Annotated in this window: 57 protein-coding genes and 2 tRNA genes (1 of these 59 only partly in view); 25 read left to right on the forward strand and 34 right to left on the reverse strand. The window is 65.6% G+C overall.

The features are described from left to right. Positions 1–285: 285 nt before the first annotated feature. From J2751_RS06390 to fer, 6 genes are all read left to right on the forward strand, one after another. Entirely contained in the window at positions 286–681 is a 396-nt protein-coding gene (locus J2751_RS06390; protein ID WP_245202653.1) for an acyl-CoA thioesterase, read from the forward strand. A 91-nt stretch (positions 682–772) separates the two neighbouring features. After that, on the forward strand, positions 773–1,012 hold the full coding sequence (locus tag J2751_RS06395) for a glutaredoxin family protein (RefSeq protein ID WP_209484297.1): 240 nt from the start codon (positions 773–775) through the stop codon (positions 1,010–1,012). Further along, the gene (locus tag J2751_RS06400; protein WP_209484299.1) at positions 1,009–1,542 is read left to right on the forward strand and encodes a cob(I)yrinic acid a,c-diamide adenosyltransferase; all 534 of its coding nucleotides are present in this window, start codon (positions 1,009–1,011) and stop codon (positions 1,540–1,542) included. The genes J2751_RS06395 and J2751_RS06400 overlap by 4 nt, the downstream gene beginning before the upstream one ends. 85 nt (positions 1,543–1,627) lie before the next feature. Next, a complete protein-coding gene (locus J2751_RS06405; RefSeq protein WP_209484301.1) occupies positions 1,628–1,909 on the forward strand; it encodes a DUF7553 family protein in 282 nt (93 codons plus the stop codon). A 166-nt stretch (positions 1,910–2,075) separates the two neighbouring features. Then, a tRNA-Val gene (locus J2751_RS06410) sits at positions 2,076–2,150 on the forward strand. Positions 2,151–2,414: 264 nt separating this feature from the next. Beyond that, complete coding sequence (gene fer, locus J2751_RS06415; protein ID WP_209484303.1) at positions 2,415–2,804, forward strand: ferredoxin Fer; 390 nt, start codon at positions 2,415–2,417, stop codon at positions 2,802–2,804. 193 nt (positions 2,805–2,997) lie between these two features. Here the strand turns inward: fer and J2751_RS06420 are convergent, their stop codons facing one another. Further along, the gene (locus tag J2751_RS06420) at positions 2,998–3,648 is read right to left on the reverse strand and encodes an HVO_0476 family zinc finger protein (protein ID WP_209484305.1); all 651 of its coding nucleotides are present in this window, start codon (positions 3,646–3,648) and stop codon (positions 2,998–3,000) included. Positions 3,649–3,853: 205 nt separating this feature from the next. On the opposite strand from J2751_RS06420, the gene prs reads away from it, so the two are divergent. Together prs and J2751_RS06430 are read left to right on the forward strand one after the other, a co-directional pair. Beyond that, a complete protein-coding gene (gene prs / locus J2751_RS06425) occupies positions 3,854–4,729 on the forward strand; it encodes a ribose-phosphate diphosphokinase (RefSeq protein WP_209484307.1) in 876 nt (291 codons plus the stop codon). 115 nt (positions 4,730–4,844) lie between these two features. Then, a complete protein-coding gene (locus tag J2751_RS06430) occupies positions 4,845–6,383 on the forward strand; it encodes a replication factor C large subunit (RefSeq protein ID WP_209484309.1) in 1,539 nt (512 codons plus the stop codon). Positions 6,384–6,413: 30 nt separating this feature from the next. On the opposite strand, the gene J2751_RS06435 is transcribed toward J2751_RS06430, so the two are convergent. Then, positions 6,414–7,538 (reverse strand): sensor histidine kinase, encoded by a 1,125-nt coding sequence (locus tag J2751_RS06435; RefSeq protein ID WP_209484311.1) that lies wholly within the window; start codon positions 7,536–7,538, stop codon positions 6,414–6,416. A gap of 237 nt (positions 7,539–7,775) precedes the next feature. Here J2751_RS06435 and J2751_RS06440 point away from each other — a divergent pair, with 237 nt between their 5' ends. Beyond that, on the forward strand, positions 7,776–8,345 hold the full coding sequence (locus J2751_RS06440) for a hypothetical protein (RefSeq protein WP_209484313.1): 570 nt from the start codon (positions 7,776–7,778) through the stop codon (positions 8,343–8,345). 76 nt (positions 8,346–8,421) lie between these two features. Here the strand turns inward: J2751_RS06440 and J2751_RS06445 are convergent, their stop codons facing one another. The 7 genes from J2751_RS06445 to J2751_RS06475 form a co-directional block, all read right to left on the reverse strand. After that, positions 8,422–8,958, reverse strand: a complete 537-nt coding sequence (locus tag J2751_RS06445) for a hypothetical protein (protein ID WP_209484315.1) — start codon at positions 8,956–8,958, stop codon at positions 8,422–8,424. Positions 8,959–9,026: 68 nt separating this feature from the next. Continuing rightward, positions 9,027–10,403, reverse strand: a complete 1,377-nt coding sequence (locus J2751_RS06450; protein ID WP_209484317.1) for an ABC transporter ATP-binding protein — start codon at positions 10,401–10,403, stop codon at positions 9,027–9,029. Further along, positions 10,400–11,458 carry an ABC transporter ATP-binding protein gene (locus J2751_RS06455; RefSeq protein WP_209484319.1) on the reverse strand — a complete coding sequence of 353 codons (1,059 nt, stop codon included), beginning with the start codon at positions 11,456–11,458 and terminating at the stop codon, positions 10,400–10,402. Before J2751_RS06455 ends, J2751_RS06450 begins: the two co-directional genes overlap by 4 nt. Then, positions 11,458–12,489, reverse strand: a complete 1,032-nt coding sequence (locus J2751_RS06460) for an ABC transporter permease (RefSeq protein ID WP_209484321.1) — start codon at positions 12,487–12,489, stop codon at positions 11,458–11,460. Before J2751_RS06460 ends, J2751_RS06455 begins: the two co-directional genes overlap by 1 nt. A 21-nt stretch (positions 12,490–12,510) precedes the next feature. Next, positions 12,511–13,467 (reverse strand): ABC transporter permease, encoded by a 957-nt coding sequence (locus J2751_RS06465; RefSeq protein ID WP_245202654.1) that lies wholly within the window; start codon positions 13,465–13,467, stop codon positions 12,511–12,513. A 69-nt stretch (positions 13,468–13,536) separates the two neighbouring features. Further along, entirely contained in the window at positions 13,537–15,549 is a 2,013-nt protein-coding gene (locus tag J2751_RS06470; RefSeq protein ID WP_209484322.1) for an ABC transporter substrate-binding protein, read from the reverse strand. 251 nt (positions 15,550–15,800) lie between these two features. Further along, positions 15,801–16,640 carry a COX15/CtaA family protein gene (locus J2751_RS06475; protein ID WP_209484531.1) on the reverse strand — a complete coding sequence of 280 codons (840 nt, stop codon included), beginning with the start codon at positions 16,638–16,640 and terminating at the stop codon, positions 15,801–15,803. Positions 16,641–17,655: 1,015 nt separating this feature from the next. On the opposite strand from J2751_RS06475, the gene J2751_RS06480 reads away from it, so the two are divergent. Beyond that, entirely contained in the window at positions 17,656–18,258 is a 603-nt protein-coding gene (locus J2751_RS06480; protein ID WP_245202659.1) for an L-threonylcarbamoyladenylate synthase, read from the forward strand. A gap of 33 nt (positions 18,259–18,291) precedes the next feature. On the opposite strand, the gene J2751_RS06485 is transcribed toward J2751_RS06480, so the two are convergent. From J2751_RS06485 to J2751_RS06500, 4 genes are all read right to left on the reverse strand, one after another. Continuing rightward, on the reverse strand, positions 18,292–18,558 hold the full coding sequence (locus tag J2751_RS06485) for an HAH_0734 family protein (protein ID WP_209484326.1): 267 nt from the start codon (positions 18,556–18,558) through the stop codon (positions 18,292–18,294). Between the two features lie 83 nt (positions 18,559–18,641). Next, a complete protein-coding gene (locus J2751_RS06490) occupies positions 18,642–19,385 on the reverse strand; it encodes a creatininase family protein (RefSeq protein ID WP_209484328.1) in 744 nt (247 codons plus the stop codon). 99 nt (positions 19,386–19,484) lie between these two features. Continuing rightward, positions 19,485–21,305, reverse strand: a complete 1,821-nt coding sequence (locus tag J2751_RS06495; protein ID WP_209484330.1) for a ribosome biogenesis/translation initiation ATPase RLI — start codon at positions 21,303–21,305, stop codon at positions 19,485–19,487. 1 nt (position 21,306) lies between these two features. Beyond that, the gene (locus J2751_RS06500) at positions 21,307–21,609 is read right to left on the reverse strand and encodes an EMC6-like membrane protein (RefSeq protein ID WP_209484332.1); all 303 of its coding nucleotides are present in this window, start codon (positions 21,607–21,609) and stop codon (positions 21,307–21,309) included. Between the two features lie 401 nt (positions 21,610–22,010). Between J2751_RS06500 and J2751_RS06505 the strand changes: the two genes are divergently transcribed. Further along, a complete protein-coding gene (locus tag J2751_RS06505) occupies positions 22,011–22,292 on the forward strand; it encodes a MarR family transcriptional regulator (RefSeq protein ID WP_209484334.1) in 282 nt (93 codons plus the stop codon). On the opposite strand, the gene J2751_RS06510 is transcribed toward J2751_RS06505, so the two are convergent. Further along, a complete protein-coding gene (locus J2751_RS06510) occupies positions 22,289–22,630 on the reverse strand; it encodes a DUF7536 family protein (protein ID WP_449405237.1) in 342 nt (113 codons plus the stop codon). The two genes, J2751_RS06505 and J2751_RS06510, sit on opposite strands and share 4 nt — an antisense overlap. 140 nt (positions 22,631–22,770) lie before the next feature. Here J2751_RS06510 and J2751_RS06515 point away from each other — a divergent pair, with 140 nt between their 5' ends. Then, positions 22,771–23,751: a C-terminal binding protein gene (locus tag J2751_RS06515; protein ID WP_209484535.1), complete on the forward strand. Its 981-nt coding sequence runs from the start codon at positions 22,771–22,773 to the stop codon at positions 23,749–23,751. 79 nt (positions 23,752–23,830) lie between these two features. Then, positions 23,831–24,631 carry an SAM-dependent methyltransferase gene (locus J2751_RS06520; RefSeq protein WP_209484336.1) on the forward strand — a complete coding sequence of 267 codons (801 nt, stop codon included), beginning with the start codon at positions 23,831–23,833 and terminating at the stop codon, positions 24,629–24,631. A gap of 112 nt (positions 24,632–24,743) precedes the next feature. Here J2751_RS06520 and phoU read toward each other — a convergent pair whose 3' ends face one another. Then, complete coding sequence (gene phoU / locus J2751_RS06525) at positions 24,744–25,418, reverse strand: phosphate signaling complex protein PhoU (RefSeq protein WP_209484338.1); 675 nt, start codon at positions 25,416–25,418, stop codon at positions 24,744–24,746. A 147-nt stretch (positions 25,419–25,565) separates the two neighbouring features. Next, positions 25,566–25,640, reverse strand: a tRNA-Val gene (locus tag J2751_RS06530). Between the two features lie 160 nt (positions 25,641–25,800). Here J2751_RS06530 and J2751_RS06535 point away from each other — a divergent pair. Next, positions 25,801–26,922 (forward strand): M24 family metallopeptidase, encoded by a 1,122-nt coding sequence (locus tag J2751_RS06535; RefSeq protein ID WP_209484340.1) that lies wholly within the window; start codon positions 25,801–25,803, stop codon positions 26,920–26,922. Positions 26,923–26,975: 53 nt separating this feature from the next. On the opposite strand, the gene J2751_RS06540 is transcribed toward J2751_RS06535, so the two are convergent. Further along, positions 26,976–28,364, reverse strand: coding sequence for an NAD(P)/FAD-dependent oxidoreductase (locus tag J2751_RS06540; RefSeq protein WP_209484342.1), 1,389 nt, complete (start codon positions 28,362–28,364; stop codon positions 26,976–26,978). Positions 28,365–28,522: 158 nt separating this feature from the next. Between J2751_RS06540 and J2751_RS06545 the strand changes: the two genes are divergently transcribed. Next, a complete protein-coding gene (locus J2751_RS06545; protein ID WP_209484344.1) occupies positions 28,523–29,218 on the forward strand; it encodes a phosphoribosyltransferase in 696 nt (231 codons plus the stop codon). Positions 29,219–29,333: 115 nt separating this feature from the next. Here the strand turns inward: J2751_RS06545 and J2751_RS06550 are convergent, their stop codons facing one another. After that, a complete protein-coding gene (locus J2751_RS06550; RefSeq protein ID WP_209484346.1) occupies positions 29,334–30,743 on the reverse strand; it encodes an HD domain-containing protein in 1,410 nt (469 codons plus the stop codon). Positions 30,744–30,871: 128 nt separating this feature from the next. Here J2751_RS06550 and J2751_RS06555 point away from each other — a divergent pair, with 128 nt between their 5' ends. The 3 genes from J2751_RS06555 to mtnP all read left to right on the forward strand — a co-directional run bounded on the left by J2751_RS06555 (position 30,872) and on the right by mtnP (position 33,021). After that, on the forward strand, positions 30,872–31,066 hold the full coding sequence (locus J2751_RS06555; RefSeq protein WP_209484348.1) for a hypothetical protein: 195 nt from the start codon (positions 30,872–30,874) through the stop codon (positions 31,064–31,066). Then, positions 31,063–32,058: a YeiH family protein gene (locus J2751_RS06560; RefSeq protein ID WP_209484350.1), complete on the forward strand. Its 996-nt coding sequence runs from the start codon at positions 31,063–31,065 to the stop codon at positions 32,056–32,058. Before J2751_RS06555 ends, J2751_RS06560 begins: the two co-directional genes overlap by 4 nt. Before the next feature lie 96 nt (positions 32,059–32,154). Beyond that, entirely contained in the window at positions 32,155–33,021 is an 867-nt protein-coding gene (gene mtnP, locus J2751_RS06565) for an S-methyl-5'-thioadenosine phosphorylase (protein WP_209484353.1), read from the forward strand. Positions 33,022–33,076: 55 nt separating this feature from the next. On the opposite strand, the gene J2751_RS06570 is transcribed toward mtnP, so the two are convergent. The 4 genes from J2751_RS06570 to J2751_RS06585 are packed head-to-tail and all read right to left on the reverse strand — an operon-like array spanning position 33,077 to position 39,421. Further along, positions 33,077–34,321: a glycosyltransferase family 2 protein gene (locus J2751_RS06570; RefSeq protein ID WP_209484355.1), complete on the reverse strand. Its 1,245-nt coding sequence runs from the start codon at positions 34,319–34,321 to the stop codon at positions 33,077–33,079. Between the two features lie 56 nt (positions 34,322–34,377). Beyond that, complete coding sequence (locus J2751_RS06575) at positions 34,378–35,379, reverse strand: segregation and condensation protein A (protein ID WP_209484357.1); 1,002 nt, start codon at positions 35,377–35,379, stop codon at positions 34,378–34,380. Then, positions 35,372–38,941, reverse strand: coding sequence for a chromosome segregation protein SMC (gene smc / locus J2751_RS06580; protein ID WP_209484359.1), 3,570 nt, complete (start codon positions 38,939–38,941; stop codon positions 35,372–35,374). The genes J2751_RS06575 and smc overlap by 8 nt, the downstream gene beginning before the upstream one ends. A gap of 18 nt (positions 38,942–38,959) precedes the next feature. Beyond that, positions 38,960–39,421 (reverse strand): DUF7518 family protein, encoded by a 462-nt coding sequence (locus J2751_RS06585; protein ID WP_209484361.1) that lies wholly within the window; start codon positions 39,419–39,421, stop codon positions 38,960–38,962. Between the two features lie 146 nt (positions 39,422–39,567). Here J2751_RS06585 and J2751_RS06590 point away from each other — a divergent pair, with 146 nt between their 5' ends. The 5 genes from J2751_RS06590 (at position 39,568) to J2751_RS06610 (ending at position 43,521) form a co-directional block, all read left to right on the forward strand. Then, entirely contained in the window at positions 39,568–40,158 is a 591-nt protein-coding gene (locus tag J2751_RS06590) for a double zinc ribbon domain-containing protein (protein WP_209484363.1), read from the forward strand. A 217-nt stretch (positions 40,159–40,375) separates the two neighbouring features. Continuing rightward, the gene (locus tag J2751_RS06595) at positions 40,376–40,555 is read left to right on the forward strand and encodes a ribbon-helix-helix domain-containing protein (RefSeq protein ID WP_209484365.1); all 180 of its coding nucleotides are present in this window, start codon (positions 40,376–40,378) and stop codon (positions 40,553–40,555) included. 4 nt (positions 40,556–40,559) lie between these two features. Next, entirely contained in the window at positions 40,560–41,768 is a 1,209-nt protein-coding gene (gene ftsZ, locus J2751_RS06600; RefSeq protein WP_209484367.1) for a cell division protein FtsZ, read from the forward strand. A 185-nt stretch (positions 41,769–41,953) separates the two neighbouring features. Next, positions 41,954–42,943: a zinc-dependent alcohol dehydrogenase gene (locus J2751_RS06605; RefSeq protein ID WP_209484369.1), complete on the forward strand. Its 990-nt coding sequence runs from the start codon at positions 41,954–41,956 to the stop codon at positions 42,941–42,943. Next, positions 42,943–43,521, forward strand: a complete 579-nt coding sequence (locus J2751_RS06610; RefSeq protein WP_209484371.1) for a hypothetical protein — start codon at positions 42,943–42,945, stop codon at positions 43,519–43,521. Before J2751_RS06605 ends, J2751_RS06610 begins: the two co-directional genes overlap by 1 nt. Positions 43,522–43,621: 100 nt before the next feature. Here the strand turns inward: J2751_RS06610 and J2751_RS06615 are convergent, their stop codons facing one another. The 8 genes from J2751_RS06615 to ncsA form a co-directional block, all read right to left on the reverse strand. After that, a complete protein-coding gene (locus J2751_RS06615) occupies positions 43,622–44,524 on the reverse strand; it encodes a class I SAM-dependent methyltransferase (protein WP_209484373.1) in 903 nt (300 codons plus the stop codon). Further along, on the reverse strand, positions 44,521–45,723 hold the full coding sequence (locus J2751_RS06620) for a glycosyltransferase family 4 protein (protein WP_209484375.1): 1,203 nt from the start codon (positions 45,721–45,723) through the stop codon (positions 44,521–44,523). The genes J2751_RS06615 and J2751_RS06620 overlap by 4 nt, the downstream gene beginning before the upstream one ends. A 176-nt stretch (positions 45,724–45,899) precedes the next feature. Beyond that, positions 45,900–46,277, reverse strand: coding sequence for a 6-pyruvoyl trahydropterin synthase family protein (locus J2751_RS06625; protein ID WP_209484377.1), 378 nt, complete (start codon positions 46,275–46,277; stop codon positions 45,900–45,902). 52 nt (positions 46,278–46,329) lie between these two features. Next, positions 46,330–47,106 (reverse strand): hypothetical protein, encoded by a 777-nt coding sequence (locus J2751_RS06630; RefSeq protein ID WP_209484379.1) that lies wholly within the window; start codon positions 47,104–47,106, stop codon positions 46,330–46,332. Between the two features lie 113 nt (positions 47,107–47,219). Continuing rightward, entirely contained in the window at positions 47,220–47,981 is a 762-nt protein-coding gene (locus tag J2751_RS06635; RefSeq protein WP_209484381.1) for a CDP-alcohol phosphatidyltransferase family protein, read from the reverse strand. Positions 47,982–48,018: 37 nt separating this feature from the next. Continuing rightward, positions 48,019–48,651, reverse strand: a complete 633-nt coding sequence (locus tag J2751_RS06640) for a hypothetical protein (RefSeq protein ID WP_209484383.1) — start codon at positions 48,649–48,651, stop codon at positions 48,019–48,021. A gap of 188 nt (positions 48,652–48,839) precedes the next feature. After that, on the reverse strand, positions 48,840–49,205 hold the full coding sequence (locus tag J2751_RS06645) for a DUF7475 family protein (RefSeq protein ID WP_209484385.1): 366 nt from the start codon (positions 49,203–49,205) through the stop codon (positions 48,840–48,842). 92 nt (positions 49,206–49,297) lie between these two features. Then, complete coding sequence (gene ncsA, locus J2751_RS06650) at positions 49,298–50,317, reverse strand: tRNA 2-thiolation protein NcsA (protein WP_209484387.1); 1,020 nt, start codon at positions 50,315–50,317, stop codon at positions 49,298–49,300. Positions 50,318–50,446: 129 nt separating this feature from the next. Here ncsA and J2751_RS06655 point away from each other — a divergent pair, with 129 nt between their 5' ends. After that, entirely contained in the window at positions 50,447–50,965 is a 519-nt protein-coding gene (locus tag J2751_RS06655) for a DUF4442 domain-containing protein (protein ID WP_209484389.1), read from the forward strand. Positions 50,966–50,975: 10 nt separating this feature from the next. Here J2751_RS06655 and J2751_RS06660 read toward each other — a convergent pair whose 3' ends face one another. The 4 genes from J2751_RS06660 to J2751_RS06675 all read right to left on the reverse strand — a co-directional run bounded on the left by J2751_RS06660 (position 50,976) and on the right by J2751_RS06675 (position 54,442). After that, positions 50,976–51,908 carry an alpha/beta fold hydrolase gene (locus tag J2751_RS06660; protein WP_209484391.1) on the reverse strand — a complete coding sequence of 311 codons (933 nt, stop codon included), beginning with the start codon at positions 51,906–51,908 and terminating at the stop codon, positions 50,976–50,978. 51 nt (positions 51,909–51,959) lie between these two features. Beyond that, positions 51,960–53,144 carry a methylmalonyl Co-A mutase-associated GTPase MeaB gene (gene meaB, locus J2751_RS06665; RefSeq protein ID WP_209484393.1) on the reverse strand — a complete coding sequence of 395 codons (1,185 nt, stop codon included), beginning with the start codon at positions 53,142–53,144 and terminating at the stop codon, positions 51,960–51,962. Then, complete coding sequence (locus tag J2751_RS06670; RefSeq protein ID WP_209484395.1) at positions 53,145–53,564, reverse strand: cobalamin B12-binding domain-containing protein; 420 nt, start codon at positions 53,562–53,564, stop codon at positions 53,145–53,147. It lies immediately after the preceding gene. Positions 53,565–53,626: 62 nt separating this feature from the next. Continuing rightward, positions 53,627–54,442 (reverse strand): DUF6663 family protein, encoded by an 816-nt coding sequence (locus J2751_RS06675; protein WP_209484397.1) that lies wholly within the window; start codon positions 54,440–54,442, stop codon positions 53,627–53,629. 100 nt (positions 54,443–54,542) lie between these two features. Between J2751_RS06675 and J2751_RS06680 the strand changes: the two genes are divergently transcribed. Continuing rightward, a protein-coding gene (locus tag J2751_RS06680; protein ID WP_209484399.1) for a methyltransferase domain-containing protein crosses the window boundary here: on the forward strand, positions 54,543–54,732 show its start. It continues 434 nt past the right edge of the window; 190 of the gene's 624 nt are visible here — the first part of the coding sequence; the start codon lies at positions 54,543–54,545; the stop codon falls past the right edge of the window.

Here is a 54,732-nt window from a genome sequence, read left to right on the forward strand (position 1 = left end):
CGGAGCAGGCTGGGGCTTTGGAAGTGTTCACCGACGATCCGTACTCAACCACTTATAAATGAACAGTTAGAGATGTGGAACTGTTCACCACAGCATCATCTACTTATAAACAGCCGCCAGCAACATCACTAACCCACTTATAAACGCTCACTCCAACGTATTGCGAGACCCACTCCCGATATCACTCAAAAGGCAGTCGCTACCGGCTCGTTGTTTCACCGGATCCGGGCGGTCCGTTCCGACGAAAGCCGACGCGTACATACGACTTCGGGACGAGGCCCCCGTATGAGCACGTACGTCACCGAGATTCCCGTTCGGTTCCGCGATATCGACGCGATGGGCCACGTGAACAACGCCGTCTACGCGACCTATCTCGAGCAGGCTCGTACGGCGTACGTCCGGGACGTGCTCGGGGCGGACCTCTCGTCGATCCCGACGGTACTCGCGTCCCTGTCTCTGGAGTTTCGTCGTCCGGTTCTGCTGGAGGACGGTTCCGTGACCGTCGAGATCGACGTTCCCGAACTGGGCGAATCGAGCGTCCCGATGACCTACGAGATCCGGGCCGAGGACGGCGTCGTCGCCGAGGCGGAGTCGGTCCAGGTCGCCGTCGACGACGAGGGGTCCTCCCGACCGATCTCCGAGGACCACCGGACGGCGATCGAGTCCTATCACGGGCTCTGATCCACGAATCCATGGATCGGGTTCGCTCCGACTCGTATCGGTTGGATCCGCGAGCCGTACCTTCTTGCCCGCGGACATCGATCGATCGGGTATGTCTATCCGACTGTACGCGCTGGACGGCTGCCCGTGGTGTGAGAAGGTGAGCGACGCGCTCGACGAGTTGGACGTCGAGTACGAGACGACGTGGGTCGACGCGTTACACTCCGACCGCAACGAGGTGAAACGCGTGAGCGGGCAGCGCGGCGTTCCCGTTCTCGTCGACGAGGAGCGCGGCGTGACGATGGCAGAGAGCGCGAACGTCTTGGAGTACGTCGAGCGGACCCTCGCATGACGGTGTACACCGGCCGCGGCGACGAGGGGAAGACGGACTTACGCGACTTGAGCCGGGTGTCGAAGTCCAGCCCGCGGATCGAGGCGTACGGGACCGTCGATGAGGCGAACGCGCTGATCGGGACGGTCCGACCGACCGGCCACGACGACCTCGACGATCTGCTGGCGGCCGTCCAGAACCACCTCCACGTCGTCCAAGCGGATCTGGCGAACCCCGATCCCGACCCCGACGACCCGCAGGTGGAGCCGTCACACGCGACCGAGTTGGAGGACGCGATCGACGACCTCGACGAGGAGTTGGAGCCGCTCCGGTCGTTCGTGTTGCCGGGCGGCGGTGAGGCGGGTTCGAAGCTCCATTACGCTCGGACGGTCGTCAGGCGAGCCGAGCGTCGGGTCGTCGCGCTCGCCGGAGCTGAACCTATAAACGAAGCGGTCGTCACGTATCTCAACCGACTCTCCGATCTCCTCTTTACTCTCGGACGCGTCGCGAACGCGCGTGACGGCGAACCGGAGGAGTCCCCCTCGTACTGACGGGACACACTTTCGGGCGGATGATCGACCGCTTTTCATGCCTCCTCCCGCAAAGCATTTATCTGTCCTTCGCCAAAGGGCAGATATGAGCAAACACTTCGAAGACGCGCGATACTACCTCGGCCGAGCGACCGAACACGCGAAAGCCGGCATTAAGGAGGAGTTGGAGCCGCTTCAGGAGCGAGTCTCGAAGCTCGTCGGTGACGAGCCCGAGGAGGGGCCCGAGCCCTCGCGGCTCGACAAGCTTCAGGCTGACCTCAAGGACCTCGAAGAGCGTGCCGAGGGCGAGGCCCGTGAGGCTGTGGCATCGGCTCGCGAGCGCGTCGACGCCTACCGGAGCCGAAACGACGACCAGCCGATCGAATAACTCCTCCTTTTACCGACCAACGGTCACTCGTCGGCGATCACTCGATTTTCCGTCGGGTGTGACGACGTACCCTACTCCATTTCGTTCGAACCGATCACCCCATGATAGTTGAATCCGAGCGACAAAGCAACCCTTAAGTTCTGACGACGGAAAAACTGGAGCACGCGGGTCGGTGGTCTAGTCCGGTTATGACGGCTCCTTCACACGGAGCAGGCCGGCGGTTCGAATCCGCCCCGACCCACTGTGTTTTGGTGTTGATGAGGGAGCCGGAACAGGCCGGCGTTCCCGCCGAGCGAAGCGAGGCGGGAAGCAGCGGATGACCGGAGGGAATCCGCTAGCGTTCGAATCCGCCCCGACCCACTGTGTTTTGGTGTTGACGAGGGATCCGGAGCAGGCCGGCGTTCCCGCCGAGCGAAGCGAGGCGCGCCGAAGGGTTCATATATCGCCCGGTCGCCGAGGCGGTGAACAGCAAAGCCTAATGAGGAGGGGCCTGAACAAACAAGTGATGCCCACTGTAGAATACCTTAACTACGAAGTGCTCGACGACCACGGCTGGTCGATGGACGACGACGACCTCTTCGAGGAGGCGGCCGACGCCGATCTCGGCGACGAGGACTACGGCAGTCTCGAAGTGAACCAAGGCGAGTACATCCTCGAAGCGGCCGAGGCGCAGGGCTACGACTGGCCCTTCTCGTGTCGTGCCGGCGCGTGCGCGAACTGCGCGTCCATCGTCAAGGAGGGCGAGATCGAGATGGACATGCAACAGATCCTCTCCGACGAGGAAGTCGAAGAAAAGAACGTTCGGCTGACCTGTATCGGTAGCCCCGCGGCCGACGAGGTCAAGATCGTCTACAACGCGAAACACCTCGATTACCTCCAGAACCGCGTCATCTAACGTCCGACGAGTCCCGTGAACCCGGGTATTCGCCGCGACACCCGTTTTCGGGCGCGTGTCGGAAACCGTACTTCTCGCACCCTCCAGTCTCACGTCTCCACGCGGTCGGAGATTCGCATGAAACCTGCCGGGGAGATGTGCCTCGGTCGTGGCGGCGTCCTCGGTCCGGCGAACGTCGACTACCGCAGAACGACTACCACGCGGACCACGCGGTCAGGCTCTCGTCGCGGCCGTACACCCGCTTGAGGTCCTTCGCGTACGCCATGTCGCCGGCGTGGTCGAGCTTCTCGTGGCGGTACTCGGGCGCGTCCTCTCGGATGTGGAGTCCCTCGATGGTGAACTCCTCCTCGCCGAACTCGACGGTGTCGCCGACGACGAACTCCATGTCGCCCGGGACGTTCACCTCGATCGACCGGGTGCGATCGGCGTCGCCGTCCTTCGGGTGAAGCGTGACGTCGATGGCGACGTTGTCGATCGCGCGAGTCCAGAGCGTGTCGACGCTGGTGATCGCGGCGTCCTCGACGCGGTGTTCCGGGCCGAGTTCGATGCCGGTGATCCGGACCTGCATCAGCGCGTCTTCGGTGTCGACGACGAACTCCTCGCCGGTCTCGATTCCCCCCTCGGCGGGAACCTCCATCTCCGTGGAAAAGGATTCGCCGTCCTGAGAGACGATGATCGTCAGATCGGTCGTCTCGGGTTCGGGGATCTCGGTTTTGTGCGTGTGATCGCAGTCGGTACACCGGACGGTGGCTTGGCCGCCGGGTTTCAGTACTTCGTGGACGGTCTCCTCGCCCGGGGAACAGGACGGGCAGGGGAGACCGACTCGGTCTCCGGTTTCGCTCATTACGGCACTCTTCCCGCCCCGAGCGTAAATATCCGCCTTTGTGGCCGCCGTGTGTGGATGGCTGCCGCGGGGTCGGCGGTGGGAGGCGGGGTCGGCGGTGGGAGACGAGATCGATGGTGTCACGCGGGATCGGTGCGTGGCGATCGCTTCCACATCGCGGCCGAGTACAGAAACTGGTTTACCGATGACTGCGGAACGAACGCCTATGATCGTACCCGGGTCGAGTTCCCAACAGCTGGCGGCCGCGCTCGCCGACGAGACGGATCGACCGCTGGCGACGGCGACGTACGACCGGTTTCCGGACGACGAGCGCCTCGCAGCCGTACCCGAGTTCGACGGCGAAACGGCGACCGTGGTGGCGACGACCGACTCCGATTCCGCGTGGGTCGAACTGCTCCAGCTACAGGACGCGGTCCGGGAGGCGGGAGCGGAACACGTCACAACCGTGATCCCGTACATGGGCTACGCGAGACAAGACCAGTCGTTTACCGACGGACAGCCGGTCTCAGCGCGGGCCATGGCTCGCGCAATATCGACAGGAACCGACCGGGTCGTGCTAGTAAACCCCCACGAGTCCGCAGTCAGCGAGTTCTACGCGGTTCCTGTCGAGATCGTCGACGCCGCAAGCGTCCTCGCGGACCCGCTGGCGAGCGATCTTACCGAGCCGCTGTTTCTCGCGCCCGATGAGGGTGCTGTCGAGATCGCCAGAACTGTCCGTGACGCGTACGGGACGGGCGAGACCGACTACTTCGAGAAACACCGCGACCGCGAGACGGGCGCGGTCGAGGTGTCTCCCTCGGATGCGTCCGTCTCCGGACGGGATGTCGTCGTCGTCGACGACATCGTCGCCACCGGCTCCACGATGAGCGAGGCGGTTGGGGTGTTAACTGATCGGGGTGCGTCGCGCATCGTCGCCGCGTGCGTCCACCCGATGCTCGCCGCAAACGCCGTGACAAAGCTCCGTGATGCGGGCGTCGACCGGATCGTCGGGACCGATACGATCGAACGCGGCTGTAGCGTTGCGAGCGTCGCGCCGGTGCTCGCTGATACCCTCGTCGCCGACGCGGCCACAGGCAACTAATCCTCAATCTGGCTGTCACGGGCAGGTGGCTCCAGATCCACCGGCCGCGCAACTCGGACCCAGAAACACACGCTGCTCCGCAACCACTAAACGGCACTCGCGCGTTCCTTCGACAATGGCCGACTGGACGGAGAGATACCGCCCGAGCACGCTCTCGGAGGTCCGCGGCAACGACAAGGCACGCGACGCGTTCGCGGAGTGGGCCCGCTCGTGGGACGACCATCGAGAGGCCGTCATCCTCCATGGCAGTCCCGGCGTTGGGAAGACGAGTGCGGCCCACGCGCTCGCGAGCGACATGGACTGGGAGACGGTCGAGTTGAACGCCTCCGACCAGCGAACCGCCGATGTTATCGAGCGCTTTGCCGGGCGCGCGGCCCGGAACGCGACCCTCGGCGGGAGCGCCGCCGGCGGCGGGGCAAGCGGCGGCGACACCGCCTCCAGACAGCTCGTGATTCTCGACGAGGCGGACAACATCCACGGCAACTACGACCGCGGTGGGGCGTCCGCGATCACGGAACTCGTCAAGGAGTCGGGGCAACCCATCGTCCTCATCGCCAACGAGTTCTACGACATCTCGCGAGGGCTCCGGAACGCGTGTCAGGACATCGAGTTCCGCGACGTCTCCGCGCGCTCCATCGTTCCCGTGCTCCGGGACGTCTGCCGCAAGGAGGGGATCGAGTTCGAGTCCGACGCGCTCGAACGCATCGCCGAGCGGAACCGTGGCGACCTGCGTGGCGCGATAAACGACCTTCAAGCCGCCTGCGAGGGTCGGTCGTCGATCGCAGTCGAGGACGTCGTCACCGCGGACCGCGACAAGGCGATGGGGATCTTCCCGTTTCTCGACGCAGTCTTAAAAGAGGAGTCCGCAGAGGAGGCGCTTCAGTCGGCGTACGCCGTCGACGAGACGCCGGACGACCTCACGAAGTGGGTCGAGGACAATATGCTGGACGTGTACGAGCCGATGGAGGCGGTCCGCGCGTACGACTTCCTCGCGAACGCCGACGTCTGGCTCGGCCGCGTGCGCGCCTCACAGAACTACTCCTACTGGCGCTACGCGACCGACAACGCGGCCGCCGGGGTCGCGGCCGCCCGCGATGGGACCAAGGGCGGATGGACACGGTACGGTCGCCCGCAGTTCTGGCCCTCCTCGGACGCGACTGCCGACGAGGTGGTCGGCCGGATCGCGGCCGCGAGCGGGTGTAGCGTCGCGACCGCCCGCCGCGAGGTGCTACCGTTCCTCGCGACGGTCACACACCACTGTAAACCGCGGGATCTGACCGTCGCGATGGCGGCCGCGTACGACCTCGACGAGGCCGGTGTCGCGTTCGTCACGGGATCGGGAGAGTCGACGAACAAGGTGGCTTCGATAGTCGAGGACGCCCAGGAACGCAGAGAACAGCGACTGGAGGAGAACGCGGGTGGCGCGTTCGCCGGGACTCCCTCCGGGAGCCTCGACGACGGGAAACCGTCCGAGACCGACCGATCGTCCGACACGGGAGGCGACGGTTCGGGGGCTGCCGCCGCCGGAGTGAACGAAGAGAGCGGGGTCGACGCCGCAGCGGGTCAGGAAGCGACGGACGACGTAACTGATGGCGACGACGCGGACGGCGAGGAAGCTGGCGACGATCAGGCGGGACTGGGCGACTTCGTCTGACCGGGAGCCCCGCGCCACGTGGCGATCAGCTCACTCTGCCGAGGAGCGTCCGGAGTCGTCGGCGACCGGGTCGTCGGTCGCTCCCGATCCCTCGAACACGTCGACATCGACGAACTCGAACCGAGCGCCCCCGGCCCGGCTCTCGGCAATCGAGACGGACCAGCCATGTGCTTCCGCGACACGTTCGACGATGGCAAGCCCGAATCCCGTTCCGTCGTCCGCCGTCGTGTGCCCGGGCTCGAAGACGGCCTCGCGCTGCTCGGGAGCGATCCCCGGTCCGTCGTCGGCGACATAGAAGCCGTCCGGCGTTCGACCGACGCGGACGCGAACGTCGCCGTCGGTACCGTCGTCGTCGGCCGCGTCGTCGAACGTTCCGGGGGGAACCCCGTCGGTCGGTCCGGCGGCTTCCGTGGCGGGAGCGACTGCGTCCGGATCGCTCTCGGTTCCGTGCTCGACGGCGTTCCGGAACAGGTTCTCCAACGCCTGTCGGAGCCGGCTCCGATCACAGTCGATCGACGGGAGCTCGTCGTCGACGACGAGTTCGGCGCTCGCGGTCCCGCCGATCGTCGACCACGCGCGATCGACGACCGATCGGAGGTCGGCTTCGGCGGTCGATTCGACGGTCCGGCCCTCCCGTGCGAGCGAGAGGAGGTCGGAGATGAGTTCGTCCATTCTATCCAGCGCGTCCATCGCACGGTCGACGCGCTCGTCGGCCGCCTCGCCCTCGAACTCGCGGGCCAGTTCGAGGTTGCCGACGGCGACCGACATGGGGTTCCGAAGGTCGTGTGAGACGACGCTCGCGAACTCGTCGAGTCGCTCGCGCTGCCGCTCGAGCTGTTGCTGTCGTCGGACACGATCGGACGCTGGAAAGAGATATCCGACGACGTCGCCGTCGTCGGCCCGCCGACCGTGTTCTTGGACCCATGTCGGGTCGGACCCGGTCTGGATTCGATACGTGATATCGACTTCGGTCGTGTCGAGTTCCTCGCGAAGCTGTGTCCGATCCGATGGATGGACCGCCGCGAGCCACTCGGTCCGTGGTAGCTCATCGACGGAGAGGTCGGAGTCGCCGTTCGATTCGACTTGGAGGCGGTTCGGATCACCGTCCGGTCGACGATAGGCGATCCCCGGCCGGGGATCCGTCCGCGGAGACATTACCGCCAATTCGTTTCGCGATCGCAATAAATCTTGCTTGAATAACATTTCACTCGCCGACGGGTCAGGACCGATATCCCCGAATACGACGCCCAAAGCTACCGGTAACGCGTTCTTAGACTATCGGAGTTGAAACAACTAGACAAATGTAATTTATAAATAACTATCTCGCTCGGGGTGGCCGCTCGTCGACCACGGGACCCGAACGGTTTTTTTCACCCGGCCAATAGAGTCGGTATGACGGAGCACGCGGACCGCTCGGTGGCCGAGCAGATCGAATACCGCCGGAACAACGCGGTCGACCCGGAGGACTTCCTGTTCGAGGCGGAGGCGATCGAGTTCGACACGGTCGACGACGATCTCACCCTCACCGACGAGTTCCTCGAGGCGGTTGAAGCCGAGATCGAGACGCTGCTCGACCGGGGTCACTCGTCCGCTGACGTGGCCAGACTGTTCAGCGCCCGGGAGGCGGAGACTCACGTGGCGGATCGGGAGTATCTCGCGTACAAGACCGGCGACATCGTCCGCAACTGGCCCTCCGAGGAGGCGCTCTACTTCGACCTCGCGGTCGACGGTGCGCTCCGTGAGTCCCACGCGGATTGGGAGGCGGTTCCGCCCCGCCAACGGCAGCGGATCGTCCAGTCGCTGCGCACGTTCCAGGACGAGTGTCCGTTCTGTGCCGGAACCGTCGGGGTGAGCAACGACAAGGTCGAGTCCTGCTGTGACGAGAACCTAGTCCACGTCATCCACTGTACCGGCTGCGAGACGCGGTTCTTCGAGTTCTCGCCCGGTTCCGTTCCAGTCTGAGATCCTCTGGACTGAACCACGAGGCTTCCTCCCCGATCCTCCGTACGCCGGATACGTGTGCGCCGGAGACGGCGTTTCACTCCACGGTGATCGTCGTCTCGTCGGCCAGCCCCTTCCCGTCCGGATCCGCGACGTTCACTGCGACGCGAAGCGTGTGCTCCCCTCGGTCGGCACGGTCCCACTCGCGGTCGGAGATCCTGAACAGTCCCGACCACTCCCTGCGGAACCGTCGTCTCTCGCCTCGATCGAGGTTCAGGTAGGCGGTTCCGTCCGGGGGGTCGTGTACTGGAACGCGTGAGGCCTCCACGTGACCGTCGACCGACCACGTCCATAGGAGCGGGGAGCGTACTTCCACCGAGACGGGGATCGGCAGGCGATTGGTGAACGTGACGGTGAACGGGACGGACTCCGCCGGACCGACGTGCGTGCGCTCGGCCGTTACGTCGACCGTGACGACTCGGTGGCGAAGCCAGTGTGGGAGGAGTCGCTTGCTCCAGGCCGAACTCGTGATCGACCGGGCCGCCTGCGGTTCGACCCCCTCCTCGGCGTCACCGGGTCGAAACGGGTCCGACCGATCCCGCTCGACGGCGTCCGACTCGTAGATCCGGCGCATTACCCGTAAGACCGTGACGCACACGCAAAAAAGTGCGGCGTCTCAACGGACGAGATACCTCACGTGCACTACTTCGCGTCCCCGACCGCGGGGCGGTCGCCGGGTGCGTCGGCATCGTACCGGAGACACGCTATCTCGTGGGTGTTCCGGATGTGGTTCGACGACGGATGTCGAGTCTCACACGGCGACTCGAAGACGGCCTCGAGCCGGTCGTTCGCCGCGTCGACCTCGCCGTCGACCAACAGACGGACCGCGTCCGAGACCGCGTCGTCCGCCTCACCGTCGCCGATCCACTCCGGGATGTCGAACGTGTTTCGGACTAGCGCCTCCGCCGACTCGACGTCCATGGCGGTCACGTCCTCGACGCCGCCGGCATCGGTGTCGGTGTCGGCCGTCGTAACCAGACCGTCGGCCGCTTCCAGTCCGGAGAGCCGAAGTCGAAGGTCCATCACTCCGCGGAACGCCGGCTGATCGACGTCGAGGTCCGTCGGCGGGATGACCCGCGGACACCGGGTGTGGAACCGACAGCCGCTCGGCGGATTCATCGGTGACGGCACCTCCCCCCGAAGGAAGATCTGGTTCCCCTCCCACAGCGGATCCGGCTCGGGGATCGCCGACAGCAGTGCCTCCGTGTACGGGTGATACGGCTCGGCGAAGATCTCCTCGGTCGTTCCCACCTCGGCGAGTTCGCCGAGGTACATCACCGCTATCCGGTCGGAGATGTGCTCGACGACGCTTAGATCGTGTGCGATGAACACGTACGCGAGGTCGAACTCTTCCTGGAGGTCCTCCAAGAGGTTGAGGATCTGTGCCTGTACCGAAACGTCGAGTGCCGACACCGGCTCGTCACAGACGATCAGCTCGGGGTCGACGGCGAGCGCGCGAGCGATCCCGATTCGCTGACGCTGTCCGCCGGAGAACTCGTGCGGATAGCGGTTGGCATGGCTCGGGTTGAGCCCCACCGTCTCCAGCAACTCGTAGATGCGTCGTTCGCGTTCCTCGCCCTCGAGGATCCCGTGGATGTCCAGCGGCTCGCCGACGATATCACCGACGGTGAGCCGCGGGTTGAGACTGGAGAACGGATCCTGGAAGATGTACTGTACGTCCGTCCGTAGATCTCGGAGTTCGCTTCCCGAGAGGTCGGTGATCTCGATCGTCTCGTTCTCGCCGGTCTCCTCGTTGCGTTTGTGGTACGTAACGGATCCACCGGTCGGCTCGATGAGCCGGAGCATCGACCGACCGAGCGTCGTCTTCCCGCAGCCGGATTCCCCGACGACGCCGAGCGTCTCCCCGGGGTACACTTCGAGGTCGACGCCGTCGACCGCCTTCACCTGGTCCGCACGGTTGAGAAAGCTCTCGATGAATCCGGACGAGGTCTCGTAATACTTCTGGAGCCCCTCGGTCCGGAGAAGCGGATCGCCACTACGGTCGGGACCGGTGCTCATTGGGACCCCTCCGTGGGTGCGGCAGCGTCGTCACGCACCGTGACGTCGTAGTCGAGCCCGCCGTTGAGCTCTCCCGTGTATTCCAGACAGCGCGCGCTGCGCTCGCTACCGACCGTCGCCGGCTTCCCCGTTTCCGGTTCGGTGAGCGCCGGCTCCGTCCGGCGGCACGCCTCCTCGGCGTACGGGCACCGCGGATGGAACGAGCAGCCGGTCGGCGTGCTGATGAGGTCCGGCATCGAACCGGGGATCGTCTGGAGCCGGTCCCGGTCGTCACCGATTCGGGGAATGGAACTCATCAACCCTACCGTGTACGGGTGTTTGGGATCGTAGAACAGGTCCTCTGCCGACGCACGCTCGACGGACTTGCCCGCGTACATCACCATCACCCGGTCACAGAGGTCCGCAACGACGCCGAGGTCGTGAGTGATGAGCTGTACTGCCGTGTCGAACTCCTCCGCGAGGTCCTCGAGTTCCGCGAGGATCTTCGCCTCCGTCGTCACGTCGAGTGCGGTGGTCGGCTCGTCGGCAACCAACAGGTCCGGATCACACGACAGTGCCATGGCGATGACGGCACGCTGTTGCATTCCGCCGGAGAACTCGTGTGGGTAATCGGAGTATCTGGCCTCCGCGTCCGGTATCCCGACTCGATCGAGGAGTTCGATCGCGCGTTCCCGTGCTTCCTCGTCGGTGTGATCGAGATGATGACGGATCGCCTCCGATATCTGGTCGCCGACGGTGTACACGGGATTCAACGCCGTCTGTGCGTCTTGGAAGATCATGGCGACACGGTTGCCACGAACCTCCTGTATCTCCGTTTCGGTCATTTCGAGGAGGTCATCGCCGTCAAGCAGGATCTCCCCGCTCTCGATGCGCCCCGGACTCTCGATGAGCCGAAGCAGGGAGAGTGCAGTGACGCTCTTTCCGGCACCGCTCTCGCCGACGACGCCGAACTTCTCGCCGGCCTCGATGGAGTACGAGAGGTCGTCGACGGCCGTCACGACGCCTTCCGCGGTGTAGAACGTGACCGTGAGATCACGCACTTCGAGGAGCGCCATTATCCGCCACCTCCCCGAACGTCATCGACCTGTACGTCCAGTGCGTCGTTCACCGCGTCACCAACCATGTTGATCGACATCACGAAGAGGAAGATCATCATTCCCGGGAAGACGGTAGTCCACCAGAACCAGGTGCCGCCCGCCCCGGTGATGAGCGTGTCGCGTTCCGCGTCCAGCATCGTCCCCCACTCCGGAGTACCGGGGTCGAAGCCGAGACCGAGGAAGCCGAGCGCAGCGACGCCGATCACGACCGTCCCGATCGACAGCGTCGCCTGTACGACGACCGGCGCGATCGCGTTCGGGATGATGTGTCTGAACAGTACGGACTTGTCCCGAGCGCCGAGCGCCTTCGCGGCCATCACGTACTCGTTCTGTTTCACTTTCAGGATCTCACCGCGGATGATCCGAGCGTAGCTCGCCCAGCCGACGAGCGCGAACGCCCCGACCAGCGGGATGAATCCGCCCCCGAAAAGCGAGACGAGGATCATCGCCAGCACGAGCGCAGGGAACGCGAATATGACGTCGACGAGCCGCATCATCACGCCGTCAGTCGTGCCGCCGAAGTAGCCGGACACACCGCCGTAGATCACGCCGAAACTCGCGGCGAGCGCGGTCACCACGAAACCGATGGTGACGCTGTATCGCGAGCCGGCGACCACCCGCGAGAACGTGTCACGACCGAGTCGATCGGTCCCCATCGGGTGCGTCAGCGACGGCGAGTCGTATCGATCGCCGACGCCGGTCTGTGCGGGGTCGTACGGCGTGAGACTGAGCGGCTGGACGGTGACGTCACCAACCACGATCGGGCGGGAGAACACCGCCACGAACAGCATCACGACGACGACGGCCATCCCAGTCAGTGCGAGCCGATCGCGTTTCAACTGGTGGATCACACGAACCCAGCGGTTCTGGACCTCCGGGTCGTCCTCTGCTTCCTCGGCGTCGTCGCCGGTCGGTTCCGCCGCGTCGTGGTCCGCGATCCGTTCCGTCTCGAACCCCGACACCCGAATGCGGCCTCGTTCAGTTGACATTGGTGCGTATCTGAGACATTGTTAGTAGTCGTGTCGAATCCGCGGGTCGAGCAGCGCGTAGACGATGTCGGCGAGCAGGTTCGCGAGCACGATGAACACGCCGGTGAAAAGCGTGATCACAAGAATCAGGTTGATCTCGCGGACGTTGATCGCTTCCACGAACAGGATCCCGAGCCCGGGCCACCCGAACACGGTCTCGACGACGACCGACCCGGAGACGATCGAGGCCGTCAGGAACGCCGCGATCGTCGTCACGGAGATGAGCGAGTTCCGGAGCACGTGTTTCAGTACCACCGTGCGCTCGGGAAGCCCCTTCGCGCGCGCAGCGGTGACGTACTCCTTGTTCAGTTCCTCGGCCATCGACGTGCGCATGATCCGCATCAGGTTCGCGGACGCGGCGGTGCCGATGGTGACGCCGGGCAGGACGAGCCACCACAGCATCGACGTCGAGAGCAGCGGCTCCTGTGGATCCAGCGTCGGGAACAGGTTCAACTGTACCGAGAAGACGGCGATGAGCATCAACCCGAGCCAGAAGTTCGGAATGGAGATGCCGGATAGCGCCGCGAAACGGCTAACGTCGTCACCGATCTCGCCCCGGTTGATCGCGGCGTATATGCCGCCGGGAATGGCGATCAGCAGGGCGAACACCCAGCCGAACAGGCCGAGCGCGAGCGTCTCCGGCAGCCGCGCCCACACGAGCGCACTCACGTCGCGACCGGAGGTGAAGTGCTCACCGAAATCGCCGGTGAGGACGTCACCGAGCCAATTAATATACTGTACCCAGACCGGGTCATCGAGCCCGAACTCTCGACGAAGTCGTACGGCGTCGGCCTGTGACGCGTCGGGGTTCGCCGCCACGAGCTGTGAGACCACGTCTCCGGGAGTCAGGTGTACGAGCCCGAACGTGATCACTGACACCCCGAACAACACGGGTATCGACGCCAGCGTACGGCGAACGGTGAATTTCAGTAAGTCCATGAGGGTATCGAACGCATTGTTCCGGGATCAGGGTCCATGGTGGATGGTCGTCGGATCGGGACGGGAGACCTACCGGTCGAGGTAGGCTATCTGCTCGTCGAGCGGCGCATAGACAGCGTACGTGAAGATCGACTGCGTGTTGGGATGACAGTTGACTCCGGCCACGTCCTCGTTGAACGTCAGCGTCGTCAACGAGTAGTCGACGATGGTGTTCGCCATCAAGTCGGTGTGCGCCTCCCAGAACTCGTCGTACCGCTCGCGACGCAGGTCCGGATCCTCCGCGACGTCCGCGCCGAAGCGGCAGCCGTTGAGCAGGTCGACGAACTCGTCGTCGAACGTCCCCGGCGGGAAGTAGAAGTTACAACACCCGTTCCAGTTCTCCGGGTCGTGGATCGCCTCGATGTAGCCGTGGGGGTCGAACCCCGTCGCGAGTCCGATGACGGCACACGCGTTGTTCTCCGCGTCGTCGATGTGTGCTTCGTCCGTGTAGAGGTCCCCGGTCGTCCAATCGCCGAGTGCGGCCGGCGTCTCGAGCTCCGCATCGAAGAGGCCGCTCTGGTTGAGCTGGTCGACGACCAGCGACATCTTGTCGATGCGCTCGTCGTCGTCGGCGTTCGTCTGGATGGTGACCTCGATGGGCGCTTCGAAGCTGGACTGCTCGATCAGCTCCGTTGCTCGCTCCTCGTCGGGCTCGACGCTGTACGCGAACTCCTGTTCGATGAGCTCGTCGTACCCCATCGCGGTCCCGAAGTCGGAGGCCGGCTCGGGGATGGGTGCCTGTGCGGGCGAGCCCCACCCCTGCTCGACGACGTCGACGATGGTCTGGCGCGGCATGAGCGCGCTAACCGCCTGTCGAACTTCGGCCTCGGCAAAAGCCCCGCCCTCGTCGGTGTCCTCCAGCGGGAACTGCATGAACTTGTACCCGGTACTCTCCTGTGCGGAGACGTCGAAGTCGTCCGACTGCATGAAGTTGTTCCGGGCGTCGGATGCCAGCTCGTACGTTACGTCGAGGTCGCCGTCCTCCAATGCGGCCGAGCGCTGGGAACTCTCCGGGACGAACCGGACGTTAATCTCCTCGATCGCCGGACGCTCCGGGAAGTCGGCGGGACCGTCGTAGTCGGGCAGGTTCTCGAGACCGACCTCCTCGACCCAGTAGTTGTCGGTGCGTTCGAGCCGGAGCACCGAGCCCTCGTCGAACTCGGCGATCTCGTACGGCCCGGTTCCGACCGGGACCGGACCGCCGGCCCGCGGCTCCAGCTCACCAGGTCCGAGGTCGTGGTGCTCCTCCGGGAAGAGGTCGATCGGCGGGAGCTCCACGAAGGCGGCCGCGTCCGGCTCCAGCGAGTAGAGATTGAACTCGTACCCGTCGTCGCCGTCGGGCGCTTCCGCGTACATGAACGCGTCGAACACCTGACCCTGATTGGTCGAGCCGACGTACCGGTCGTACGACCCGACGATGTCGCCGGCGGTACACTCGTCGCCGTTGTGGAACTCGATACCCTCGTGGAGGCGACCGGACACCTGCGTTCCGTACACGCCGTCGTCGACGGCGTCCTCCGCCTCGTGGCGGGTGAGTACGCGAACCTCGTCTCCCTCCTCCGCACCCTCGAGGTCTTCGGGGTGCTGGAGGAGGACGAGGTTGAGGTCGTCGTCGAGATCGAATATCGGTATTCCACCGTCGATCTCGACGATCTCCTCCTCGCGCATGTACTCCTCGTAGTCCTCGTAGTCCACGTTCTGGGAGTCGACGGCGTCGTACTCCTCGGCCATCCACAGCTCGGTGGTTCCCTCCGCGTCCGTCGTAAGCAGGTTGTCGTACACCAGCGAGAACACCGCGGTGTCCTCCGCGGCACTGCTCTCGGCGGCGTCGTAATCGTCGATGCTGTCGCGGGGAATGGAAACCTCTAGCGTGCCGCCGTCCTGGATCTCGTCGACGTCGATATCGTTTCGTTCGAGCGCGGGATCGATGTCGACCTCGTCGTCATCGTCTTCCCCCAGACAGCCGGCCATTCCGACGACGGATGCACCGGCAATACCTTGTAGTACTTTGCGACGGTCAACTGATGGGTCTGCTGAACTCATGGGTGTTAGTAGCAGTCGTCGTTGTCGAACAGCGTCCGTACGCGGGGCGGGGCAGAACACTGTTCACTGTTGTCAATGCTACCTACCACTATATATTCCATATCTCTTAAAAAACTGTCCAAATTTCTTCGGGAACACCGTGTGATACGATTACTCGTCACCGAATCAATCGTTAGTCAACGACTCTTTCGTATAACTGAGATCGGTCCGAGCCCGAGTCGGCGATCGTCGCTCGCGTGTCGGAACGGTGTTCAGTCGCCGCCGACGGGCGTGGGGGTTCCCGACACCGACTCCGCGCTCCGCAGGACCCATGCCGCACCGAGCGCGAGCGCAAGCGCGGCCCCCAGCGCCACGAGGTTGACCTGCTGCCAGAAGCCGTCGTACAACACGAGGTCACGTCCGAGAAGCAGGGTGGTGACGAGCGCCGCCATCGACCCGGCCGCGAGCGTCCGCACCGTTCGTGCCGTCGACGCGTCGATATCGGTACGCTCGCCACGAACCCCTGCCGTCGCGCCGACCATGGCTACGATCAGCCCGAGGTGTGCCGCCAGTCCGGCAATATAAAAGGCGGCCTGTGCGCCCGGCGAATACGTTACGAACCGGACCGCCCGGGAGAAGACGGCGCTCGCGAGTACGCCGACGAGAGCGATCCCGACGGCAGCACGGAGGAGCCGAGGAGACGCACCGCGGTCCCCGCCCCAGACGGTCGCCAGCGTGAGCAGCGTGAAGATACACAGCGCGACGATCAGGTGGGCGGCGTGCGTCGAGACGGTGTAGCCGCCCGGGACCAGTCCGCCGACGGTGACGGTGATCGCCCCGACCGTGATCTGGAACGGCAGGATCGCCACTGCGAGCGTCGCCGCCAGCCGCGTCCGGCGGTCGAACCCGCCGCGCCACGCCCAGCCGGCGACACCGATGATGAGGAAGCCGGTGATCATCGCCCAGACGCGATGGAACCACTCGATGAAGTCGGGGTTGATCGTGAGCGCCGGGATTAGCTGGTCGGAACACAGCGGCCACTGGGCCTGACACGCCAGCCCGGACCCGGTCGCCGCGGTGTACACGCCGAGCGCGAACAGCGACAGCGTCATCGCGGTCGTCGCCGCCGCGTACCGCCGGAAGGTCAACCACGCGGGCCGAAGACTCATTGGATGTGATCGGGTTCGCGCGTACTTAGACCGTTCGGACGGTCCACGCGAGCGGGAACGGCGGTATATAAAAACTCGAACGGGTCCGTTGAAACAACTATTACGCGACAGCTCTGATTCGGCTCCGGCCCGTATAAGTACGGCAATGATCGATGTCGGGAGTGAGTGTATCAGACCGCTGGCGACGAGATCGTATTTAAGGGGAGTATGAGCGGTGGTGACGATCATTTATAAATAAACACTGCGGTGGCGCGCCCCGGTGAGCGGCCCGAAGGGCCGCGAACCGACGGTGCGAGGTCGCCGGCGCGACGCGCCGGCTGTCACCGGGCGAAGCCCGGTTGCCCGAGGGACTCTGTCCCTCGCTGCCAGAGGAACCAGAGGTTCCTCGCTGGAGCCCGGAACGGCGCTTATAAGCGCCGTTCCGGCGAGGCTGGGGAGGTGTGAGGTGCGGTGCGGCTGTGGGGCGGGGTGGGACTCAAAGGGGCAGTCGCGAGGACGAAGCACGCTGCAGCAAGCACCGCAGGAACGAGCAGTGAGGGACCGAAGGTCCCTCTGGCAGCCGGCGGCAGAGCCGCCGGCGACAACGCGAGTGACGAGGAGCGCAGCAAAGCGCGCGAGTCCTCGCGACTGGGGCTTTGGAGGTCGTCACCGATCCGCCACCAACCACGTATACACAGCCGCCAGCACCACCCACATCCGACTTATAAACAACCGATCATCCATATCGATATACCTACTCTCGCTGTCGCTCACGGAACGATCCCGTTCGGGGAAGCCGTTTCGTACGTATTCATGGATCGAGAATGAGTGCTCAGCGAGTCCACCGAAACGGACGCTACGGGATCGCGATCCACGGATGGATCCGATCGGAGCCGCTACCCTTTTTATACTGACTCGCCAAGCGATCGCCGTGACCGACGACGGCGAGCACTCGAACGATCCGACCCCCGAAGGCGATCTGTCGCTGGCGACGCGCGAGTCGATCGGGCGGGCAGCGAGAGCGGTCTCGGCCGGCGACTGCGTCGTCTATCCCACCGAGACGGTGTACGGGCTGGGTGCGGACGCGCTCGACCCCGACGCGGTCGAGATGGTCTTCGAGACGAAGGGTCGCGACCGCGACGCCCCGCTCTCCATGGGCGTCGCGGGCGTCGACGACGCGCTTGAACACGCTCGACCGTCACCGACCGCGCTGGCGTTCATGCGGGCGTTCCTTCCGGGTCCGATAACCGTTATCGTGCGGCGCGGGCGGGAGGTCCCGGACGCGCTGACGGCCGGTCGCGACCGCGTCGGCGTCCGCGTCCCCGACCATCCGATCGCACGGAGACTGGCCGCCGACGCGGGACCGATTACGGCGACGAGCGCCAACGTCTCAGGCGCGGGGAGCGTCACCCGCCCTACCGACCTCGACGACCGGATCCGGGAGCGCGCCGCTGTCGTGGTCGACGGCGGCGAGACGCCGGGAGCCGAGAGCACGGTCGCCGACCCCGAGGCCGGTCGGATCCATCGCCGCGGCGCGATGGCGGGCGCGGTGGAGGCGTGGCTCGCCGACTCGTCGGAGTGAAACGTCGAAGAGATACCGATCGTCGCAGCGCGACTAGACGGAGAGGTCGCCCTTGGCTTTGATCACGTCGAGCGCCTCGGCATCGACGGTGTCGACGTCGAGCCAGTGAGGGACGTACTCGCGTTTGTCGTAGACCTCACGCTCTTCTTCGGTGCCGACCGTACACCAGAGTTGGGGCTCGTCCGGGCCGTGCCAGTCGCCCTGTTTGTTGATCCCGAAACAGACCAGCTCCTCGCCCTCGTACTCGATGATCGCGTCCTTACGGATGCCGGGGTCCCCGCGGACGATGAGGTGTCGCATGCGCGGCCGTTAGCGGGTTCCGCGCTTAATCGCTTCGATACCGCCGATCGATCCGTGATCCGATACTACCGATCGATCCGTGGTCACCACCCCTTCTCGATGTCCTCGACGAGCGCGTCGAGTATCGATTCCGTCGTGTCGGCAACGATCCGTTCCATCGCCTCCGGATCGCTCGCGGTCGGGTCGCCGAGCCCGCCGAGTTCGGTCACGTCGTCGAAGTACTCGTAGCTCCGCGTCCGCGGAAACGGCTCGGCGTTCTGTGGCTCCTTGCGATCGGTTCGCACGAGATCGGGCCGGTACAGCTCGACGAAACTCGTCTCGTGGTCGCCCGCGTGGCCCCACCCCTCCCCGAACGTTTCCGTAAGGTCCTCACGCGCAAAGTCCGTCCAGTGGAGGAAATGAACCGTGAGATCGGTGTCTCGACCGAGACGATCCGCGGCGATCGAGAGCGGATCTCGGTTCCCACCGTGACAGTTCACGATCAGGAGCCGGTCGAGTCCGTGTGTCGCCACCGATTCGCCGATATCTCGAATGACGTCGACGTACGTCTCCGTCGAGAGCGTCACCGTTCCCGGGAACCGCATGTGGTGTTCCGACTGGCCGTACGGTAGCGGCGGGAGCCTGAGGAGGTCGAGGTCGAACTCGGGGGCGGCCGCCACCAGTTCGGCGGTGAGGTGGTCCGCTCGTAGCGTGTCGGTCGAAACGGGGAGATGTGTCGAGTGTTGTTCGATGCTTCCGGTCGGGAGAACGCCGAAGTCAGCGTCGTCGATGGCGTCGCCCGCCTCCTCGTGAGTCAGTCCGAACAGGTCGGCGTCGGTTTCGGGCATACTCCCGTGCGGAACGTCCGAGCCTATAGGGGTCGGGGTAGCGGCGACCGACTCACCAGTTGGCGAGGGGGATCGAAACGGGTCCGTGGCGAACCGGCCTCAGGGCGCGTAGTAGTACTCGCCGTCCCGCTTCTGCTGGCGGTCCTTCTGGGACTCGGGCTTGTTGATCCGGGGACGGCCGGTGCGCTCGTCGCGGCGGAACGTGATGTCCAGATCCGCGAGGAACTCGTTCATCCCCTCGCGCATCTCCTGTGGCGGCGTGGCGTGACCGCGCTGTGCCGGCTCGCCGTCGAACACCATTAGCCGGTCCGCGAGGAGGTCGATCATGTAGATGTCGTGGTCGATCACCATCACGGTCGCGTCGTGGTTCTCGGCGTACCGACGGATCGCGGTCGTCGCGCGGACACGCTGTTCCACGTCGAGGTGCGCGGAGGGCTCGTCCAATACGTACAGATCCGCGTCCTCAGAGAGACACGCCGCGATGGCGACTCGCTGACGCTCGCCGCCCGAGAGGTCGACCAGATCCTGCTCCATGATCCGGTCGAGCTGGAGCGGCTGGGCGATCTCGGTGTTCCAGTAGGAGGTGCCGAACTCGTCGGTGATCGAGGAGAGGAACGCGTCGACGCGCATCGGCTGGTCGATCTCGATGTACTGTGGCTTGTACGCGATGTCGAGCTGGAAGTCGAGTTCTCCGACGTCGGGCTCCAACGACCCCGCGAACAGCTTCGCGAGCGTGGACTTCCCGATCCCGTTCGGTCCGACGATCCCGAGGACCTCGGACTCGTGGATCGCGCCGCCGTCGACGTGGAGTTCGAACTCCCCGTCGCCGTAGGACTTCTCGAGGTCGGGGTACTCGACGAGCGGCGTTCCCTTCGAGGAGACTCGGGGCGCGTGCTCCTCGAAGGTGATCGCCGACGGACGGATCCGCATGTTCTCGTTGTCGAGGTATCCCTTGAGGTACTCGTTGATGCCGTTTCGGACCGATTTCGGATCCGTAATGACGCCGTACGCGCCGGGCTCACCGTACGCGACGTGGAGGGTGTCGGCGAGGAGATCGAGGATAGCGAGGTCGTGCTCGACGACGAGCATCGAGCGTTCGGCGTTCTCGTCGTTCGCCAGCTCCTGGATGAGCCGGGCGGCGACCATCCGCTGGCCGATGTCCAGGTACGGCGTGATCTCGTCGAGGAAGTAGAAGTCGGCGTCGCGGGCGAGACACGCCGCGATGGCGACACGCTGGAGCTCCCCGCCGGAGATCGAGTCGATGCTCTGGTCCATCACCGGCCGGATGTTGAGCCGGTCGATGAGGGTGTCGAGCTCGCCGCGTTCGTCAGTTTGCTCCAACAGCTCGCGGGTGTTGCCGTCGAACTGCTTCGGTATCTGGTCGACGTACTGCGGCTTGCGGGCGACGGTGACCTCTCCGTCCTTCAACGATTCGAGGTAGTTCTGGAGGCCGGTCCCGCGGAACCGGTCGAGCACGCGTTCCCAGCCGGGCTCGTCCTCGTGGTCACCGAGATTGGGGACTCGTTCGCCCGCGAGCGCGTGGACAGCGGTCGACTTTCCGATCCCGTTCGGGCCGAGGATCCCGGTGACGCTGCCGGGCTCTGGGGTCGGGAGGCCGTACAGCGCGAACGCGTTCTCGCCGTAGCGGTGGACGGGCTCCTCCTCCAACTCGGAGGGGAGGTTGATTATCTCGATGGCATCGAACGGACACTTCTCGACGCAGATGCCACAGGTCTCGCCGAGACACAGCTCCTCGGAGATGTGGATCTGGTCCGGGTCGCCCTCGGCGGTGTCCTCGCCGCGCTCGGTGATACACTCCTTGCCCGTCCGGTTGGGCGGACAGTAGTTGGCACACTCGTAGTTACAGCGGTCGGGCTGGCACCGATCCAGATCGACCACTGCGATGCTGTCGTCGGCCATCTCAGAACCCCACTTCGGAGGTGAGGAGGACAGTGTAGCTGATGAACCACAGCGTGAACGTCATGAACGCCACGTAGAGGTTGTCCTTGACGCCGAAGTCGCCGACGCCGATGACCTTGTACAGCGGGTACTGGACGAGCACGAACGCGCCCATCACGAGGACGGCGGTCGTGCTCGTGGCGGCGGCATCGCCGGTCCCGACGTACGCAGTCGACACCACGCCCGCGGCGATCCCTGCGAGACAACAGATCGTGGTGACGACCACGCTCCGGGCGTGGCCGGTGATTCCCGAGTCGTCGCTCATACCTACGGTTCCGCAACCGCCGGTGAAAAGCCGTTCGTTCCGTCCCCTTCGGTCGAACCGCCCGTTTCGACTCCTACAGCGGGCTTCAGGAACCGGTCGAACCGCGTGAACCATGGGAGCCTCCCCATGATCGCGGGGTCGCTCGGAGGGACCCCCCCGTGTCGCCATCGCGATCGTCACGGTCCGGTCGAGATCGTCACGGTCCGGTCGAGATCGTCACGATCCGGGATCGAGGGATCGCGCGCGAGAAATATGACTGACTGACTAGTCAGTCTACGGGAGATATGCGGAAGTTATTGCTGGTTATTCGCACACTTATCGGCAATAGTGTCTGGTACTTGGGACGAAACGGCGGGTTTTCCATCAACATTTATCCCGATGTGCGGTTTCAAATTGTACTGATGGCTGGAACCCAAACGGAGGGTCTCGACGACCTCCCACCGAGCGCCAAACTCGTCTTCAAGGTACTCGAATACAACGGAGCGCTGACGCAGAAGGGGATCGTCGAGGAGTCGATGTTGTCGGCTCGAACCGTCCGCTACGCGCTCGAACGACTCGAGGGGATCGACGTGGTCGACGAGGACGTCTACTTCGCCGACGCCCGACAGAGCCTTTATAAACTCACCGACCCCGCACAGGAGTTCACGAGCGATGACGGTGACGTGTCCTGTACCGCGGACTAACCGCGTTCGGCATCCGTGACCTCACGCGCCCCGCGAACCGCCTCCAGAACGGTGAGTGCTATCGCGACCAACAACGACAGCGTCGCCGCCAGCACGAACGCCAGCAGGAGAAACCAGACGTCCGGACTGAACAGGGGGTACTCACGGGTCTCGACCAGGGACCACGGAAGGAGTTCCAGCGTCCGAACGAGGTATAGCGCCACCGCGGCGATCGCCCCGACGACGACGCCTGTACGGACGTTCCGATAGAACTCCAGCGACTCGAGGAGGACGAGCATCGGGGGTTTCTCCGACGAGGCTTCCGATGTCGGTCGGTTCTCGGACGTATCGTCGCTCACGCGCGCCTGTTGTAGCCGTGTCAGCAAAGAGGCGTCGAAACGCGTTAGAGGAGCGATCCGCGGTCGCCCGGTCGATGTCGACGATCACCCCGCCGACGCGATCGGTAGGCATCAAGTACGGGGACCCCGTACCCGTACACATGAAACGCGTTCTGCTCTCCGAGTTCCCGATGATCGACCCGGAAACGTACCGGACGCGGCTCGGGACCGCGGTCGACGAGGACGTCGAGATCGAGGTCGCGCCGCTCGGCTCCACGGAGCGGCTGATCGACGCCGCTCAGGGGTTTGATGCCGTCGTTACCGACATCAACACGCCGGTCACCGCGGAGGCAATCGCGGCGCTCTCGCCGGAGCTCGACGTCGTCGTCCGGTCGGCGGTCGGCGTCGACAACGTCGACGTCGCGGCCGCGGCCGACGCCGGAGTGACCGTAACGCGGGTCCCCGACTACTGTACCGACGAGGTCGCGACCCACTCGGTTTCGCTGTTGTTGAGCTGTCTCCGATCGCTGAAAGCGTACGACGACGCGGTCGCGACCGGCGGCTGGAGCTGGGAGGACGGTCGCCCGATCCGCCGGCTGAGGGCGTCGACCGTGGGGCTCCTCTCGTTCGGCCCCATCGCGCAGCGGGCAGCCGAACAGCTCTCCGGGTTCGACGCGGAGCTCGTCGCGTACGACCCGTTCGCCGACGCCGAGGCGATGGACCCGTATGGCGTCGAGAAGGTCGAGTTCGACGAGCTGTTCGATCGGAGCGACCACGTCGCGGTATACGCCCCCCTGACGGACTCCACTCGGGGGATGGTCGACGCGGACGCGCTCGCGCGACTCACACCTGATTCGGTCGTCGTCAACGTGGGTCGCGGCCCCGTGATCGACGAGGACGCACTCCTCGACGCGCTCGACTCGGGGACGATCAAGGCCGCGGGGCTGGACGTGCTCGCCGAGGAGCCGCCCGCGGACGACCCCCTCGTCGGACGACCGGACACGGTGGTCACCCCCCACGCCGCGTGGTACAGCGAGGACGCCTACGACGACCTGAACCGGAGCGCCGCGGACGACGTCGCCGCCGTATTGAACGGCGAGGTGCCGGCCGGCCGGGTCGACCCGGACGCGGACTGGGTGTAGCAACCTCGACCGCACCAATATACGAACGCGTCGCGCTCGAACGACGCCGATAAACCGACAGCGGGCCTATGGAAACCAAATGGGAGGCAAAGACGACTACTACAACCGGTCGAAACAGCAGGGGTATCGGAGCCGCTCCTCGTACAAGCTGAAACAGTTGGACGAGGACGCGGACCTCCTCGGCCACGGCGACACCGTCGTCGACCTCGGGGCCGCGCCGGGCGGTTGGCTTCAGGTCGCCGCCGAAGCGGTCGGCGAGACGGGCACCGTCGTCGGCGTCGACCTCCAGCGGATCGAGGACCTCGACGAGCACGACGTGGAGACCATCCGCGGAGATATGACCGAGGAGCGCACCCGACACTACCTTCGGGAGGCGGTCGGCGAGGGCGGTGCCGACGTCGTCGTGAGCGACATGGCCCCCAACATGACCGGCGAGTACTCGCTGGATCACGCCCGGTCGGTCCACCTCGCGCGGCAGGCGTTCGATGTCGCACTGGAGCTCCTCGAACCGGGCGGCGACTTCGTCGTGAAGGTGTTCCAAGGGGAGGACCTCGACGCGCTCCGCGCGGACGTGAGCGAGGAGTTCGAGTACGTCAAGACGAACTCCCCGCCCGCGTCGCGTGACGCCTCCTCGGAGGTGTACCTCGTCGCGAAGGGGTTGCTCACCGCGCCCGTCGAGATCGGCGATCGGATCGAAGTCACCGTCGAGGAGCGCGGCGAGGAAGGAGACGGTATCGCCTACGTCGAGGGATACTCGATCTTCGTCCCTGACGTTGAACCCGGCGAGACCGTCGAAGTCGTCGTCGACGACGTGAAACCGCGGTTCGGGTTCGCCGAGCGGATCGATCCGGACGCGGAGTCGGATTCCTCCCACGACTGAAGCCGTGGGCTTCCTCCTCGTTCCTCCGTGAACGAGCATCTCACTCGCGACGGGGCACACCGGAGCCGTCCGGACGGACTCATCTCGGTGTACCGAGCGGCTGAGAAACCGGTCAGTACAGCAGTTCGTCGTCGTTCTCGATCATGTACAGCGCGCGAGCCGCGATGTTAACCGCGTGGTCGCCGACCCGTTCGAGGTCGCGGATCGTGAGCAGCAGCCGGGAGACGTTCTCCATCGTCGCCTCCACGTCCTCGTCGTCGCGGAACCGGTCCTCTTCGATGAGGTCGCGGACGACGAGGTCGCTGGCGGCCTCGCACGCCGCGTCGATGTCGTCGTCCATCTCCGCGACCTCGTAACACCGGGCTGGGTCGGACTCCGCGTACGCCTCCATCGCGATCTCGAGCATCTCTAGGGTGTCGACGCCGATCCGTTGAACGTCGACGTCCGGAAACACCTCACGCTCGGCCGTGCCGGCGTAGCGGCCGAGGTTGGTCGCCAGGTCGGCGATCCGTTCGAGATCGGTGATGATCTTGAACGACGCGGCAATGAACCGGAGATCGCCCGCGACCGGCTGTTGGAGCGCGATGAGGTCGGTACACTCACCTTCCAGCTCCAAGTAGAGCTCGTTGATCTCGGCGTCACCGGTGATGACCTCCTCGCCGAGTTCGCCGTCCTGCTGTTCTAACGCGTCGAGGGCGAGCCGAAGCCGGTCCGCGACGAGTTCGCTCATGTAGAGCACGTCGTCGCGGAGTCCCTCGAGTTTCGTCTGATACTGTTCGCGTGGCATGGTCTTGGTCGATGAGTGGAGTCGACGAATAAAAACACGTCGCACACGTGACGATCCGGAGGATCGTTCAGGAGGTATACCGTCCGAACTCGTGGCTCGCAGGGTCGGCACGGACGCCGGTCTCCTCGACACGAGCGTTCACAGAAATGGGTTGGGGCGGATTTGAACCGCCGGCCTCCTCCATGTCAAGGAGGTGTCATAACCGGACTAGACTACCAACCCGCCGGGGCTTACTGACGCATTTCGAGGTACCCGGGGGACGTAATTGAACCTTTCGGAACGGGGTCCGGCGTGGGGATCCAACCCACGAACGGGGACCGTGGACGAGCGTGACACGCCACGCGATCGACCGGTTTTACTGGGTCGCCGCGAGTCCTTCCGTATGGTCGATCTCTCAGCGCGTGCGGAGCGGTTGGACTCCTATCTCGAGACGCGCGGACTCGAAGCGGTCTGGTTCGCCCGGCCGAACGGCTTCGCGTGGCTGGTCGGCGGCGACAACGTCGTCGACGCGGACGCCCCCCACGGCGTCGCCGCCGCCGGCTACGACGGCGAGTTCCGGGTCATTACCGACGACATCGAGGCCGACCGACTCGTCGACGAGGAACTCCCGGAGGCCGTGGCCACCGAGTCGTTCCCGTGGCACACGGACTCGCTCGCGGGAGCCGTCGCCGAGCGCTCTCCGGCTCCCGCCGCAGCCGACTTCGACGTCCCCGGGTTCGAGGACGCGGACGCGAGCGCGCTCCGCCAGCCGCTCACCGACGACGACGTGGAGCGCTATCGCGAACTCGGCCGCGAGGTCGCCGCCGCGGTCGAGACCGTCTGTCGGAACCTCGAACCCGAGGACCCCGAGTACGAGGTGGCTGCCGGGATCGACATCTCGCTGTCCTCCCGTGACGTGAACACCCCGGTCGTGCTCGTCGGGGGCAGCGAGCGCGCCCGGACGTACCGACACTTCACCCCGAGCGACGCGACCCTCGACGACTACGCGCTCGTCTCCGTCACGGCCGAACGAGCCGGGCTGTACGCCTCGATCACTCGGACCGTCGCGTTCGACGCCCCGGAGTGGCTGGAGGAGCGACATCGCGCCGCCGCCCGAGTCGAAGCGACCGCGCTCGCAGCGACCCGGGCCGCCGCGACCGGCGATCTCGGCGACGGCAACGGACACGGAACCGCCGGCGACGTGTTCGACGCGATCCGGGAAGCGTACGCCGCCGTCGGGTTCGAGGGGGAGTGGAAACGCCACCACCAGGGCGGCGCGGCGGGGTTCGACGGCCGCGAGTGGATCGCGACCCCCGAGAGCGACGAACCGGTGACCGAGCCGATGGGCTACGCGTGGAACCCCACGATACAGGGGGCGAAAAGCGAGGACACGTACCTCGTCGCGAGGGATCGATACGAGACGCTGACGAAGACCGGCCAGTGGCCGACCCACGAGGTGGAGTCAGTGGCAGTCGACGGCGTTCCGAGCGAGACGTTCGAGCGACACGCGCCGGTGATTCGCTGAGACGGGCGTCGCGGTCGCCGGACGTTGCGACCGACGAGTGCGACAGTTGCCGATCAGTAGACGTACTCGTCCTCGCGGATCGTCACGTAGTCCCGTTTTGTCTTCCGCTTGTTCCACTTGTAGCCGAGCAGGAGCTTCATCGACTCCCAGCCCGAGCGGTACGGCTGTGAGAGCAGTCCGTCGCTCGTCTCGGCACCGAGCATCGCGTCCGCCGCGCCGATGACGCGGTTCCAGTCGTCCGGGTCGTACTCGGCGACCATGTCCGCCATCGTGACGTTCCGGACGATCTCGTCGCCGATCGCCTCCTTCCAGCGACGGTTGTAAGCGGCCAGGTCGCCTTCGGCCGCCAACTCGCCCGCGATCGCTCCCGTCCGAACGGCGACGTGGTCGCCGCCTTCGTGGAACGCCGAGGTCGTCCCCATCGCACCGCCGACGACCGCGATCCCCGCCTCGACCGGCGAGTCGATCGGGCGAGTCGACGAGATCGGATACGTCTCCGTGCCGTTCCGTTTGCCCCCGTCCTCGACGACGGGGAACGCCGACTCGATGTCGTACTCGTCGCCGTACTGCCATTCGAGCAGCCGGTCGATGTACTCTGAGCCGCTCGGGATCGAGTCGTCGTCCACGGAGAGCAACTCGTACTCGTCGGCGTCGAACGCGTCGATGTCCATCCCGATCGGCATCGTCAGCCCGATCCGGCAGACGCGGTCGGCGTTGGGGAAGATCCACGGATAAGCGGTCTCGCCGGGTATCACGCCCCACCAGAAGACGATCGCGTCGTCGAACTCCGCGTACACCTCCTCGGGGACCCGTCGATACTCCTGATACGCGATGTGGTTCGCCTCCGGGGGCGCGAGCCGATCCGAGCCGCCCTCGCCCGCGGGGAGGTACTCGTCGAGCACCCGGTTCGTGACGGTTCGCTGTGGCCCGTCGGCGAGCACGACGAAGCCGGCGCCGATCGACTCGCCGGAGGCGAGTTCGAGAGTGTGGCGGGGCTCCTCGTCGCCGGGATCGACCGAAAGGTCCGTGTCGACGCCGCGAACCGACTCGCCGACCCGGTACTCCGCACCGGCGTCCTCGGCGCGGTCGCGCATCCAGTCGTCGAAGCGTGCGCGCTGGAAGGTGTAGCCGAACCCGTCATAGGAGGACTCGATGCCGGTGGAGTACAGCGTCGCCGACTCGCTCGGCCCGCGGAACTCCGCCCGGTTCAGTTCCCGCTGGAGGATCCCGTCGTCGAACTCGTCGGGGTGGATCCCCATGATGTCCACCCAGTAGTCCAGGATTCCGGCGGCGTCGGTCGAGTCCGGACCCAGCCCCTCTCGGTCGGCCCGCGGCACCCCCTTCTCGAGGGCGAGGGCGTCGGCACCGGCACGTGCGGCCGCGTGCGCCGCAGCGGAGCCGGCCGGACCGCCACCAACGATGGCGACGTCTACGCGTTCCATGTTCGGAGAGGTCGCCGTTCCAGTATTAAATTCACGGTGTTCCCGGGCCGGTCTCTCCTCTCGGCGCGGAGTCGGCGTCACGAACGGGAACGAACGACGAAACACGGCCACAACCGTGTCTAAACCCTTATGAGCACGGGCGTGCCAGTCTCAGCCGTATGAGCGACCTCCCGGACGACTTCGACTGTACCGTCACCAACTGGGAGTACATCTATGGGCTCTGTCGAAACGTCTCTAATGGCGTGAAACGCGACGAGTTCCAACCCGACGTCGTCGTCGCGCTCGCGCGCGGTGGATGGTTCGCGGGGCGGTGTATCTGTGACTTCCTCGGGCTCGACGACCTCACGAGTCTCAAGATGGAACACTACGTCGGAACCGCCGAGAAGGCGGACGAGCCGCAGATACGCTACCCGATGCCGGAGGGAAGCGTCGAGGGGAAGGACGTCCTCATCATCGACGACATCGCCGACACCGGCGGGTCGATCCGACGCGCCGAGGAGTACGTCGAGGACCGGAACGCCGGCTCGGTGCGCACGGCGACCCTCCAACTGCTCGGGACCTCGGAGTTCGAGCCCGACTTCGTCGGCGAGCGTCTCGAACGGTGGACGTGGGTCGTCTACCCGTGGAACTTCATCGAGGACATGATAGACATCATCGAGGGGGCAATGGAGCGTGCCGACGCGACGACGTTCGACCGCGAGGCGATCCGCCATCACCTTGACGCGGACCACGGCGTCGGCCGGATCGAGATGGAGGTCGCACAGCCGGGCCGGCTCGACGAAGTACTCGACGAGATGGTCCGTCGCGACGTGCTCGAACGGACCGGCATCGAGCAGTGGACGCTCGTCGAGTGACCGCGGGGGAAATGAACGATAGATCCGAATGAGCGACCGCGATATCGACGTCGCCGAAGTCGACGACGACCCGGTTCCCACCGAGGCCGACGACTGACTCGCTGACGCACGTCGGCTACGGCTCCTTCTCGTCCGTTTCGTCCGCGAACGTCTCCCGAAGGAGTCGGATGGCCGTCCGCTTCGTCCCCTCCGGAACGAACACGAAGGGGATCGGCACGTCGAACGCGCGGTCGCCGTACAACCCCCACTCGCCGACTGAGCGGGTCGTTCCCCCGTACGCGATGGGGATGTCCTCCAACTCGTCCGGGTCGTACGCGGGCACGTACGAGCGGTCGATCCACACCTCGTGTGTCGGTACGTCCAGCGCCTCCGCGAGCATCCGCTCCAGCCGGTCGTCCTCCGCAACCAGCCACGCGGTGAAATCGTCGAGGTCGCCAGTACGGCCGCCGAGTTCGGATCCGATCCGGTCGGCGAGTGCGATCCGGTGTTTCCAACAGGTGTCGGGGAATCGCCGCCCGCGGAAGCGGTCGTACATCGAGGCCAGCGTGGAGTCCGGGTTCTCTCGGGCGGCGATCCGAAGCCGTTCGAGCACCGTGTTGTCGTCCAACTCGCGACCGAGAACGCCGTCGACCGTGACGGGGCTCTCGCCGGTTTCCGCCTCGTACTCGCCGAGCATCGCTTGGAGGAGACGGTTCGCGTACACCGCCTTGTGGTGTTGTGTGACCCACATGTACAACGCGATGCGGCCTTCGAGGTAGTTGCCGATCGTCGACAGTGCCTTCTCGGTGAGCGCCAACCCCTCCTCGGGATGGGCGGTGTACGCGTCGACCATCCGGTCGACGTCGAAGCTCAACACGCCCGCGCCGGTCATGCGGTTGTCGCGGGTGATGTAGTCGAGCCGATCGACATCGATCGGCGAGTGGAGGAGCTGCGCGCCGACGCCGTACTGCCACGCCTCACCGCGCTCGTACGCGAGGCTGTAGCCGAGCACGTACCCGCACACTTCGAAGGGGTCGACGTCGAACGCCCGGATCGCGTCGCCGTACTCCTCGACGATCAGCACGCAGCCGAGCAGCTCGTGGGGGCTCGCGGCGCGGAGCGGCTCGCCACCGACGCCCGCCTCGTCGAAGGCGTCGACCAGCCCGGTGTCGACGATCCGCTCGCGCAGCGTCGTCTCGTCGAGTAACCCTTCGGATAGGTGTGAGAAGGGCGGATGGCCGACGTCATGGAGCAGGCACGCACACTCCAAGGTGCGCTGGATCTCCTCGATCTCGTCGATGTCGGCGTCCCGCGTGAAGTACGACTGCCCGCGGAGGTTCTCGAAGACGGTTCGCCCGAGGTGGTAGACCCCGAGCGAGTGCTCGAAGCGGGTGTGGTTCGCGCCGGGATACACGAGATGGGTGGCCGAGAGCTGTCGGACGTATCGCAGCCGCTGGAACGGGCGGGTGTCGACGACGCCGTCGACGAGCGCGTCCGGCAACTCCACGTAGCCGTGTACCGGGTCCTTGATCTGTGTGATCCCCATCGAACGGTCCGATCGACGTCGCCTCACGACCTCGGTCTTTCGGTTCCGGACGCGGTCGTCGCGGGTCGACCGCGGGCCGACCGCGTCGATTCCGTCCGTATAAGTAACGAGAGCCGCGACGGTCGGGTATGGTATCGGACGGGCGCGAGGCGAGCGAGGCCGACGGACCGGACGGCCGGGAACCGGCCGGCGATGACGGAACCGGCTCCCCCATCGTCGACCGATGGCTCGCGCTCGACCGCGGCTGGCAGGCGCTCGCGCTCGGACTCGGTATCGTCGCAGTCCACGTCGCGATAGGGGTCGCGGCCGCACCGTTCCGATGAGCGTCGTCGACGCCGCTCGTCCGTACGCGCCCGGCCTCGCGCTGCTCGTCGCCGGCGCGGTCGGCGCGCACCTTCTCGCGGGCGCGGTCGACGGACTCCAGCCGCTCGTCGTCGCCGTCGCGCTCGGCGTCGTCGGCGGCAACACCGTCGGGACGCCGGCGGCGGCGGAGCCGGGAGTCGACGTCGACAAGCTCTGTTTGGAGACCGGAATCGTGCTGCTCGGCGCGGCGGTCGTCGTCGACGAGTTCCTTGCCGCCGGGCCGACCGTGCTGGGACTCGTTCTCGGGACGGTCGCCGGCGGACTCCTGCTCGCCGAACTGATCGCCCGGCTCCTCTTTCGACTGGACGGGACGACGCCGTCGCTGCTCGCGGCGGGGACGAGCATCTGCGGGGTCTCCGCGGTCGTCGCCGTCGGGCGCGTGCTCGACGCGCGCGGCGCAGCGATCACCTTTGCGGCGGCAACGATCCTGCTTTTCGACGCGATCACCCTCGTCGCGTTCCCGCTCGCCGGCGAGTGGCTCGGACTGACGAGCCGGGAGTTCGGCGTCTGGGCCGGCCTCAGCATGTTCTCAACCGGTCCCGTCGCCGCGGCGGGGTTCGCCCACTCGCCGGAGGCCGGCCAGTGGGCGACCGTGACGAAGCTCGCGCGCAACTCGCTTCTCGGCGGCGTCGCGATCGCCTACTCGGTGGCGTACACCGCCCGATCGGCGACTGAACCCGGCGTGCGCCGGCTGTGGGCGGAGTTCCCGAAGTTCCTCCTCGGCTTTCTCGTCGTCGCCGCCGTCGCCAACAGCGGGCTGCTCTCGCCGGCCGCGCTCGACTCGATCGGCCGCATCTCCGACGCGCTCTTTACCCTCGCGTTCGTCGGTCTCGGCCTCTCGATCCGGCTCCGCGAGATGCGAGCGGTCGGCGGGGCGGCCGTCGGAGCCGTCCTCATCCACCTGCTCGTCGTCAGCGCGGTGACGCTGGCGGCGGTGCGGTGGCTGCTGTGAGCGTGACCGACCTGTTCCGGTGCCCGCCGCGAGACCGTCGGCCGCGCGCCGCCCTCGTTCACTCCTTATAAGTAGCGAGCGGCCGAGCACTTGATCATGAGCACTATCGGCTTCATCGGCGGCAGCGGTATCTACGAGGCGCTCCCGCTCAACGACGTTCGCGAGGTCGAGTACGACACGCCGTACGGCGAGCCGAGCGACGCGGTCACGATCGGCGAGTTCGGCGAGACGGGCAAGGAGGTCGCCTTTCTCCCGCGACACGGGTCGAACCACGGCGTCTCGCCGACGGACCTCCCGTACCGCGCGAACATGTACGCCTTAAAACAGGCGGGCGTCACCCACGTGTTCGCCTCGAACGCGGTCGGCAGTTTAAAAGAGGAGCTGGAGCCCGGCACCCTCGTCGTCCCCGATCAGATCTACGACCGGACGAAGCACCGCGACCTCTCCTTTTACGGCGACGGCGTCGTCGTCCACCAGCCGTTCGCGGACCCGTACAGCCCCGAACTCGTCGACCACCTCTCCGTCGCCGCGGCGTCGACGACCGACGACGACACGAAGGTCGTGAAAGGCGGTACCTACGTCTGTATCGAGGGACCGCAGTACTCCACCCGTGCCGAGTCGGAGTTTTATAAGTCGCAGGGGTGGGATCTGGTCGGGATGACGGCGATCCCCGAGGCGAAACTCGCCCGCGAGGCGGAGATCGCGTACGCGACGATCGCCGGCGTCACCGACTACGACGTCTGGAAGGCGGACAGCGAGGTGACGCTCGCGGAGGTCCTAGAGAACGCCGAGCAGAACCAGAAAGCGATCAAGGCCACTGTCGAGGAGGCCGTTCGGACGCTTCCCGACGACCACACCTGTGAGGCACACACGGCACTTGCGGGCACCGTCAACACGCCCACCGAGGCGATCCCCGAGACGACCCGCGAGCGCGTCGAGCCGCTGCTGGGCGAGTACTTATAAGTGAGCGGCCGGAGCGTCGGCCGGACGACCCCGTCGTATCGCTTATAAGACCCTCTCAGTCGTCGAAGACGTCGAACGTGAACTCCGCGTCGGACTCACGGGTCAGCCGCTCGGAGCCGTCGTGCTCGTGGAGTTCGCCCGGTTCCATCGACTCGTGGACCCGCTCGATCACCTCCGGCGTCACTTTCTCCGTCACCTCGAACGTCGTCACCGGGCTGACGACGCCCCACAGCGCGCCGATCGAGTGGACCAGGAAGGCGATCGGCGTCAGAATGAGATACACCGGCCACGTGAGCGGGTGTTTGTCGTAGCTGGCGGCACCGACGAGCGTGTAGACGAACAGGATGCCGAACAGCGCGAGCGACGCGGTCCGATACCACTCCGCTCCCGGCGCGGTGCCCGGGAGGAGGATCGAAGCGAGGACCAGAAGCGGTACCAGCGGCGAGAATGCCCACGCGACGATCCGGGTGTAGTACACCGGCCGGTACGCGAGCGGGAGTAGGTGGCCGTCGGCGCGCGTGCCCGAGATCCACCGGCGGCGCTGCTTGGCCATCGCGCGCAGCGAGGGCGGAGCCTGGTTTCGGAATCGGACGTCGAGTACGGCGAAGGAGACGCCGGTTTGATCGGCGGCCCGCCAGATGAAGTTCGTGTCCTCGGTGATCGTCGCGGTGTCCCACGTGATCGCGTTCTCCAGCGAGTGACGGACCGCGACGCCGCCACCCCACGCGTACAGGGGGTAGCGAAGGCGATGGAACGCGAACTGCTCGTACTGGTAACCGACCCGGAACACCTCGCTGAGGTACGCGAGCCGAGAGCCCGTGTACAGCGGCTTCTCCGTGAACTGGACCACGTCGGTGTCCGGGAGGCCTTGGAACCCCGCCATGATCGTGTCCTCGTCGAGGTAGAGCACGTACTCGCGGTCACAGGAGACGTTGCGTCGCGCCCACTCGACCGCCCGGCCCTTGTTCGTCGCCTTACACTCGAACGATTCCGGCACGACGTGAACCGACGCCCCGTCTATCTCCATCGGCGTTTCGGCGATCACGCGCACGTCGTCGAGGCCGTCCGGCACCGAGTCGACCGTCGCCTGGACGACCGCCTCCGCGTCGATCGTCAGGATCCGCACCTGTACGTCGTCGTATCCCCACTCGATCTCGTCGGGATCGACGCGCCCGCCGCGCGCGAGCACGACCGACTCGAACAGCCACCACAACGCCGAGAGCCCGTACAGCACTAACGCGATCCACAGCGCGGCGACGACGGTCGCGAGCACGGGGTCGGCAGCGACGAACTCGATCACGACTCGTCATACTTCCGAGCCGATAAGAAAACACCGACCTGTCCCGACCGATCGACTCAGTCCGCGATCGCCTCGGACTCGCCGGCCGTCGCCGCGGGGTCTTTGACCCACAGGTCGCCGAACAGGTCGTCCTGCTGGAGTCGCACCGAGCCGCGATGAGCCATGAACAGCAGCGCGAGGTACGTCATAAAGGGGCGTCCACCCGCGGTCTCGATCTCCGTGAACAGCACCTCCGTGCGCCCGCGGTCGAAGCGGGTGCGGAGAGCGTTGTCGATGTCGACGATCACCTCCTCGATGTCCTCGTCGTGGGTGCGGTCCGTGGCCTCCCCGGCGGTCGGCTCGCCGTCCTGACGGAACTCGTCACCGGCGTGGTAATCGAGCGTCTGCGTGCCGCGGGCGTGCCCGCTCGGCGACTCGGAGGTGTCGTACTCGCGGGAGTCCTTCCACCACGAGCCGCGCTCCGCCTCCCGGAGCTCGCGGACCAGCTCGTCGAGCGTCTCCGGTGACCCCCGTGTGTTCTTCCGTTCAAGCCGGCGGTCCATCTCCGCCTCCAACTGCTCGACGGGGTCGAAGCCGGGGTCGGCCGGGTCGTCCGCGCCGCCCTCCATCGCGATCTCCCACGGCTCGGCGGCCGGCTCCTCCGTCTCGTCGTCATCCGCGAGCATCCCGTCGCTTTTCATCCGGAGCAGGACGCTGGCGTAAAACAGCGCTCGGCCGGTCGTCCGAAGGTCCGTCTCGTCGAGCTTCTCGAGGAACGCGTCGGTGACCTGAACGATGTCGATGTCCCACGGCTCGATCTCGCCCTCCTCGGCCAACTGGACGAGCAGTTCGACGGGCTCGACCTCGTCGTCGTCCGCCGACCCCGACCCGCCGTCGACCCCCTCGCTCACGACGTCGGGTTTCGCGTCGGCAGCGACGTCCGAGTCCGGATCGGCAGCGACGTCCGAGTCCGCGTCGCCCGTATCCGTCGCGCTGCCGTCGGCGTCACCGCCGAACGCAGGGGTCGATCCCTCCCGTTCGGTCGTCAGGTCGAGATCCGGAACGCCCTCCTCAGTCATCCGCGCTCGCCTCCTCGCCGAACTGCATCCCGGTCACCGCCGAGAGGTTGTCCCCCTGCATCGTGACGCCGATGGCACGGTCGGATCGCTCGAGCAGCGCGGAGCGGTGGCCGACGACGACGAACTGCGCCTCCTCGGCCAGTTCCTCGATCATCTCGCCGACGCGTTCGGCGTTGACCGCGTCGAGGAACGCGTCGATCTCGTCGAGCGCGTAGAACGGTGCGGGGTTGTGCCGCTGGACCGCGAAGATGAACGACAGCGCGGTCAGCGACTTCTCTCCGCCGCTCATCGCCGCCAGTCGCTGGACCGGCTTGTCCGCCGGCTGTGCTTTCATCGTCAGCCCCTCCTCGAAGGGGTCGTCGGGGTTCTCCAAGACGAGCTCCCCGCTGCCGGCCGACAGCCGCGAGAAGATGTCCCGGAAGTGGTCGTTTATCGACTCGAACGTCTCCATGAACGTCGCCTTCTTCTCGGCCTCGTACCCCTCGATCCGCTCGGTGATCGCGTCGCGCTCCTCGACGAGCACGTCCCGACGCTCCTGAAGCTGGTCGAGCTCCGCCTCCACTTCGTCGTACTCGTCGATTGCGAGCATGTTGACGGGCTCTAACGTTTCCATCTCTGTTTCTAGCTCCTCGATCCGCGACTCCACCTCCGAGATGTCCGGGACCTCCTCGGGGTCGTGCTCGCCGACCTGCGACTCCAGCTCGTCGACCTCCCACTCCAGCCGGTCGCGTCGGTCGGTCAGGTCCTCGAGGTCGGACTCCGCGTCGGCGACGAGCGAACGCTGCTCGTCGCGCTCGCGGGTCGCGTCCGCGATCTCCTCGCGCAGCGTCTCGCGTTCGTCTTTCAGCTCCGCGAGCTCTTCTTCCAGATCGGCGATCGACTCCTTTTTTTCCGCCAGCAGCTCCTCCTTCTCCGCGATCGTCTCCTCGTGCTCTGCGATCGCCTCCTCCGCCTCGCTCTTCCGGTTCTGTGCCGTCTCGACCGTATCGTGGAGGTCGTCGACCGCGTCCTCGGCGTATCCCTTCTCCAACTCGAGCTCGTTCCGCCGTGCGTCGAGGTCGTCCATTCGCTCGTCCAACTCGTCGATCTCCGCGCGGATCTCGTCGGCACGTTCGGAGAGCTCCGGGATCTTCGAGTCGGCGAGTTCCGCCTCGATCGACTCGACGTCGGCTTCCAAGGCGTCGATGTCGGTCTCCAGCGCGCCGATGGTCTCGTCGATCCCGTCCATCTCCTCGTCGACGGACTCGCGTTCGGTACGGAGCTCGTCGAGTTCGTCCTCTAGGTCGTCGATCCGCGTTTCGGCCTCCGCGAGCTCCCCTTCGGCGCGTTCGACGTCGGCTTCCAGCGACCGGACCCGGTCCGCAGCGTCCGCCTTCCGATCGCGGGCGTCGTCGATATCGGTCTCCAGCTCCTCGATCTCGGATTCGACCGCGCGCCGGTCGTCCTCGAGGGCCGATATCTCCTCGGCGAGCCGTTCGAGCTTCCCGCCGCCCGACTTGGTGAACGCGTACCGGGAGCCGCCGCCAGAGCCGCCGGTCATCGCTCCCGACTTCTCGACGAGGTCTCCGTCGAGCGTCACCATTCGGTAGTCGCCCATCAGATCGCGGGCGGTCGCCATGTCCTCGACGACGAGCGTCGAGCCGAGCACGTACGAGAAGATCGTCTCGTACCGCGAGTCGTAGTCGACGAGGTTCCGCGCGAAGTCGACCACGCCGGGCAGCGACGGTTTCCGCGGGAGCCCCCGGTCGTCCATCTCCGTGATCGGGAGGAACGTCGCCTGCCCCGCGTTCCGGCGCTTGAGGTAGTCGATACACGTCGAACCGACCCCGTCGTCGTCGACGACGACGTTCGCGAGCCGGCCGCCGGCCGCGGTCTCACACGCCTCGGCGTACTCTGCGTCGACCGAGCCGAGCTCGCCGACCGCGCCGTGGACGCCGTCGATGTCACCGTTCTTCACCTCCGTCACCGCACGCGGCCACGAGGTGTCGCCGCGCTCGCTGGCGGCCGCTTCCAGCTTGGCGTACTCGTTCTGCTTCTCGCGGAGGTCCTCCTCGATCGCCTCCAGACGCTCGTTCCGTTCAGCCTTCTCCGCGAACAGGTCGGCGACGACATCCTCGATCTTCGACTGGTTCTTTCGCGCTTTGTCGAGCTCCCCGTGGAGCTCCGAGATCCGCGCTTTCAACTCGGGGACCTCCTCGTGGGCGGCGTCGAGCGCCTCGCGCGTCTCCTCGACGGCGTTCGAGCGGCGACGCGCCTCATCGAGCAGCCGGTCCTTCTCGCGTTGGGCCTCGTGTTTCTCCTCGCGAAGCGTCTCGGCGCGCTCCTTCTTCTCGGCGAGCTCCTCTTTCAGCTCGTCGAACTCGGTGTCCGCGCCCTCGATCTCGGCTTCCACGTCGGCGAGCTCGGAGCGTTCCGTCGCGATCTCGGATTTGATCGACGCCTGTTCGACCTTCACGTCGCGGATCTCCGACTCCAGATCGTCGATCGTCTCCTGTTTCCGGTCGATCTGGACGAACGCGTTCCGGCGCTCGGTCTCGGCCTCCGCGGCACGGTCCTCGGCGGCCTCGATCTTGTCCTCCAACCGGGATATCTCGCCTTTGATCTCCTCTATCTCCGCGCGGATCTCGATCTGCTCGTCCTCGCCCTTCGTCTCGATCTCGTGGGTGAGATCGGCCAGATCCTCCTCCAGTCGCGTAAGCGTCCCCTGTCTCGTGTCGAGCTCGGCGCGCAGCTCCTCGAGTTCCGCCTCCGTCTCGTCGATCTCGGACTGGACGGCCGCGAGCGAATCGCGTTTGTCCGCCAGCTCGGAAGCCTTGCGGTACCCGCGATACTCCTCTACCTCCTCGCGGAGCGACTGGTATTCGAGGGCCGTCTCACGCTCGTCGGACAGCCGTTCGAGCCGGTCCTCTTTCTCGCCGATCCGAAGGTCCGCCTCCCCGATCCGGTCTTTCACCGTATCGAGCTCCTCGTAGGCGGCCTCCTTCTTTTCGTCGAACTCCGCGACGCCGGCGATCTCGTCGATGATCCCCCGGCGCTGATACGGGGTCATGTTGATGATCTCGGTGACGTCGCCCTGCATGACGACGTTGTACCCCTCCGGCGTGACGCCGGCGGCCGCCAGCAGGTCCCGGATGTCCGAGAGGTTCACCGAGCGCCCGTTGAGGTAGTAGTAGGAGTAGTAGTTGTCCTCGGTCTCCTTCACCCGGCGTTTGATCGTGATCTCTGAGACGTCGCCGACGTTCTCCGAGCCGGCGGCGGAGACGACCTGTGAGCGGTCGAGCGTCCCGTCCTCGTTGGAGAGCACGACCGTGACCGACGCTTCCGAGGGGCCGTCACCCCCCTCACCGTCGTCGTGGCCGGGGTTGTAGATGAGGTCGGTGAGCTTCTTCGCTCTGATCCCGCGGGTGCGTGCCAGCCCGAGCGCGAACAGGACCCCGTCGATGATGTTCGACTTGCCGGAACCGTTCGGCCCGGTGACGACGGTGAAGTCCTCATAAAAGGGGATCCTCGTCGTCCGCCCGAAGCTCTTGAACCCGTCCAGAACGACTTCCGTGATGTGCATGTGGCGGTGGATCCGACCTTACGCGACGATGATGTCGCTGTCGTCGGACTCGTCCTCGTTTGCCTCGTCCCCGTCCGCCTCCGACGAGGCGGCCTCGGCGTCGGGCGTCGTGGCTCCCCGCTCCGGGACGACCACGTCGTCGCCGGCGTCCGCGATCGCCTCGGAAGTGGGCTCGTCGGCACTCTCGGCCGGGGAGTCGGTCCGCTCGACGACCTCGACGTGGTCGTCGGAGTGGGTCCGATGTTCGCCGCCGCTCCGACTCGCATCGCCCGTCGCGTCTGCCGGCGTGTCGGACGTCTCGTCGATGTCGGCGGGAGCGTCGGACGCGGCATCCTCGGTGTCGGTCTCGACCGCCACCTCCTGTGCGTCCTCGACCTGTCGGACGCGCTCTTTCATTTCGACGAGCTCCTCGGTAAGCCCGTTGACCGCCGCCTGTAGCTCCGCGACCTGTCGTTCGAGGTCCTCGACGCGGTTGCTCATGTACTCATGTATGCCCGCGCGGGCCGTATAAATCTGCGTCAGACACATGTGTGATCATGTATCATGGGGCGGTCGGATCACGACGCGTCAGTCAGCCGTCGGACGGTGAGAAAAATACTTGTACCCGCCACGGATACCGACAGTCGATGAGCAAGATCACGTTCCGGGCCGACGACGATCTCGTCGAGCGGCTGGAATCGTGTGACGCTTCCAAAAGCGAGGTGATGCGCCAGGCGCTTCGTGCGCACCTCGACGCGAATGACGATCCCGCGGACGGCGATCCCGCGGACGGCAGTGTCGACGCCGCGGTCGCCGACCGCGTCGATGACCTCATCGCGGACCGGCTGGACGCCGCGTTGGACGAACGGCTCGGGACGGCACGCTCCGCGCCTGAAAACGCGTATACACCGTCTGGAACCGGTGAGATCAACGTAAACGTCACTCTCGACGCCCCTGCTGCCTCGGAGTCCGACACTCGTGTGACGCGTGAGACGGTCGAGGAGGACGAGTCGAAAACGCGTAAGACGCCGACGAGATCCGGGATGCAAACGGCCGAAAACGTGTGTGGCGGATGCGGCGAAAACGTTCCGGAGGACCACGTTTACTGCCCGAACTGTGGAGAAAAGCAGTCCCATAGGGCGTTCTGTGAGTGCGGCGACGAGGTCCGAACCGACTGGGCGTTCTGTCCGGGATGCGGTCGTCGAACCCCCGCAGCAGACGTTCTGAAGGACAAATAACCGTCGTATACAAGCCCATACTGCCCGCATACGGGCGATCCGAAAATGTGTCTTACACCCGCCGGTAGTTTTATATATATAGCCTCGGTGACTACAATCGCGTAAGACGGTCGTCTTACAGCCGGTGCCCGCAAGCGGGGATGTCTCCGCAGTCGGGCGATCCGACGCTGTAAGACGCACGACGCGGGTCGTGCCGTCTTACCGGGGGAATATACAAATGGAGCGTGTGACACTACGGATCCCGAAACAGCAGATAGACGAGGTCGAACAGATGGTCGAGACGGGGGAGTTCCCGAACCGGAGCGAGGCGATCCGGTCGGCCGTCCGCGACATGTTGAACGAACAGGACGGCGAGCGCGAGGAGCGCGGCCGCAACCGCAGCTGGGCCAAGGTGTAGAACGATGCAGGATCTCGTTCAGGACGCCCTCGACAACGCGGAAGCGGAGAAGCGCGACATGGACGTCGACATGGACGACGACGAGTTCGGGGACCCCCGAATCGTCATCGTCGGTGCCGGAGGTGCCGGGAACAACACCGTCAATCGACTGTACAACATCGGCGTCGACGGCGCGGACACCGTCGCCATCAACACGGACAAACAGCACCTCAAGATGGTCGAGGCCGACACCAAGATCCTCGTGGGCAAGTCGCTCACGCAGGGTCTGGGTGCCGGCGGCGACCCCAAGATGGGCGAGCGCGCGACCGAGATGGCGCAGGGGACCATCAAGGAAGTGCTCGGCGACGCGGACCTCGTCTTCGTCACCGCCGGCATGGGTGGCGGAACCGGAACCGGCGCAGCGCCCGTCGTCTCGAAGATCGCCAAGGAGCAGGGAGCTATCGTCGTTGGGATGGTCTCGACGCCGTTCAACGTCGAGCGCGCCCGCACGGTGAAAGCCGAGGAAGGGCTAGAGAGCCTCCGCAACGAGGCCGATTCGATCATCGTGCTCGATAACAACCGGCTGCTCGACTACGTCCCGAACCTGCCGATCGGCAAGGCCTTTTCCGTGATGGACCAGATCATCGCGGAGACGGTCAAGGGGATCTCCGAGACGATCACCCAGCCGAGCCTCATCAACCTCGACTACGCGGACATGTCGACCATCATGAACCAAGGCGGCGTTGCCGTCATGTTGGTCGGCGAGACGCAGGACAAGAACAAGACCCAGGAGGTGGTCAACGACGCGATGAACCACCCGCTGCTCGACGTCGACTACCGCGGTGCCTCCGGCGGACTCGTCCATATCACGGGCGGTCCGGACCTCACGCTGAAGGAGGCGGAGGGGATCGCGAACAACATCACCGAACGCCTCGAAGCGAGCGCCAACGTGATCTGGGGCGCACGCATCCAGGACGAGTACAAGGGGAAGGTCCGCGTCATGGCGATCATGACCGGCGTCCAGAGCGCGCAGGTGCTCGGCCCGTCGACACAGAAGCAGGCCGATAAGTCCCGCGCCGCGGTGGACGCCGACGACCTCGGCGACTCCCGTTCGCGGGCCACCGAGACCGGCTCGGCAGTCCAGGGATCCGGCGGTGCCGACCGTGCGGCGTGGGAGTCCGATGGCGGCACCGAGCCCGTCGAGAAGAACAACGGGCTCGACGTCATCCGGTAGTCGGCGGACCCCCGCGGGCGAACACCCGAGGCTTTTTTCGACACGCGATCCGCCGAGCGACCGTACCTCGACGCGAGGGCTTAAGGTCGAAACGTGCGTAGGATCCGTGTAGTGTGTCACCGACGAACTCGAATCCCGCGATGCCCCGCGGGTGTCGAACGTGACTGGTTCCGGGTGACCGAACGATGACCGACGAGGCCCTCTATTTTACCGCTCCGGAAACGGTCGAGCGCCGATCCGTGACGATCGGTCCCCCCGACGCCGACGAACTCCTCGTCGACACCCGCGTGTCCGCGATCAGTGCGGGGACGGAGCTGCTGGTGTATCGCGACGAGACGCCGTCGGGAATCCCCGTCGACGAGACGATAGACGCGCTCGACGGCGAGTTCTCGTATCCGCTGCGATACGGATACGCCGCGAGCGGGGTCGTCCGTGAGGTCGGCCGCGAGGTGGACGAGAGCTGGCTCGGCCGGACGGTGTTCTCGTTCGTACCCCATCAGACCCGGTTTCGCACCGATCCGGAGTCCGTGGTTCCCCTCCCGGACGGGATGGACCCGGAGACCGGATCGATGTTACCGTCCGTCGAGACGGCAACGAACATCGTTCTCGACGCCGCTCCTCGGCTGGGCGAGCGTGTCGTCGTCCTCGGTGCGGGGACCATCGGACTGTGCGTGACTGAGGTGTTGTCGTCGTTCCCGCTTGGCGATCTTGTCGTCGTCGACCCGATCGACCATCGGCGTGAGCTTGCCCGAGAGATGGGAGCACATCGGACTGAAACACCAGAAACCATCACCGAGGCGACCGATGATGCCGATCTCGTCGTCGAGATCTCCGGGCAGCCGTCGGCGCTCGACGACGCGATCGATGTTGTCGGCTACGACGGCCGGATCGTCGTCGGCTCGTGGTACGGATCGAAACGCGCGCCGATCGACCTCGGTGGGCGGTTTCATCGGGATCGGATCGACATCGTTTCCAGTCAGGTGAGCACAATCGCTCCCGAGCTTCGCGGCCGGTGGGATCGTGATCGGCGGACCGACGCTGCGCTCGACCGTCTGACACGGATCGATGCCGACGCGCTCGTCACTGACCGTGTTCCGTTCGAGCGCGCCGCCGAGGCGTACGAACTGTTGGACGTGAGTCCCGAATCAACGGTTCAGGTGGTGTTGGAGTACTGATGCGGTTCTGCCGGCACGTCCGCAACCGCGTACGCGATGTCTCGATGCGGGCGGCAGGTATCACCCTCCTGCTCGTGGTGCTGGTCGTTGCGTCATCGGTTCCGCTCTGGCGCATCCGCGCGGCTGCGGCACGGGTGTCTGACCGCGCTCCAGACCGTTTCATTCCGTACCCGCTTTCCGTGTTGCCGCCGCCGGACCGGGAATATGCCGGGGTGTGGTCGGTTTCCCCCGAGACGGCGCGGAAGCGATTGACGAACGAGTACGGGTTCAGCCAGCAGCTTCGGGCGTATCTCCACGCGTACGAACGCGGCGGTGAAACCGTGTACGAGGCCGCGAGCTGTGCGTATCGCCCGAACGGGTTCACGAGCGAGTGGCAGCTTCACGTCCGGCTGTTTCCGACGCCTGACGGTCAGACCGATGTCTGGTGTCACTGGGAGCGAAACCCGAACGTCTCCCCACTTGCGCATCTCAGACAGGACGGCTACGACCCCGCGGAGGGAATCCGCCGGCTCCGCGGACTCGTTTCGGAGCCGATCCGAATGGACGGACCGATTGCTGAACGGACCCACGAGGAGTAACAGCGGCTCGACTCGAAACAAAAATGACGGCTCGGATCCGAGCCGTGACGACGACCCACACGGTTGTCCGAGCCGACTATCCGCCACGCAGCTGGTCCGGTTACAGTTCTGGGCGGAGACGAGCGAGAATATCGAGGTGGTGTGCGACCATCCCGAACTCCTCGTTTGCCAGCTGCGTTCGACGGGTCGAGACCCATTCCCCGCGGACCGACGGGTCCAGATCGGCCGGGGCGTAGTCGGCGAGCGCGCCGTCGATCGTCTCAAGCAGGTGTTCGAGGAACGCCGCCTCTTCAGCCGGGTACGTGCCGGTCCGCGCCCCAACGACCCAGTCGCAGCCACCGGTCGCCGTCACGGTGTATTCGTGTTTCGGTGCCTGCTCGATGACATCTCGTGCTGCTCGACTGCTCCCGGGCAGCTCGCGTATTTCGTCCATGTGTCGGTGGTAGAGACGTTCGATCCGGTCGTCGTCGGGGTGAGCCGGCGAGAAGTGGGTTGCCCCATCGAAGGTACACGGGGCGTAAAGCATCCCACCGGGCCGGAGAACATCGTGAAGCGAGGGGAGGAGACGAGCCGGATCGACGATGTCGAGAAACGCCGCGGCGATCACGGCGTCGGCCTCATCTCTGACCGTTCGAGCATCCGCGCACTCGACGGTGATCTCGAAGCGCGTGTCGCCCTGCTCGGCTATCAGTGTCTCGTCGTCGACCGTCGTGGCGTAGCCCGCCGCTGAGAGCCACTCCGGAACACGCTCGCGGGCGGCCGACACACAGGCGTCGTCGACATCGACAGCGCGGTACGAGATGGTCCCGGTGAGCTGTTCCCAATCGCCGAGACGGGCGATCATCGAGCCGACGCCGGCACCGAGTTCGACGATCCGGATGGGCCGATCGACCCCGGACGCGCGACTCTCCAGTCCCGAGACAAACTGATCCCACACCCGGCGGTTCAGCGCTCGATCGTCCACGGTCCGTTTGGCGGTGAGGTACGGAATGAGGTCGCTCACTCGTTGCCACCTCCGGTACCGTCCGTGGCCCGTCTCGGTCGGACCGGTCTCGACACATCTGTCTTGGTATCGTGCGCGCCCGTGGCCGCGGTTCGTTGGGGGTCGGTCTGCCCGTCGTCGACGAGCGACCGGAGCCACGCACGGATCCGGTCGGTCGTCTCCGCCCAATCGGGATGCGTCTCGGCGGTGTGAAGCGCCGCGACACCGAGCGCAGCGAGCCGGTCGCGGTCAGCCGCGAGGCGTTCCAGCCGCTCGGCGATCGATCGGTGATCCTCGGGGTCGACGAGGAATCCGTTCGTTCCGTCACGGAGGAACTCGTCGGTCCCCCCAACGGTTCCGGCTATCGGGACCGTCCCGTGTTCCATCGCCTCCAGATGGACCATGCCGAACGCCTCGTACCGAGCTGGGACACAACAGACGTGGCTCTCCGCCATCGTCGACGCGAGCGCGTCGTCGGAGAGCTCGCCGGCGAACTCGACGCGGTCGTCGAGTCCGAACCGTTCAGTCCGCGTCCGGAGTCGGTCGGCGTACGACGGGGCAGCGTCCAAGCTCCCGACGACTGTTGCCCGCCAGCCGACGCCGGCTCCCGTCGATCGATCGAGTCGCGAGAGCGCGTCGATGAGCGTCTCAAGGTTCTTTCGTGGAACGACGTTACCGACGAAAACAACGCGTAATGGGCCTCGCCGCGCCCGCGCCCGAACCCGTTCGACGGTCGTTGCTGGTCCTTCCGTGCGTCCTGCTGGGGGAGCGACGACTGACGGGTCGGTCGCGGTCGACGGAGTAATCTGTGCCACGCGGTCCCGCGTGAACCGGCTCGTCGTGATCGTCGCGTCGACGGATCCGAAAAAACGCCGCTCGAACGGTTGTATCAGTGGCGCGTACCGATCGGTCGGATCATCGGAGCGGACGTGGTGGACGAGGCCAACGACCGCGTCAGGTCCCGTCAGTTGGCGATTATGCCGCCAAACGGACGGGTGACAGAGACCGTCCTCAATAAGCACATCGACGTCACGGTTCAGCCGGTCTCGAACGCGAGGATCGAGCGTGTCGGCGAGCCCTCGGCCGTAGCTCCGCCACGGAAGGGAGATCACCTCTACCGAGTCACCACGTTCGCGGAGTCCGGAAACGACCTCCCTATCGTATCGGAATCCTCCGGAGGTAGCGTTGATGTCACCGTATACGACGAGGCATATCTCCATCGGTGGTCCGTCATCCACGGCTTCAGAACCGTCGCTAGCAACGGTTCTCGCGCGGTCGATACTCGGATCAGTGTCCTCCTCGCGCGGCTCGCCGGTCTGGGATGAGCCGGTAGTCAACGATGCGACATCGTCCTCGGATGAGCCGGTTCCAGTCGATGGCGGTAGGGATGGCACGGTCAGATCGCTCGTTTGTGGACGACCTCGGCGACCTCGTCCTCACGGACACGGACGGAGAGCTCCGTTGCGGTTTCTGGATCTAGTCGGTCGAGTAGCTGATCGCCGACGTGTTTCGCCAGCCGCTCCGCGCTCGGATTCTGTCCTTCAAACGCGGACATATCGTTGAGCGTTCGGTCGCGAACCTCGCCGACCACTGCTTCGAGCGCGGCGATGACGGCGTCGATATCGACGAGGTAGCCGTACTCGTTGAGTTCTGGACCGTGGAACGATGCTTCGATGTCGAATCGATGCGAGTGGAGGGTTCCTTCGGGGCCCGGGTCCGGGACGGTGAGGTAGTGCTGTGCGATACAGGCGCGGGAGACGGACACCGAGTACATACGTCATCGTTGCCCCCTAGACGCTTAGTTTCGTTCCCCCCGGAAACGCGTGTTACTCGCCGAACTCCTCGGCGTATCGTTCCCGGAACCCCTCGTACGCCTCCGGTTGGACGTCGACACAGACGTATCTCGCGTCGTCGCCGAACACCCTCCGTGCCGCAAGCGCGGCGGGAGCAGTCCCCGCACACGGCACGAGTATGAGTTCTCCTTCGTCAACGAGGCCGTCGATCCACGCCTCGTACGGGCCGATCGGTTTCGCCCGACCGCCCCGTCCGTAAGTCCGCTCGGGCCACCTCGCTACCTGTCGTGCGGAGACATCCGTCCGGCGATCGGTCGGTCCGTCGTGGGCGAACAGCACGGTGTACCCGCCGGTCGTGAGGTGGTCGCCGTGGGTCTTGCGGTCCGGCGCTCCGTCGTTTGTCAGATACGTTACCCCTCCGAGCTTTCGGAAGCCGCCGCCGCCGTCAGGGCTCGCGGCGGCGTCTCCCCACTCCGAGCGGAGGTACTCGACAAACCGGGGGAACAGCCAATCGTCGGCGTCGGCGACGAGCCACCCACCATCGACGAGCGCATCGCGTGCCGCGTCGATGATCTCCGCGGTGGTGAGCGTCTCGTCGACATCGCCGTCGGCGGCGTGATCTTCGTCGAAGGGATGAAGATCGTACGCGAGTCCCTCCTGTTGGACGCGTCCCGGCCGCGCCCACGCATCGTCAAGAAAGACGGCCACGGCTTCCTCTCGGTACTCGGCGAGTACCTCAACCGCGTCGCCTACGACGTACACCTCGCCGTCATCGATCTCGTGTCGAACCGCGTCATCGGGAAGTCCCATCGGACAGCGTCGATCCGACTGCTATTCGCATCAACCTTCCGTTGGTGCCGTCCGTCCGGCAAACGGCCACGGGAGAGAGTGCGATCGAGTCGTCTGCGCCACGCGACACCTGCTTAGCCGAGTCGTCCGGACACCGTCAGCCAGTCCCAGATAAAGTGTGCCAACACGGGGACCGAAACGAACCACGCAACCGTCCGTGAGACCGCCGGTCCAGGTACCGGAAGCAGCGCGAGGAAGACGGTCGACATGATCACGGCACCGGTCGCCCGGCGGAACTGGCTCGGATGAAGTTCTTTCACGGGCAGTCCACGATGACGACGCCACCGGATGCCGGCCGTAAACCCGTATCGCGCCACGCCAACCGCGAGGAAGATAGCCGGAGCCGTCCCCGCGAGCACGACCGTTACGGCACCGACAGCGACGAGCAAAGCGTCGATCTCGGTGTCGAGATTACCCCCGAACTCGGTGACGGAGTCCGTTCGACGCGCTACTGCGCCGTCGGCCGCGTCAAGGAGCGCTGCCGTCGCGAAGAGTCCGGCTGGGACCCAGGTCGCGGCACCGCCCGGCGGGTCAGTGAAAACAAATCCGGCAAACGCGGTCACCAGTCCACCACGAACGATAGTCACCCACGTTGCGACGGTAATAAGCTGCGCACCGTCAACCGCTCGTGCGCGAACCAACGATCGGTACGTGACGGCAGAAACAATGAGGAGGGTAATACAGACCCCGACGATGAAGCGTAACGTCGGCTTCCCATCCCACGCTACGCCGGAACCGACGAGCGCAAGCAGGGCGACGACACCCGTCCCCGCGACCGTCAACGGAAACTGCCGACTGGTGATGCCGGCCGCCGGCGACCGTGAGGTTCCTGTCATTTTGCGATCACCGCTCTGTCAATCTGGTCCGGCGGCATCAACCCATCAACCCAAATTGTTTTTTATTTTTGTGTCTCGCTGGTACGGTCTCGCGGTTGGTCGCTTCGCGAAGGTCGGGATGGACCGCAGTTGCGCATCCAGCCGATCTGTCGGTCGCGTCCCGAACCGCCTGCCACGCTGCGTGTCGGCGGTGGACGATCACGGGCACGGAGTCGATATCAAGCAGGGTCGCGAGCGCGAGTCGATGCTGACCGTACGAACGCCAGTATATCTCTCCCTCACGACCGATATCGACGTTTATTTCGTCGAATCGAGCTGTCGTCGCGTACCCGTCGGGGCCATGAAGGTCCTCCTGTCGGCGATAGCCGCCATCGCGGATCGAGTCGTGAAGGCGGTCGATCTCTCGACATCGCTCCGAGAACTCGGCTTCATCGGTGTATCCCCATGCGTTGCCGAACCGGTTGAGCTGGTCGCGAAAGGCGTCGAACAGCGCCGTGTCCCGCCAGTTGCGACCCCCCAGATATCGTTGTTCGATCCCCTGTGGGACCGCGCGCTCGTGAAACGGCTCCCACTCCGACTCCCAGTCGCCGTCGACGACCCGTCCCCACTGTGGAACCCGTGGCGCGACTTCGAGAAGGCTTCGGCGAATACGCCCGGGGTCGACGTACAACAACCGAAACGGCGGCGCGTCGGTGTACCGATGCGGCCGTAGCCGACGCCGTACTCGATGTCCAGCCGAAAGCGGCGCGAGCGGAGCGATGCGACGTATCGGCGACGATACCCGTGACTGGAACGCCGAAACGACCCGCCCGCGAAGCTGTCGAACGGTGCCAATAGACTCTTTGCGCGCAGACCGGGTCACGTCTCGCGGGCGTACAGGGCAATGAGGACGACGACCAACACGGTCTGTGCGACCTTGTCGACGACGTCGATGGCACCGAGATCGGCGAGTCCGGGTTGTCCGTTGAGTTGGTACCACAACACGATCTGTCCGGCAGTAAAGGGGATCCCGAGGAGGTAGGTTAGACGACGCCGGATGTCCATCAACACGGCGACAATTCCGACGGCAAACCCTGCGGTCGCTCCGGCGAACGAGAGGCCAAGCACTCCGGGGATCGTGACCGCGAGCACCAGATGAACGACCGCTGAGACGACCGCCATCGTCACCCCGAGCCAATGTAGTGGTGTGAGTTCATCAGCCCGGATCCGTCCCGTGATACTCATTGCCGTACTAATGGACTCTACTGACATAATTGTTTCACCACCTGTATCTGGACACCCGCCTAGTCTCTGGATTCTCCGTACAGAACGGTACGTCACACCGCCTCGATCGAGTCAAGCAGCCGGCACTTCCGACAGACGTCGCGGCTGGTTTTTGACCCACATCGCTCGCACTCGCGGAGCGTTGGCTGGCCGTCGTCCCCTTGAGTATCCCTGCCCTCGCTGCTCCGATCGCTCTCGTCGGCGGCGGTTCCCTGGTATCGGTCCGCGACGATTCCGGATATCTCCTCGTAGCCGGCCATGATCGAGTGGCGGGTTCCGGGGTGGTTCTCCTCCAGATCGTGAAGCAGCGACTGGACCTCTCCCCGGTACGCCTCCGAGGCGTGGGGACACTCCGCCATGTGAACCGGGAGGTCACGGACGTGACAGTAGAGCGCGATCTCCTTTTCAGGAACGTCGCGGAGCGGCTTCGCCCGCGGGACGAACTGGTCGGTATCGCCGCGCTCGTCGAACGGACCGAGCGAGGCGTCAAAGTGTTTCGCGACCTGACGCACGTCCCCTTCGAGGACGTTCATCAGGGCGGTTTGGGCCTCGTCGTCGAGGTTGTGGCCGGTGAGCAGTTTGTCGGCGTCGAACTCGGCGGCGTACCGCTCCAACACGTCCCGACGGAACACGCCACAGTACGCGCAGGGGGCCATGTTCTCGGGATCTTTTTCAACGACGTCGTCCATGCGGACGCCGAACTCGTCGTCGTAGGAGACGATCTCGTGGCGGATCGTTCTGTCGGCGGTCAACTCAACGCAGGCGTCGAGGCTCTCGTCACGGTACCCCTCGATCCCCTCGTGGATCGTGAGCGCGAGCATCTCGACGCGGCGGTCCTTTCCGAACACGTCGTCCAGGATGTGCGTCAACACGACGCTGTCCTTCCCGCCGGAGAGGCCGATCACCCACCGGTCGGGCTCCTCGGGAGTTGCGTCCGGATCGAGCAGAGTATCCTCGCGGACCCGGCGTTTCACGCGCTTCTCGACCGAGCGACAGAGGTGCTCGCCACAGAGATGTGCCCCCGAATAGGCGGCGTGGTGGATCGCGTCGTCTCCGCACTTGTCACACTCCATCACCCTCCGGTTGCCGACGGGTAGTCATACGGGTTTCGGGCCGCAGGCGTGCCCGCCGACTCCGACAACACCTCGTCGGTTGGTTCGCGTTCCGACACGGGTTTGCCCGCGGAACCCCGCGCCTACGACGTGAGGGATACCCCGACCGGCCTCGACCGCGATCCCGATCCGAACCCGATCGACCCGGATCCACCGGCCGAAAGCCGCCGGACGAAGCTGTGGCGCTACGGGTTCAACCTCCTCCCCGCCTACCGTGGAACCGGCGCGCGAGTCGAGCACATCGCCGACGGCTGGCGATACGTTCGTGTCCGGATCCCGTTCAACTGGCGGACGAGGAACGGCGTCGGAACGATCTTCGGCGGGAGCCTCTACGGCGCGGTTGATCCGGTGTACATGACGATGTTCCAGCGGATCCTCGGCGACGAGTTTACAATCTGGGACAAGTCGGCCGCCATCGAATTCATCGAACCCGGACGCGAGACGCTGTACGCGGAGTTTGAACTCGACGAGGCGGAAACGACGGGAATCGAGGACTCACTCGACCCCGGCGAGTCGACAGACCGAGACTATCTCGTTCCGATCGTCGACGACGGGGGAACGGTCCACGCGCTCTGTCGAAAAACGCTGTACGTACGACGGGACGAGTGAGCGTCCCGGTTCAGGCGGTCGCTCCGGCGACGAGGCTCTCCCGGACGGTTTCGAGGAACCGGTTCGGGTGCTCGACGTGCGGGAGTAGCTTCGCACGGTCGAACACGACCAGCCGTACGTCTGCCGCGTCGGCGAGTTCTCTCCCGTCCGTTAACGGACTCACCTCGGCTTCCCGCCCCCAGACGATCGTCGGGGGAACGTCGAGATCTGCGAGCGCGGCCGCCAGATCGATGTCGCTGTTGAGGTAGCCGGAGACGAACGAGGCGGGTGCGAACCGCGCGTTCTCGACGTGAGTCGTCCGCCACTCGTACTCTATCCACTCCTCCGTCGCGTTCGTGGGGTCGTCGTAGCCGTGATCGGCGTTGAAATACCGAATCGATGGTTTTGAACTGATCAGGTTGAACACCGCCTCACCGACCAGCGGCGCTCGGATCAGCTCGCGGACCGGAGACTTCGGCGGGCTCGGCCCCGCCCTCGTCGTCGGACAGATCGCGACGAATCCGGAGAAGTCGACGTCGTCGGCCGCGGCGGCGTACGCCGCCGACAGCGACGAGGCGACCACGGCGGGATCGTCGAACGTCGAGAGGAAGTCCCGAACGAAATCCTCGTACAGCGTCGCCGAGTAGCGCAGCGGCGGTCGGTCCGACCGACCGTATCCCGGGAAGTCCGGTGCGACGACGTGGTAGTCCGCGGTGAGGTCGCCGAAAACCTCGCGCCACTCGCCCGAGGAGCCGGCCGCGTTGATGCCGTGTAACAACACCAGATCGGGATCGTCGGGGTCGCCGCCCTCCGTGTAGGCAACATCCATCCCGCGCCAGCGGAACGTTTCCTCGTTGCCAACGAGGGGAGATTCGAGTTCACCGTCGTAACGGAGCCCGGTATTCGCCAGTGCTATCGATCCGATACCGAGGAGGGCGGTTCCTGCGAGGTTCCTGAGCTTCATAGAAACCTGTTGGTTCGCGGGCGACTTATAATACGTGGGCAGCGAGGTGTTTCACTCATCGTCCCGACCGATCCCGCGGTCGTCTGTCGCCGCGTCGTCACGCTTGCCTGTCACTGTTTCGTCGTCGTCACCGGCACACGACGCAATCGGGTCAACGATAGCAGCGGCGACGCTGTACGGATCCGTCTCGCGGCGGCGGACGCGCTCGGCGAGGGTATCGATGCCACCGCGTCGGTCGATCGCTGCCGTCGCGAGCGATCCGATGTCCGACCGAACGAGGGTGCGGATCTCCTCGGCGTAGCGCTCGCGCTGAGTCCGGTCGAGCGTACCCGACTCGCGGAGATACTGTGCGTGTGCGTCGAACGCGTCGATCAGCGCCTCGACGCCCTCCCCCGTTTTCGCCACGGTCCCGAGCACGTCGGGAGTCCACTCGGTGGGCCTGTCCGCATTCGCCTCGGAGTCGGTCTCGGCGTCAGTGTCGTCCGGACCGTCAGGGGTCTCGAAGCCGTGGTGGCCCGTGTCGAGCCCCTTCGTCGGACTCTCGCGTCGGTGAACCATCTCTTCCAGCTCGGCGAGAGTTCGATCCGCACCGTCCATATCGGCCTTGTTGACGACGAACACGTCGCCGATTTCGAGGATTCCGGCCTTCAGCGTCTGTACGTCGTCGCCCGAGCCCGGTTGGACGAGGACCGCGACCGTGTCGGCGGTCCGAACGATGTCGACCTCGTTCTGCCCGGCCCCGACCGTCTCGATGATGACAGTGTCCTTCCCGAAGGCGTCGAGCGCTTTCACCGCGTCCGCGGTCGCCATCGAGAGCCCGCCGAGTTGGCCGCGGGCGCTCATCGACCGGAAGAACACGTCCATGTCGCCTACGTTCGAGGCCATCCGGATCCGGTCGCCCAGCAACGCGCCGCCCGTGTACGGCGACGAGGGGTCGACGGCGACGACGCCGACCGTGTCGCCGCGCTCGCGGTAGGCCGCCGCGAGCTTGTCGACGAGCGTGGACTTGCCCGCGCCGGGCGCACCCGTGACGCCGATCACGTCCGCGCCGCCGGTGTGCTCGTGAAGCGCCCCCACGATCCCGCGATACCCGGGCGACCGGTTCTCGATCCGCGTTATCACTCGGGCGAGCGCGCGGTGGCTCCCGTCGAGGAGGTCGGCGACCAGCTCCGCGTCGACGTCCCGGAGCTCGGCGGTCGTCGCGGACGTGTCCGCGTCTCCATCGTGCCCGTCCATCTACGCGCGCTCCGGGACGTTCGTCCGGACGAATTCGATGGTCTCCTCCATCGGCGTCCCCGGGCCGAACACCTCGGCGACGCCGAGCTCCTTCAGCTCCGCCTCGTCGTCGTCGGGGATGATCCCGCCGACGATGATCAGCGTGTCCTCGAACGCGCCGTACTCCTTCAGCCCCTCGATCACCTTGGGTACGAGCGTGTTGTGTGCCCCCGAGAGGATCGAGATCCCGAGGACGTCGACGTCCTCCTGGACCGCGGCCTGAACGATGTCGTCGGGCGCACGATGTAGCCCGGAGTAGACGACCTCGAAGCCGGCGTCACGAAACGCTCGCGCGATCACGTGTGCTCCCCGGTCGTGTCCGTCGAGCCCGACCTTTGCGACCAGACAGCGGATGGCCCGTTCCTCGGTTTCGACGCTCATACCCCATCTGGGCCCGGAGACCGTTTGATTCTAACGGAAGATCGGGATGGATCGCACCGCGTTCACAGTCGATCCGTGATGTCGAACTCCCCGTCGCCTTCGCCATTCGTGTCGTCGGTGTCGTCATCGTCGTTCCCGGCCTCGCCGCCGTTTTCGGTCTCTTCACCGCCGTTCTCGGCGTCGTCGCCGCCGGATTCGTCGATTCCCGCGGCGAGCCCCTCGCCGAGACCGTAGGTGTCACGGACGGTCCGCGCGAGCACGCCGTCGCGCTCGAACACGACGTAGACCGCGACGAAGTCGTGCGCCGCCGGCCGCAACACGAACACCTCCCGGGGAGCGTCGTCCGCTCGCCGGTCGTTAACGCGTTCGATCAGCGGTTCGATCGGCAGCCGTCCCGTCTTCACCTCGTCGAACGTGTCGGTTCCGGGACCGTCGGCGAACAGATACAACGCGCCGTTCGGCTCGCCGTCGGTCGACTTCGTCGTGATCGACCCCATTGCCTCGCCGTCGGCACGTATTCCCTGCCACGCCTCAACGGCGGCTTCGAACATTCCTTCGACGTCGTCCGCGAACCGGAAGCGGCTCTCGCGAACGACGGACAGCTCCGTGACCCGTGCGCTTCCGTCGTCCCAAGCCAGCGTGGCGTCGACGACGGTGCCGGGGTCGAGGGCGTCGATCCGGTCGGCCAGATCGCCCTCGTACCCCTCCGCGGTCGCGTACAGGGGGTCGTACGCCTCGTCCGCATCCGGATCGGCCGGGTCGACGGGCGTTTCGGGCAGCTCTACCAACACGAACTCCGCGGACGGATCGGCGTCCCCGTCGGTCGGTCGGGGGCGTCGATCGTGGACGCGGAACCGGCCGCTCGTCGTCGGATCCATGTCCGCCCCTTGGTCGGCCATCGGATAAGCCGGCCGGATCCGTGTCGTTGTGCGGCCGGATCCGTGTCGTTATGGGAGTGGATCCCCAATCGATCGGTAAATGGGGATCCTCGAGGACAAGTCGAACGCGCGTCTGTTCTACAAGTACCTCTCGAAGGTGTACGACCAAGTCAACCGGTTCAACTGGAACGACGAGATGCGCTCGGAGGCGCTCTCCTGGCTGGAGTTCGGCGACGACGACCGGGTGCTCGACGTCGGGTGTGGAACCGGCTTCGGAACCGAGGGCCTGC

Origin of the sequence: Halorubrum alkaliphilum, from assembly GCF_017873815.1 — an archaeon.
Classification (GTDB): Archaea; Halobacteriota; Halobacteria; order Halobacteriales; family Haloferacaceae; genus Halorubrum; species Halorubrum alkaliphilum.

What these genes read in the sequence shown, in the direction of transcription:
- J2751_RS06450 (WP_209484317.1), bottom strand. Translation starts at nt 10,403, where the DNA reads ATGAGCACCGGTCCCGACCGTAGTGGCGATCCGCTTCTCCGGACCGAG.
- J2751_RS06590 (WP_209484363.1), top strand. Translation starts at nt 39,568, where the DNA reads ATGAGCAAGATCACGTTCCGGGCCGACGACGATCTCGTCGAGCGGCTG.
- J2751_RS06635 (WP_209484381.1), bottom strand. Translation starts at nt 47,981, where the DNA reads ATGACAGGAACCTCACGGTCGCCGGCGGCCGGCATCACCAGTCGGCAG.
- J2751_RS06455 (WP_209484319.1), bottom strand. Translation starts at nt 11,458, where the DNA reads ATGGCGCTCCTCGAAGTGCGTGATCTCACGGTCACGTTCTACACCGCG.
- J2751_RS06645 (WP_209484385.1), bottom strand. Translation starts at nt 49,205, where the DNA reads ATGAGTATCACGGGACGGATCCGGGCTGATGAACTCACACCACTACAT.
- J2751_RS06610 (WP_209484371.1), top strand. Translation starts at nt 42,943, where the DNA reads ATGCGGTTCTGCCGGCACGTCCGCAACCGCGTACGCGATGTCTCGATG.
- J2751_RS06605 (WP_209484369.1), top strand. Translation starts at nt 41,954, where the DNA reads ATGACCGACGAGGCCCTCTATTTTACCGCTCCGGAAACGGTCGAGCGC.
- meaB (WP_209484393.1), bottom strand. Translation starts at nt 53,144, where the DNA reads ATGGACGGGCACGATGGAGACGCGGACACGTCCGCGACGACCGCCGAG.
- J2751_RS06595 (WP_209484365.1), top strand. Translation starts at nt 40,376, where the DNA reads ATGGAGCGTGTGACACTACGGATCCCGAAACAGCAGATAGACGAGGTC.
- fer (WP_209484303.1), top strand. Translation starts at nt 2,415, where the DNA reads ATGCCCACTGTAGAATACCTTAACTACGAAGTGCTCGACGACCACGGC.
- J2751_RS06585 (WP_209484361.1), bottom strand. Translation starts at nt 39,421, where the DNA reads ATGAGCAACCGCGTCGAGGACCTCGAACGACAGGTCGCGGAGCTACAG.
- J2751_RS06470 (WP_209484322.1), bottom strand. Translation starts at nt 15,549, where the DNA reads ATGAGTTCAGCAGACCCATCAGTTGACCGTCGCAAAGTACTACAAGGT.
- J2751_RS06390 (WP_245202653.1), top strand. Translation starts at nt 286, where the DNA reads ATGAGCACGTACGTCACCGAGATTCCCGTTCGGTTCCGCGATATCGAC.
- J2751_RS06625 (WP_209484377.1), bottom strand. Translation starts at nt 46,277, where the DNA reads ATGTACTCGGTGTCCGTCTCCCGCGCCTGTATCGCACAGCACTACCTC.
- J2751_RS06555 (WP_209484348.1), top strand. Translation starts at nt 30,872, where the DNA reads ATGGTATCGGACGGGCGCGAGGCGAGCGAGGCCGACGGACCGGACGGC.
- J2751_RS06535 (WP_209484340.1), top strand. Translation starts at nt 25,801, where the DNA reads ATGGTCGATCTCTCAGCGCGTGCGGAGCGGTTGGACTCCTATCTCGAG.
- J2751_RS06395 (WP_209484297.1), top strand. Translation starts at nt 773, where the DNA reads ATGTCTATCCGACTGTACGCGCTGGACGGCTGCCCGTGGTGTGAGAAG.
- J2751_RS06485 (WP_209484326.1), bottom strand. Translation starts at nt 18,558, where the DNA reads ATGCGACACCTCATCGTCCGCGGGGACCCCGGCATCCGTAAGGACGCG.
- J2751_RS06430 (WP_209484309.1), top strand. Translation starts at nt 4,845, where the DNA reads ATGGCCGACTGGACGGAGAGATACCGCCCGAGCACGCTCTCGGAGGTC.
- J2751_RS06500 (WP_209484332.1), bottom strand. Translation starts at nt 21,609, where the DNA reads ATGAGCGACGACTCGGGAATCACCGGCCACGCCCGGAGCGTGGTCGTC.
- J2751_RS06495 (WP_209484330.1), bottom strand. Translation starts at nt 21,305, where the DNA reads ATGGCCGACGACAGCATCGCAGTGGTCGATCTGGATCGGTGCCAGCCC.
- J2751_RS06670 (WP_209484395.1), bottom strand. Translation starts at nt 53,564, where the DNA reads ATGAGCGTCGAAACCGAGGAACGGGCCATCCGCTGTCTGGTCGCAAAG.
- J2751_RS06465 (WP_245202654.1), bottom strand. Translation starts at nt 13,467, where the DNA reads ATGGACTTACTGAAATTCACCGTTCGCCGTACGCTGGCGTCGATACCC.
- J2751_RS06490 (WP_209484328.1), bottom strand. Translation starts at nt 19,385, where the DNA reads ATGCCCGAAACCGACGCCGACCTGTTCGGACTGACTCACGAGGAGGCG.
- J2751_RS06420 (WP_209484305.1), bottom strand. Translation starts at nt 3,648, where the DNA reads ATGAGCGAAACCGGAGACCGAGTCGGTCTCCCCTGCCCGTCCTGTTCC.
- J2751_RS06435 (WP_209484311.1), bottom strand. Translation starts at nt 7,538, where the DNA reads ATGTCTCCGCGGACGGATCCCCGGCCGGGGATCGCCTATCGTCGACCG.
- J2751_RS06540 (WP_209484342.1), bottom strand. Translation starts at nt 28,364, where the DNA reads ATGGAACGCGTAGACGTCGCCATCGTTGGTGGCGGTCCGGCCGGCTCC.
- ncsA (WP_209484387.1), bottom strand. Translation starts at nt 50,317, where the DNA reads ATGGAGTGTGACAAGTGCGGAGACGACGCGATCCACCACGCCGCCTAT.
- J2751_RS06575 (WP_209484357.1), bottom strand. Translation starts at nt 35,379, where the DNA reads ATGACTGAGGAGGGCGTTCCGGATCTCGACCTGACGACCGAACGGGAG.
- J2751_RS06440 (WP_209484313.1), top strand. Translation starts at nt 7,776, where the DNA reads ATGACGGAGCACGCGGACCGCTCGGTGGCCGAGCAGATCGAATACCGC.
- J2751_RS06545 (WP_209484344.1), top strand. Translation starts at nt 28,523, where the DNA reads ATGAGCGACCTCCCGGACGACTTCGACTGTACCGTCACCAACTGGGAG.
- J2751_RS06460 (WP_209484321.1), bottom strand. Translation starts at nt 12,489, where the DNA reads ATGTCAACTGAACGAGGCCGCATTCGGGTGTCGGGGTTCGAGACGGAA.
- J2751_RS06620 (WP_209484375.1), bottom strand. Translation starts at nt 45,723, where the DNA reads ATGGAGATATGCCTCGTCGTATACGGTGACATCAACGCTACCTCCGGA.
- J2751_RS06550 (WP_209484346.1), bottom strand. Translation starts at nt 30,743, where the DNA reads ATGGGGATCACACAGATCAAGGACCCGGTACACGGCTACGTGGAGTTG.
- J2751_RS06505 (WP_209484334.1), top strand. Translation starts at nt 22,011, where the DNA reads ATGGCTGGAACCCAAACGGAGGGTCTCGACGACCTCCCACCGAGCGCC.
- prs (WP_209484307.1), top strand. Translation starts at nt 3,854, where the DNA reads ATGATCGTACCCGGGTCGAGTTCCCAACAGCTGGCGGCCGCGCTCGCC.
- J2751_RS06475 (WP_209484531.1), bottom strand. Translation starts at nt 16,640, where the DNA reads ATGACGCTGTCGCTGTTCGCGCTCGGCGTGTACACCGCGGCGACCGGG.
- J2751_RS06675 (WP_209484397.1), bottom strand. Translation starts at nt 54,442, where the DNA reads ATGGATCCGACGACGAGCGGCCGGTTCCGCGTCCACGATCGACGCCCC.
- smc (WP_209484359.1), bottom strand. Translation starts at nt 38,941, where the DNA reads ATGCACATCACGGAAGTCGTTCTGGACGGGTTCAAGAGCTTCGGGCGG.
- J2751_RS06405 (WP_209484301.1), top strand. Translation starts at nt 1,628, where the DNA reads ATGAGCAAACACTTCGAAGACGCGCGATACTACCTCGGCCGAGCGACC.
- ftsZ (WP_209484367.1), top strand. Translation starts at nt 40,560, where the DNA reads ATGCAGGATCTCGTTCAGGACGCCCTCGACAACGCGGAAGCGGAGAAG.
- J2751_RS06520 (WP_209484336.1), top strand. Translation starts at nt 23,831, where the DNA reads ATGGGAGGCAAAGACGACTACTACAACCGGTCGAAACAGCAGGGGTAT.
- J2751_RS06630 (WP_209484379.1), bottom strand. Translation starts at nt 47,106, where the DNA reads ATGGGACTTCCCGATGACGCGGTTCGACACGAGATCGATGACGGCGAG.
- mtnP (WP_209484353.1), top strand. Translation starts at nt 32,155, where the DNA reads ATGAGCACTATCGGCTTCATCGGCGGCAGCGGTATCTACGAGGCGCTC.
- phoU (WP_209484338.1), bottom strand. Translation starts at nt 25,418, where the DNA reads ATGCCACGCGAACAGTATCAGACGAAACTCGAGGGACTCCGCGACGAC.
- J2751_RS06560 (WP_209484350.1), top strand. Translation starts at nt 31,063, where the DNA reads ATGAGCGTCGTCGACGCCGCTCGTCCGTACGCGCCCGGCCTCGCGCTG.
- J2751_RS06660 (WP_209484391.1), bottom strand. Translation starts at nt 51,908, where the DNA reads ATGAAGCTCAGGAACCTCGCAGGAACCGCCCTCCTCGGTATCGGATCG.
- J2751_RS06515 (WP_209484535.1), top strand. Translation starts at nt 22,771, where the DNA reads ATGAAACGCGTTCTGCTCTCCGAGTTCCCGATGATCGACCCGGAAACG.
- J2751_RS06400 (WP_209484299.1), top strand. Translation starts at nt 1,009, where the DNA reads ATGACGGTGTACACCGGCCGCGGCGACGAGGGGAAGACGGACTTACGC.
- J2751_RS06445 (WP_209484315.1), bottom strand. Translation starts at nt 8,958, where the DNA reads ATGCGCCGGATCTACGAGTCGGACGCCGTCGAGCGGGATCGGTCGGAC.